Annotated in this window: 55 protein-coding genes and 1 tRNA gene (1 of these 56 cut by a window edge); 24 read left to right on the top strand and 32 right to left on the bottom strand. The window is 67.6% G+C overall.

What is annotated here, in order from left to right:
• The 16 genes from BKA16_RS01275 to BKA16_RS01350 form a co-directional block, all read right to left on the bottom strand.
• A protein-coding gene (locus BKA16_RS01275) for an FAD-dependent oxidoreductase (protein ID WP_183368863.1) crosses the window boundary here: on the bottom strand, positions 1-262 show its 5' portion. The gene continues 983 nt to the left of window position 1, outside the view; only the first 262 of its 1,245 coding nucleotides appear in the window; it begins with the start codon at positions 260-262; its stop codon lies off the left edge, out of view.
• Between the two features lie 30 nt (positions 263-292).
• Positions 293-487: a ferredoxin gene (locus BKA16_RS01280; protein WP_183368864.1), complete on the bottom strand. Its 195-nt coding sequence runs from the start codon at positions 485-487 to the stop codon at positions 293-295.
• Positions 488-522: 35 nt separating this feature from the next.
• Positions 523-1,836, bottom strand: a complete 1,314-nt coding sequence (locus tag BKA16_RS01285; RefSeq protein WP_183368865.1) for a phytoene desaturase family protein — start codon at positions 1,834-1,836, stop codon at positions 523-525.
• A 52-nt stretch (positions 1,837-1,888) separates the two neighbouring features.
• Complete coding sequence (locus tag BKA16_RS01290) at positions 1,889-3,049, bottom strand: acyl-CoA dehydrogenase family protein (RefSeq protein ID WP_183368866.1); 1,161 nt, start codon at positions 3,047-3,049, stop codon at positions 1,889-1,891.
• A 194-nt stretch (positions 3,050-3,243) separates the two neighbouring features.
• Positions 3,244-4,443, bottom strand: coding sequence for an acetyl-CoA acetyltransferase (locus tag BKA16_RS01295; protein WP_183368867.1), 1,200 nt, complete (start codon positions 4,441-4,443; stop codon positions 3,244-3,246).
• Complete coding sequence (locus tag BKA16_RS01300) at positions 4,440-5,837, bottom strand: OB-fold domain-containing protein (RefSeq protein WP_183368868.1); 1,398 nt, start codon at positions 5,835-5,837, stop codon at positions 4,440-4,442. Before BKA16_RS01300 ends, BKA16_RS01295 begins: the two co-directional genes overlap by 4 nt.
• Positions 5,837-7,045 (bottom strand): acetyl-CoA C-acetyltransferase, encoded by a 1,209-nt coding sequence (locus tag BKA16_RS01305; protein WP_183368869.1) that lies wholly within the window; start codon positions 7,043-7,045, stop codon positions 5,837-5,839. Before BKA16_RS01305 ends, BKA16_RS01300 begins: the two co-directional genes overlap by 1 nt.
• A gap of 104 nt (positions 7,046-7,149) precedes the next feature.
• Complete coding sequence (locus BKA16_RS01310) at positions 7,150-7,404, bottom strand: hypothetical protein (protein WP_183368870.1); 255 nt, start codon at positions 7,402-7,404, stop codon at positions 7,150-7,152.
• 14 nt (positions 7,405-7,418) lie between these two features.
• Positions 7,419-7,958, bottom strand: coding sequence for an aromatic-ring-hydroxylating dioxygenase subunit beta (locus BKA16_RS01315; RefSeq protein WP_183368871.1), 540 nt, complete (start codon positions 7,956-7,958; stop codon positions 7,419-7,421).
• A 1-nt stretch (position 7,959) separates the two neighbouring features.
• Positions 7,960-9,228, bottom strand: coding sequence for an aromatic ring-hydroxylating oxygenase subunit alpha (locus tag BKA16_RS01320; RefSeq protein WP_183368872.1), 1,269 nt, complete (start codon positions 9,226-9,228; stop codon positions 7,960-7,962).
• Positions 9,229-9,272: 44 nt separating this feature from the next.
• A complete protein-coding gene (locus tag BKA16_RS01325) occupies positions 9,273-10,952 on the bottom strand; it encodes a class I adenylate-forming enzyme family protein (protein WP_183368873.1) in 1,680 nt (559 codons plus the stop codon).
• A gap of 135 nt (positions 10,953-11,087) precedes the next feature.
• The gene (locus tag BKA16_RS01330; protein WP_183368874.1) at positions 11,088-11,909 is read right to left on the bottom strand and encodes an enoyl-CoA hydratase/isomerase family protein; all 822 of its coding nucleotides are present in this window, start codon (positions 11,907-11,909) and stop codon (positions 11,088-11,090) included.
• Entirely contained in the window at positions 11,906-12,700 is a 795-nt protein-coding gene (locus BKA16_RS01335; protein WP_183368875.1) for an enoyl-CoA hydratase/isomerase family protein, read from the bottom strand. Before BKA16_RS01335 ends, BKA16_RS01330 begins: the two co-directional genes overlap by 4 nt.
• Before the next feature lie 5 nt (positions 12,701-12,705).
• Positions 12,706-13,467: an enoyl-CoA hydratase-related protein gene (locus BKA16_RS01340; RefSeq protein ID WP_183368876.1), complete on the bottom strand. Its 762-nt coding sequence runs from the start codon at positions 13,465-13,467 to the stop codon at positions 12,706-12,708.
• Positions 13,464-14,201: a 3-oxoacyl-ACP reductase FabG gene (gene fabG / locus BKA16_RS01345; protein ID WP_183368877.1), complete on the bottom strand. Its 738-nt coding sequence runs from the start codon at positions 14,199-14,201 to the stop codon at positions 13,464-13,466. The genes BKA16_RS01340 and fabG overlap by 4 nt, the downstream gene beginning before the upstream one ends.
• Positions 14,198-14,650 (bottom strand): MaoC family dehydratase, encoded by a 453-nt coding sequence (locus BKA16_RS01350; RefSeq protein ID WP_183368878.1) that lies wholly within the window; start codon positions 14,648-14,650, stop codon positions 14,198-14,200. The genes fabG and BKA16_RS01350 overlap by 4 nt, the downstream gene beginning before the upstream one ends.
• 83 nt (positions 14,651-14,733) lie before the next feature.
• On the opposite strand from BKA16_RS01350, the gene BKA16_RS01355 reads away from it, so the two are divergent.
• Positions 14,734-15,537, top strand: a complete 804-nt coding sequence (locus tag BKA16_RS01355) for an SDR family NAD(P)-dependent oxidoreductase (protein WP_183368879.1) — start codon at positions 14,734-14,736, stop codon at positions 15,535-15,537.
• Positions 15,538-15,762: 225 nt separating this feature from the next.
• On the top strand, positions 15,763-16,941 hold the full coding sequence (locus BKA16_RS01360) for a CoA transferase (RefSeq protein WP_183368880.1): 1,179 nt from the start codon (positions 15,763-15,765) through the stop codon (positions 16,939-16,941).
• 28 nt (positions 16,942-16,969) lie between these two features.
• On the opposite strand, the gene BKA16_RS01365 is transcribed toward BKA16_RS01360, so the two are convergent.
• The 5 genes from BKA16_RS01365 to BKA16_RS01385 form a co-directional block, all read right to left on the bottom strand.
• On the bottom strand, positions 16,970-18,208 hold the full coding sequence (locus BKA16_RS01365) for an enoyl-CoA hydratase-related protein (protein ID WP_183368881.1): 1,239 nt from the start codon (positions 18,206-18,208) through the stop codon (positions 16,970-16,972).
• Between the two features lie 241 nt (positions 18,209-18,449).
• Positions 18,450-19,235 (bottom strand): ATP-binding cassette domain-containing protein, encoded by a 786-nt coding sequence (locus tag BKA16_RS01370; protein ID WP_183368882.1) that lies wholly within the window; start codon positions 19,233-19,235, stop codon positions 18,450-18,452.
• Positions 19,232-20,263, bottom strand: a complete 1,032-nt coding sequence (locus BKA16_RS01375; protein WP_183368883.1) for an iron chelate uptake ABC transporter family permease subunit — start codon at positions 20,261-20,263, stop codon at positions 19,232-19,234. Before BKA16_RS01375 ends, BKA16_RS01370 begins: the two co-directional genes overlap by 4 nt.
• Positions 20,250-21,272 (bottom strand): ABC transporter permease, encoded by a 1,023-nt coding sequence (locus tag BKA16_RS01380; protein ID WP_343067234.1) that lies wholly within the window; start codon positions 21,270-21,272, stop codon positions 20,250-20,252. Before BKA16_RS01380 ends, BKA16_RS01375 begins: the two co-directional genes overlap by 14 nt.
• A gap of 2 nt (positions 21,273-21,274) precedes the next feature.
• The gene (locus tag BKA16_RS01385) at positions 21,275-22,264 is read right to left on the bottom strand and encodes an ABC transporter substrate-binding protein (protein WP_183368884.1); all 990 of its coding nucleotides are present in this window, start codon (positions 22,262-22,264) and stop codon (positions 21,275-21,277) included.
• Between the two features lie 319 nt (positions 22,265-22,583).
• On the opposite strand from BKA16_RS01385, the gene BKA16_RS01390 reads away from it, so the two are divergent.
• From BKA16_RS01390 to BKA16_RS01400, 3 genes are all read left to right on the top strand, one after another.
• The gene (locus BKA16_RS01390; RefSeq protein ID WP_183368885.1) at positions 22,584-23,795 is read left to right on the top strand and encodes an acyl-CoA dehydrogenase family protein; all 1,212 of its coding nucleotides are present in this window, start codon (positions 22,584-22,586) and stop codon (positions 23,793-23,795) included.
• 86 nt (positions 23,796-23,881) lie between these two features.
• Entirely contained in the window at positions 23,882-24,742 is an 861-nt protein-coding gene (locus BKA16_RS01395; protein ID WP_183368886.1) for an HTD2 family dehydratase, read from the top strand.
• Positions 24,739-25,551 (top strand): HpcH/HpaI aldolase/citrate lyase family protein, encoded by an 813-nt coding sequence (locus BKA16_RS01400; protein WP_183368887.1) that lies wholly within the window; start codon positions 24,739-24,741, stop codon positions 25,549-25,551. Before BKA16_RS01395 ends, BKA16_RS01400 begins: the two co-directional genes overlap by 4 nt.
• A gap of 112 nt (positions 25,552-25,663) precedes the next feature.
• Here the strand turns inward: BKA16_RS01400 and BKA16_RS01405 are convergent, their stop codons facing one another.
• Complete coding sequence (locus BKA16_RS01405) at positions 25,664-26,347, bottom strand: GntR family transcriptional regulator (protein WP_183368888.1); 684 nt, start codon at positions 26,345-26,347, stop codon at positions 25,664-25,666.
• A 376-nt stretch (positions 26,348-26,723) separates the two neighbouring features.
• Between BKA16_RS01405 and BKA16_RS01410 the strand changes: the two genes are divergently transcribed.
• Positions 26,724-27,500 (top strand): lytic transglycosylase domain-containing protein, encoded by a 777-nt coding sequence (locus BKA16_RS01410; protein ID WP_183368889.1) that lies wholly within the window; start codon positions 26,724-26,726, stop codon positions 27,498-27,500.
• Between the two features lie 62 nt (positions 27,501-27,562).
• On the opposite strand, the gene BKA16_RS01415 is transcribed toward BKA16_RS01410, so the two are convergent.
• Together BKA16_RS01415 and BKA16_RS01420 are read right to left on the bottom strand one after the other, a co-directional pair.
• Positions 27,563-28,828 (bottom strand): DUF445 domain-containing protein, encoded by a 1,266-nt coding sequence (locus BKA16_RS01415; RefSeq protein ID WP_183368890.1) that lies wholly within the window; start codon positions 28,826-28,828, stop codon positions 27,563-27,565.
• Complete coding sequence (locus BKA16_RS01420; RefSeq protein WP_343067236.1) at positions 28,825-29,556, bottom strand: Abi-alpha family protein; 732 nt, start codon at positions 29,554-29,556, stop codon at positions 28,825-28,827. The genes BKA16_RS01415 and BKA16_RS01420 overlap by 4 nt, the downstream gene beginning before the upstream one ends.
• A gap of 271 nt (positions 29,557-29,827) precedes the next feature.
• Here BKA16_RS01420 and BKA16_RS01425 point away from each other — a divergent pair, with 271 nt between their 5' ends.
• From BKA16_RS01425 to BKA16_RS01435, 3 genes are all read left to right on the top strand, one after another.
• Complete coding sequence (locus BKA16_RS01425) at positions 29,828-30,604, top strand: alpha/beta fold hydrolase (protein ID WP_183368891.1); 777 nt, start codon at positions 29,828-29,830, stop codon at positions 30,602-30,604.
• A 111-nt stretch (positions 30,605-30,715) separates the two neighbouring features.
• A complete protein-coding gene (locus BKA16_RS01430) occupies positions 30,716-31,657 on the top strand; it encodes a hypothetical protein (protein ID WP_183368892.1) in 942 nt (313 codons plus the stop codon).
• 147 nt (positions 31,658-31,804) lie between these two features.
• Positions 31,805-32,530, top strand: coding sequence for a mycothiol-dependent nitroreductase Rv2466c family protein (locus BKA16_RS01435; RefSeq protein ID WP_183368893.1), 726 nt, complete (start codon positions 31,805-31,807; stop codon positions 32,528-32,530).
• A gap of 47 nt (positions 32,531-32,577) precedes the next feature.
• Here the strand turns inward: BKA16_RS01435 and BKA16_RS01440 are convergent, their stop codons facing one another.
• Positions 32,578-33,849 (bottom strand): multidrug effflux MFS transporter, encoded by a 1,272-nt coding sequence (locus BKA16_RS01440; RefSeq protein WP_183368894.1) that lies wholly within the window; start codon positions 33,847-33,849, stop codon positions 32,578-32,580.
• Between the two features lie 101 nt (positions 33,850-33,950).
• Here BKA16_RS01440 and BKA16_RS01445 point away from each other — a divergent pair, with 101 nt between their 5' ends.
• The 6 genes from BKA16_RS01445 (at position 33,951) to BKA16_RS01470 (ending at position 39,176) form a co-directional block, all read left to right on the top strand.
• Positions 33,951-34,883: a helix-turn-helix domain-containing protein gene (locus tag BKA16_RS01445; protein ID WP_183368895.1), complete on the top strand. Its 933-nt coding sequence runs from the start codon at positions 33,951-33,953 to the stop codon at positions 34,881-34,883.
• An 86-nt stretch (positions 34,884-34,969) separates the two neighbouring features.
• The gene (gene acuI / locus BKA16_RS01450; protein ID WP_183368896.1) at positions 34,970-35,965 is read left to right on the top strand and encodes an acrylyl-CoA reductase (NADPH); all 996 of its coding nucleotides are present in this window, start codon (positions 34,970-34,972) and stop codon (positions 35,963-35,965) included.
• A 544-nt stretch (positions 35,966-36,509) separates the two neighbouring features.
• Complete coding sequence (locus BKA16_RS01455) at positions 36,510-36,920, top strand: helix-turn-helix domain-containing protein (RefSeq protein WP_183368897.1); 411 nt, start codon at positions 36,510-36,512, stop codon at positions 36,918-36,920.
• A gap of 51 nt (positions 36,921-36,971) precedes the next feature.
• A complete protein-coding gene (locus BKA16_RS01460) occupies positions 36,972-37,691 on the top strand; it encodes a hypothetical protein (protein WP_183368898.1) in 720 nt (239 codons plus the stop codon).
• A gap of 4 nt (positions 37,692-37,695) precedes the next feature.
• Positions 37,696-38,232, top strand: a complete 537-nt coding sequence (locus BKA16_RS01465; protein WP_183368899.1) for an ImmA/IrrE family metallo-endopeptidase — start codon at positions 37,696-37,698, stop codon at positions 38,230-38,232.
• Positions 38,229-39,176, top strand: a complete 948-nt coding sequence (locus BKA16_RS01470) for a DUF6545 domain-containing protein (protein WP_183368900.1) — start codon at positions 38,229-38,231, stop codon at positions 39,174-39,176. Before BKA16_RS01465 ends, BKA16_RS01470 begins: the two co-directional genes overlap by 4 nt.
• Before the next feature lie 14 nt (positions 39,177-39,190).
• Here the strand turns inward: BKA16_RS01470 and BKA16_RS01475 are convergent, their stop codons facing one another.
• Both BKA16_RS01475 and BKA16_RS01480 read right to left on the bottom strand, forming a co-directional pair.
• Positions 39,191-39,937, bottom strand: coding sequence for an SDR family oxidoreductase (locus tag BKA16_RS01475; protein WP_183368901.1), 747 nt, complete (start codon positions 39,935-39,937; stop codon positions 39,191-39,193).
• 149 nt (positions 39,938-40,086) lie between these two features.
• Complete coding sequence (locus BKA16_RS01480; protein WP_183372822.1) at positions 40,087-41,502, bottom strand: malate:quinone oxidoreductase; 1,416 nt, start codon at positions 41,500-41,502, stop codon at positions 40,087-40,089.
• 137 nt (positions 41,503-41,639) lie between these two features.
• Between BKA16_RS01480 and BKA16_RS01485 the strand changes: the two genes are divergently transcribed.
• Both BKA16_RS01485 and BKA16_RS01490 read left to right on the top strand, forming a co-directional pair.
• Positions 41,640-42,518, top strand: coding sequence for a LysR substrate-binding domain-containing protein (locus BKA16_RS01485; RefSeq protein ID WP_183368902.1), 879 nt, complete (start codon positions 41,640-41,642; stop codon positions 42,516-42,518).
• Between the two features lie 209 nt (positions 42,519-42,727).
• Positions 42,728-43,384: an NAD(P)H-binding protein gene (locus BKA16_RS01490; RefSeq protein WP_183368903.1), complete on the top strand. Its 657-nt coding sequence runs from the start codon at positions 42,728-42,730 to the stop codon at positions 43,382-43,384.
• A gap of 57 nt (positions 43,385-43,441) precedes the next feature.
• Here the strand turns inward: BKA16_RS01490 and BKA16_RS01495 are convergent, their stop codons facing one another.
• Complete coding sequence (locus BKA16_RS01495) at positions 43,442-44,308, bottom strand: exodeoxyribonuclease III (RefSeq protein WP_183368904.1); 867 nt, start codon at positions 44,306-44,308, stop codon at positions 43,442-43,444.
• A gap of 61 nt (positions 44,309-44,369) precedes the next feature.
• On the opposite strand from BKA16_RS01495, the gene BKA16_RS01500 reads away from it, so the two are divergent.
• The 5 genes from BKA16_RS01500 (at position 44,370) to BKA16_RS01520 (ending at position 50,347) form a co-directional block, all read left to right on the top strand.
• Positions 44,370-45,623 (top strand): pyridoxal phosphate-dependent aminotransferase, encoded by a 1,254-nt coding sequence (locus BKA16_RS01500; protein WP_183368905.1) that lies wholly within the window; start codon positions 44,370-44,372, stop codon positions 45,621-45,623.
• 78 nt (positions 45,624-45,701) lie between these two features.
• Positions 45,702-47,468, top strand: coding sequence for an SDR family oxidoreductase (locus BKA16_RS01505; RefSeq protein ID WP_183368906.1), 1,767 nt, complete (start codon positions 45,702-45,704; stop codon positions 47,466-47,468).
• 8 nt (positions 47,469-47,476) lie between these two features.
• Positions 47,477-48,391, top strand: a complete 915-nt coding sequence (locus tag BKA16_RS01510) for a metal-dependent hydrolase (protein ID WP_183368907.1) — start codon at positions 47,477-47,479, stop codon at positions 48,389-48,391.
• 5 nt (positions 48,392-48,396) lie between these two features.
• On the top strand, positions 48,397-49,518 hold the full coding sequence (locus BKA16_RS01515; RefSeq protein ID WP_183368908.1) for a 2Fe-2S iron-sulfur cluster-binding protein: 1,122 nt from the start codon (positions 48,397-48,399) through the stop codon (positions 49,516-49,518).
• 67 nt (positions 49,519-49,585) lie between these two features.
• Entirely contained in the window at positions 49,586-50,347 is a 762-nt protein-coding gene (locus tag BKA16_RS01520; RefSeq protein ID WP_183368909.1) for a MerR family transcriptional regulator, read from the top strand.
• 11 nt (positions 50,348-50,358) lie between these two features.
• On the opposite strand, the gene BKA16_RS01525 is transcribed toward BKA16_RS01520, so the two are convergent.
• Together BKA16_RS01525 and dcd are read right to left on the bottom strand one after the other, a co-directional pair.
• Entirely contained in the window at positions 50,359-51,546 is a 1,188-nt protein-coding gene (locus BKA16_RS01525; RefSeq protein WP_183368910.1) for a hypothetical protein, read from the bottom strand.
• A 3-nt stretch (positions 51,547-51,549) separates the two neighbouring features.
• Positions 51,550-52,116, bottom strand: a complete 567-nt coding sequence (gene dcd, locus BKA16_RS01530; protein WP_183368911.1) for a dCTP deaminase — start codon at positions 52,114-52,116, stop codon at positions 51,550-51,552.
• 173 nt (positions 52,117-52,289) lie between these two features.
• Between dcd and BKA16_RS01535 the strand changes: the two genes are divergently transcribed.
• Positions 52,290-52,874 carry a lipocalin family protein gene (locus tag BKA16_RS01535; RefSeq protein WP_183368912.1) on the top strand — a complete coding sequence of 195 codons (585 nt, stop codon included), beginning with the start codon at positions 52,290-52,292 and terminating at the stop codon, positions 52,872-52,874.
• Between the two features lie 3 nt (positions 52,875-52,877).
• Here the strand turns inward: BKA16_RS01535 and BKA16_RS01540 are convergent, their stop codons facing one another.
• Entirely contained in the window at positions 52,878-54,239 is a 1,362-nt protein-coding gene (locus tag BKA16_RS01540; protein WP_343067237.1) for a cryptochrome/photolyase family protein, read from the bottom strand.
• 103 nt (positions 54,240-54,342) lie between these two features.
• On the opposite strand from BKA16_RS01540, the gene BKA16_RS01545 reads away from it, so the two are divergent.
• A tRNA-Gly gene (locus BKA16_RS01545) sits at positions 54,343-54,416 on the top strand.
• A 93-nt stretch (positions 54,417-54,509) separates the two neighbouring features.
• Here the strand turns inward: BKA16_RS01545 and BKA16_RS01550 are convergent.
• A complete protein-coding gene (locus BKA16_RS01550; protein ID WP_183368914.1) occupies positions 54,510-56,051 on the bottom strand; it encodes an MFS transporter in 1,542 nt (513 codons plus the stop codon).
• Positions 56,052-56,109 lie beyond the last annotated feature (58 nt).

The raw sequence follows: 56,109 nt of genomic DNA on the forward strand, positions 1-56,109 counted from the left end.
CCAAACCGGTGGCGGGCGCACCGAGGACCACTTCCGCATCGAGTTCTCCGGAGAACGTCTCGACGGTGCGGAAGAACGGCGCCTCCAGTTCGTCGGATCCCGGTTCCAGGAACTGTTTCGACAGCGGTGGCCGATCGTACGGCAGGTGCGGTTCGGCGCCGATGAGCGTGATCTGCCCCTCGAAGCCCGCCTTGCGCGCTCCCTCGACCGCACGCAGTCCGGCCAGTGAAGCGCCCACGACGACCAGTTTCTCGATGTCCACGTCAGTTCCTTCTCCTCGGCATCGGTGTGCTCAGTCGCGGACGATGCGCAGGGCCTCGGTGGGACAGCCCGCCACGGCCTCTTCCACCGACTGCAGTTCGCTCGGATCGATGTCTTCCTTCAAGAGTTCGAGATCGCCGTCGTCGTTGACCTCGAAGAACAGCGGCGCCAGCGACTCGCAGATCCCGAGTCCCGTGCACTTGCCGTAGTCAACCGTTACCTTCATGATTCACCTCTGATCAGCTCGGTGGCCTGCGCTCGTCAGCGAGCAGCCACCGGAAATTCGTTCTTGATCTCGTCGACCACGAGTTGCGCGGTCTCCGCACAGGCCGTGGTGCCGCCGTTCGCGTACTGCTTGACGCCGTCGCCGACATTCCACAGGCCGGCGACCTCGGTCGTATGAGGCATGTCGAAGCCCGCCACCGCCCGCTGCGGCGGCCAGCCGTCGCGGGTGACAGTGGTGCTGAGGATCCGCGCCTTCTCGTCGAAGCCGGGAATGGCTTCGCGCAGATCCTCGAACAGCAGCGCGGTCTCAGCGGCCTCGTCGAAGTCGCCGACGGCCGGCTCAGGCACCGCGGTGCCGACGTACAGGTGCCAGCCGGCCGGGGCCATCTCCGGGCAGATGTCGGTGAAGTTCGCCAGGTAGGCGAGTCGGCGAGACTTCGCGAAACTCAGCATGCCGGGGGCCTCCATCAGCGGCTCCTGGCTGGCGAAGTTCACCGCGATCATCGCGCACGGACGGTTCCGAGCCTCGACGAGCGACACGTACTCGGCCGGGAAGGCCTCGCGGCCGGCCAGTTCGAGAGTGGCGAACGGCCCGGTGTCGCTGACCACGATCGGTGCGGAGACCTCGACGTCGGCGCCGTCGCGGTGCACCGTCACCCCGGTGACTCTGCCGTCCTCGACGTGAATGGACGTCGCGTCGGCCGACAACCAGAGGTCGCCGCCGAGTTCGGTGAAGGCGTCGGCCAGCGACTCCCAGAGCCCGATCGAGCCCGCGGGGTGGAACCCGAAGCGCTTGAACGCACTCTTGCGAGTGAAGTACGTGAGGAATACGCGTGCGGGCAGCTCTTCGGAGCTGACGGCGAACACCGAGGCGCACATGTTTCGGAAGATCCCGTGCACGCCCTCGTTCTTGGTGTACTTGCGCACCCAGTCGGCGGTGGACAGCTCGTCCTCGGGCAGTCCCGAATCGTTGCGGGCGGCGCCGATCCCCTTGACGAGCTTGGCTCCCTGACGAGTCAGCTTGCCCAGCAGCAGACCCCAGCCGCCACCGGTCACGTCTACGTCCTTGTTGCCGATGCGGTAGAGGATCGGTGGATTCGGTTCGCGGATGTCGAACTCGGCTCCGACCTCGGCGCAGGTCTCTTCGGTGATGCCGCCGAGTTCGATGACGATCGCTCCGTCGTTCACCTTGAAACCGTCGATCTCGGTGGTCGATGCTCGGCCGCCGACTTTGTCGAGCTGTTCGACGACCAGGGTGCGGTATCCGCTCTTGGCCAGGCGGGCGGCGGCGAACAGACCTCCTGCGCCTGCACCGATCACGATGGCGTCGTACTGAAGTGGGGTGGTCATGGATTCCTCCGGAAGTGGAAAGCGGTGGGCTGAAACGGTTCCGATGTCGCGGCTAGTACGAGCGCGGGAGTCCGAGTGAGGTCTGGGCGACGAAGTTGAGGACCATCTCCCGGCTGACCGGCGCGGTGCGCATGAGCCTGGTGACGAACCACAGTTCCGACAATCCATACTCCTTGGACAGTCCGTTGCCACCGTGGGTCTGAATCGCCTGGTCGAGCGCCTTCAGTGCGGCTTCGGAGGCCGCGAACTTGGCGATGTTGGACGCCTCGCCGACCGCGGGCGAATCGCTGTCGGCCAACTCCGCGGCGTGCCGGGTGGCCAGGCGTGACACCTCGACGGCGATGTGCGATTCGGCGAGGGGATGCGACAGGCCCTGGTGCGCACCGATCGGCGTGTTCCACACCTTGCGGTCGCGGGCGTACGCGGAGGCCTTCTCCACGGCGAAGCGTCCGATGCCGCCGCAGATCGCGCCGACCAGAATCCGCTCGGGATTCAGACCGCTGAACACCTGCTGCAGACCTCGGCCCGCCTCGCCGACCAGCGCGTCCGGACCCACCCGGACATCGTCGAGGAACACGGTGAACTGTTTGTCGGACGAGACGATCGCCGTGGGGATCTCCTGCATCGTCAGACCGGGCGCGTCGGTCGGCACGACGAAGATCGACAAGGCGCTTCGTTCACCGGAGAGATCGGCGTCCCTGGTGATCACCAACAGCGCGTCCGCCTGGTCGATCGCCGAGATGTAGTACTTCTGACCCGAGATCAGCCAACCGTCGCCGTCGCGACGCGCGGTCGTCTTGAGGTTGTGACTGTTGGAGCCCGCATCGGGTTCGGTGAGTCCGAATGCCATCTTCTTAGTGCCGTCGGCCATGCCGGGCAGCCACTTCTGTTTCATCTCGTGGTCCGCGTGCGCAGCCAGAATGCTTCCGCAGATGGCCGGCGAGATCACCCAGATGAGCATCGGCAGACCGTGTGCGGAGAGTTCCTCGACGACGACCACGGCCTCGGCCATGCCGCCGCCTCCGCCGCCGTATTCCTCCGGAAGGTGCACGCCGAGCAGTCCCGCGTCACCGAGTTCGCGCCACAGTTCGTCGATGTCGCCGCCGGCCCGCGAACGCTCCAGGAAGTACTCCTGGCCGTAGCGCTTGGTGATGGCGCCGACGCTGTCGCGAATGGCCTGGTGCTCGTCGGTGTCTTGGATCAGTCCGGACATGTGCTGCCTGCTTCCGAATATTCGATGTGGCTGACTCGGTCGGCTCACCGGCCGATCCGGCCCGGCTGTCGAGCCGGTCGAGTGTCGATCTAACTTCCAATTTTTAATTTACCTTAGACTAAAAATTGCCGCAAGAGTGCGGCTGCTCCCGTCCGGCCGAACCCGGAGCGTCCGGAGTTCGGCCGAGAGGGAGCTCAGCCCGTCGGAGCCCGATCCGTGCCGACGATCGCCACGAACGACACGGCCGATCCCGGCCGACCGCCCAGATTGTGGGTCAACGCGATGCGCGGGTCGTCGAGTTGGCGATCTCCGGCCTCCCCACGCATCTGGAGCCAGGCTTCGTAGAGCATCCGCAGACCGCTGGCGCCGACCGGATGTCCGAACGACTTGAGTCCGCCGTCGACGTTCACCGGCAGCCTGCCGTCCGCGTCGAACTCGCCTGCGAGTGATTCCTTCCAGGCCTGCCCCCGCTCCGAGAAGCCCAGATCCTCCATCAGGACCAGTTCGGTCGGAGTGAAGCAGTCGTGCACCTCCGCGAGCGACACCTCGGTGCGCGGATCGGTGATCCCCGCCTGCGCGTAGGCGTCCTGGGCGGACCGGACCACCTCGGGGAACGTCGTGAAGTCGTATGCCGGATCCATGCCGGCCCGGCCCGGCGCCGCCGCCAGCGCCAGTGCTTTGACGAAGACGGGACGATCGGTGTACTTGTACGCATCCTCGGCCCGGACGATCATCGCGCACGCCGCGCCGTCGGACACACCGGAGCAGTCGAAGACGCCCAGTCGTCCGGCCACCTTCGGTGAGTCGGCGATCTTCTCCTTGGAGACTTCGGACCGGAACTGCGCCTTGGGGTTGAGCATCCCGTTCCGGTGGTTCTTCCAGGCGACGTGCGTCATCGCCTCGCGCATCTCGGCCGGGTCCACGCCGTACTTGGCGCAGTACGCCGGATCCAACAGGGAGAACGCGGCCGGTGCGGTGACCGACAACTCGGGCGCAGTGCCGGCCCCGGGGGGATCGGCGCGCAGCAGACCGGAGAATCCGGAGTCCTTGAGCTTCTCCACACCAACCGCCATGACGCGGTCGTAGGCGCCCGAAGCCACCGCGTAACAGGCATTGCGGAATGCTTCGGAGCCGGTGGCACAGAAGTTCTCCACGCGAGTCACCGGCTTGTAGTCGCTGCTCAGCGCGCGGCTCAGCATCAGTCCGGACTGGCCGGAGCCGAGCGTGCCGAGCCAGAAGGCGTCGATGTCGGCGAGCGGGACGTCGGCCCGGGTCAGCGCCTCCTGCACCGCGTCGAGGAGGAGGTCCTCCGCGGACCGGTCCCAGCGCTCGCCGAAGCGGGTGCACCCCATCGCGACGATGGCGACCTGATCGGCGATTCCTCGGCTGCTCATGATCTCTCCTCGCCTGCCAGATCGGCCACCTGGCGTGCTTTCCAGAAATAGTTGTGAACGCCCCCGGCGGTGAAGAGCTTGCGGAACACCAGGTCCACCGGCGCACCGACCTCGAGGAGATCAGGCCTCGCATCGGCCACCTCGAAGGTGCTTCGGCCGCCGCCCTCGAAATCGACGACGACGTCCACGACCGGCGGCGACGGAGAGTACGCGAGGCGGTCGACGGTGAACGTCGCCACACGTCCGCGACGCGCCGCGACCGGGGCGGGCTCCATCTGGTCGATCGTCCCGCACTGACGGCAGGCCCGCATCGGCGGAAGGTGCACGAAACCGCAAGCCGTGCAGCGGCTCCCACTCAGACCGAACTTCCATCCGGCCTCCCGGGCAGCCGGCGGGCCCGCCGGGCGGTCAGGTTCCGGACGACGGGGCGGCTCCACGTCGAGCAGGCCGCGCCACGACAGATACGTCGGATACGGCACCGACCGACCCGAGGCGGCCGCCGCGGCCGCGATCGGCTCGCGTTGACGACGCGTGGGCAGTGCGTCAGTGGTGCGCAGCAGCATGGTGTCGACCCCGTCGGCCGCCGAGATCACCAGAATCGTCTGCCCAGGTTCGGCCCGGTCGAGAGCATGCGCCAGAGACAGAATCGGATCCACCGCGCCGGCGAATCCGGTCGGTGCGCCCACCGTCGACACCGCGCGCTTGACGATGGCCCCGGCCGCTTTGGTGACGGCGGCATTCGGACAGGTCAGCACCGCGTAGTCGGCGTCGGGCAGACCCGCGGCGTCCAGCGTGGCCGCGACCGCCTCGGCGATGAGCGGCTCATACCGACTCCGGCCGAAGCGCTCCTCCCAGGTCGACCCGTAGGCCGTGTCGGGGCTGCGCCACCGGTCCAGGAACTCCTCGGTGAGCGAGACGCCGCCCAGGTGTTCGGCGATGACCGGCGTCTGCGGGGTAGACGGTCCGATGACCAGTGCGGCCCCCGCGTCGGCGCCGCCGCGTTCGTCGGCCGAGCCCGGTCGTCCGGTACGGACATCGGCGGCGGCCACCACCGTGGGTCGGCCGTGCAGTGCCGATGAGATCGCCGCCATGGCCGAGCGAGCGGTGCCGATCGCATCGTCGGCGGCGACTCCGCGGTCCAGCGACAGCGCGGCGTGAACGATGCTCGCACTCGTCTTGTCGAGATACGGGGGCGAACTGGTCACGAACACCAACCGGTCGCCGGCGGCGGGAACCGCGCCACAACGCTCGAGTGCCGCCTGGACCGCGGCCACGCTCATGGTCACCGCGTCCTCGTCGAAAGCAGCGATCACCCGCGTGAGCCTGCCCGCCCCGCGCGGGTCCACCCGCCATCCCGGCAGGTAGCTCGCATAGCCGAGTATCCCGTTGGTCATCACTGGACTCCTCGGAACAGTGCGGCGATGCCCTGACCTCCGCCGATGCACATGGTCTCCAGCGCGAGAGAGCCCGCGCGGCGGTCGAGTTCGCGCAGCATCGTGGTGAGAATCCGCACGCCGGTGGCCCCGATCGGATGGCCCAGCGAGATCCCCGAGCCGTTCACGTTGAGACGATCTCGCACTTGATCGACGGGCAGGTCCCATTCGCGGAGGACCGCGAGCACCTGTACCGCGAAGGCCTCGTTGATCTCGATGAGGTCCAGATCGTCGAATCCGATTCCCGTTCGCTCGAACAGTCGACGCACGGCGGCCACCGGCCCCAGGCCCATGGTCGCGGGGTCGCAACCGGCGGCCGCCCAGCCCTCGAACCAGGCGATCGGGGTGAGATCGAGACGGCTCAGCTGGTCCTCCGCGACGACCAGGCAGGCCGCGGCGGCGTCGTTCTGTTGAGCCGCGTTCCCGGCGGTCACCGTGCCGCCCGGGGTCACGGTCCGTAGCCTGGCGAGCGTCTCAGTGGTCGTGTCCGGCCGGATTCCTTCGTCGCGGTCGAAGATCACGGCTTCACCGCGCCGCTGCGGTACCGCGACCGGAACGATCTCCTCGGCGAAGACTCCGGACTCGGCCGCCGCGGCCGCACGCTGTTGGCTGGCCGCAGCGTAGGCGTCGGACTCCTCACGACTGATGTCGTAACGCTCGGCGAGGTTCTCGGCGGTCTCGACCATCCCGCTGATCGCACCGAACCGCCACTCCGGCTGCGACCGTTCACGGCCCCGGTCCAACCGGTCGTACAGCATCTGATTGCCCGAGCGCGAACCCCAGCGAGCGGTGGTCGTGTAGTGCTCGATGTTGCTCATCGACTCCACCCCACCGGCGACGACCACATCGGCCGCCCCCGTCTGGACCATCATCGCCGCGGTGGCGACCGCCTGAAGTCCGCCACCACAGCGGCGGTCGGTCTGAAAGCCCGGTACCTCTATCGGCAGACCCGCCTGGAGCGCCGCCCATCGGCCGATGCACGGCGCTTCAGAGTTCGCGTACGACTGGGCCATCGCGACGTCCTCGATCACCGCCGCATCGATGCCGGTACGGTCGACCAGTTCTTTGAGCACGGCAGCGGCCAGGTCGTGAGCCGGCACCGGTCGCAGCGTGCCCCCGAACCCGCCGACACCGGTCCGCACCGGTTCCACAATCGCGACACGTCTCACGTCAGATCGTTCTCCTCGTCAATGGCGGAGGCGACGCCTCGCCAGGTGGTGCCTCGTCGGGCCGAATCGTCCCGTGTCGGCCTCGTCGTCCCGTTCGGCCCGGGTCAGCTCCGGTCGCGCCAGCGATCAGCGGAGGGGTCGAGCAGTTCGGTCAGGTGTCCGTCGGCCAGCCAGATGATGGTCTCCAACTCCAGCGGATCCAGATAGCGCACCCGTCCGGTGCGTAGATCCTCCAGCCGGAGCCGGGTGGAGTTCGCTTCGGAGTCGACGTTCACCGAGATCTCGGCGAATTCGCTGCCGACCACCGGACCGATATCCGGAATGTCGAATGGGCCGCGGTCGTTCATTTCGATTCCCATGGCTGCCTCCCGAGTCAGATGAGGAACGCCATCGTGGGGATGGCCTTCTCGTTGTCGACGAGGACGACCTTCTTGTAGACCAGCCGGATCTCGTCGTCCACTCGCCGGATCCGGTAGGTGGTGCGGCCGCCCCACAACTGATTGGTGCGCGCCCGCGATTCCAGAGCCAGGAAGTTCGCGCCGACCTCCAGGTCGACTCCACCGTCGTCGTTGGGTCGGCCGCCGAGCAGTTCGACGTTGCCGATGATCCGACGCAGATCCGACGGCGGAGACTGCGCGTGACGCTTGCCGGTCGAGACCTGCTTCATCCGGGTGGCGATCCGGTTCCGGTTGTCGTAGATGAAGGCGACGTTGGTCTGCGGGTCGACGTCGGCGCCGCCGGCAGGCACCCAGTACAGGGCGTCGTCAGTCCAGAGTGCCTCCCAGCCGCTGTAGTCGTTCTCGTCGGCGAGCCGGGCCTCTTTGAACAGGAACTGCGACACCTCGCCGTAGTCCCATCCCTCCGGAACAGCCTCGAGCCCCGGCAGGTTCCCCGTGTCTGCGATCGTGGTCATATCAGGCCTCCATCAGTGCGCGGTACTGCTTCCAGAAGCCGCGCATTCCGGTCTCGTCGGTGGCCGCACCGATGGTGAAGCCGTCCTCGTCGGTCGTCTCGCGCACCAGACCTCTGCGGACGTCGAGCCACTCCGGATCGAGCATCGACACCCCTTGCTGATTGCGCTCGTACATCTCGGTGTCGTCGGCCAGCAACATGCCTGCCGGACCGACGGAGCCGATCGACTGCGAGATCATCCGGCGGTTCAGCTCCGCGCCGCCTCGCAGTTGCACGGCCGTCGCATAGGAGATGCACTCGTTCGCCGCGTTCGGCTGAATGTTGAACACCTGGATCTCGGCGATGAACAGGTTGGGGAAGATCATCACGTGCGGGGCGCCCTCGATCATCCGCCGTTCGGCGTCCTCGCCATACGCCTCGCGCATCGCCGCGACGTAGTTCGGCACTCGCTCGGGCGTCGTCCCGAACCAGCGCATGGGCTCGGCGAACTTGCGGAACTCCGGCCGCAGATCGTTCTCGCTGTGACCGTTTCCGAGTGCTCGGGTCACCGCTGTCGACGCGTCACTGTAGAGCGCGCCGATCGGGCTTCCCGTGACACCGAAGATCGAGCCGTGCACGAACTGCGGGTGGTATCCGTCGGTCTCGTTCTCGGCCAGGAACTTCCAGTTGGCACGAGTCTTGTGCGGCAGCCAACCCGCGTCGAGGGACACCTCCCCCTTCGGGGAGAGTCCGGCGAGTCGATCGATCTCGCCGGTGGCCGCACCGAGGTGTTCCAGCAGTGACGGACCGTCGTCGGCCATCGAACCGAAGACGAATCCCCGGTAGCTCTCGACCCGCGGCACCTTGCCCATGCCCAGCTCGAGTCTGCCTTTGCCGCCGTACCCCTTGTTGTACGGATAGCCGAGCAGCTCACCTGAGTTGCGGTAGGTCCAGCCGTGGTACGGGCAGCGGAACGAACTCGAATTGCCCTTCTGGTCGTCGCACACCTGGAGACCTCGGTGGGCGCAACGATTGATCAGCAGGTGGATGTCGCCGTCACGGTCACGAGTCATCACGACGTCTTGAGTGGCCATCTGCTTGCGGACGTAGTCGTTCGGCTCGGGCACCTCGCTCTCGTGACCGACGAAGACCCAGGTCTTGAACCAGATCTTCGTGAGCTCCTCGGCGAAGATCGCCGGATCGGTGTACAGCGAGCCGTGCACCTGCGACGGCCGGATCAGCTCCGACACCAAGCTCTTCGGGACCGCATCAGGATTGATGACAGTGGGCATGATCAACCTCCGAATTTCATTTAATTGAAATTAGATTAACACAATCAGAGCGACTTGGAAACCATGTCGACGAGCCGGAACTTCTGAATCTTGCCGGTCGGCGTGGTCGGCAGATCGTCGGCCTCGAGGAAGCGCACCAACTTGGGCACCTTGAACCGGGCAAGGTGCTTCTTGCAGTGATCGACCACCTGTTGTTCGGTGAGCTCGGCACCGGGCGACCGGACGATCACCAGTGCGCCGATCTCGCCCCAGCGGTCGTCCAGGATGCCGACGGCGAACGCCTGGCTCACCTCGTCGAGCCGGCCGATGAGGTCCTCGACCTCCTTGGGCATCACGAGTTCCCCGCCGCTCTTGTACAGTTCCTTGCTTCGACCGGTCACCTCGAGGTAGCCGTCAGGACGGACCCGGCCGAGGTCGCCCGAACGCAGCACACCGTCCGCGCTCAACGCCTCGGCGGTGGCCTCGGGCTTGTTCCAGTAGCCGACCATCATGGTCGGCCCGCGCGAGACCAGTTCGCCGGTCTCCCCCTCCGGTAGCGCCTCGCCGGTCACCGGGTCGACGACCGAGTACACGCACAACGCGTCGGTGCCTTCGACCCCGGCCGCGCCGGCCAACTTGGGCCGCCCGGCCGTGGTCGACGTCAGTTCCAGGGGATCTTCGGGAAGGGTGAGCGTCATGGCGCCACCGCATTCGGTCATACCGTATCCGGTGACGATCTCGCTGACTCCGAAAAGTTCCTCGACCTTCTCCCACAGCCAGATCGGAGCGGGCGCCGATCCGCAGAGGATGCCGCTGAGCGAACTGATGTCGTACTCCTCGCGCGTCGGACACTCGACCATGCCCACGGCCATGGTCGGCACGCAGAGGATGTCGTCGGCCCGATGTCGCTCGATTCCGGCGAGGTACGCCTCGGGCGAGAACTTGGTCTGCAGGATGACCGCTCCCCCGACCATCGTGGCCGACAGGATTCCTTCGATGTAGCCGAACATGTGGTAGCAGGGCAACGAGAACAGAATCCGTCGGCCGTCGTCGTACGCACGGGTCAGTGCGGAGGCGTAGCCGGTACGCAGCACCGCATCGTGGGTGACGACCACACCCTTGGGCGACCCCGTACTGCCGGAGGTGTAGAGCATGTCGCCGAGGTCGGACGGCTGATGTCCGCTCTTCGCAGCTCCTGGATGCTGTCGGCCCAGCTCCAACAGATCCTGGTAGGTGCGGGCGCCCTCTCGCCGACGTCTGTCCGTGGAGAGCACGACGACCTGAGTGAGCTCGCCGATCGTCGGCGCCGTCTCCCAGCCCGGCGTCAAGGTGTCGAGCATCTCCATGTAGTCCAGATTCGCGAATCCGGTCATGGTCAGCAGCATCGAGGCGCCGGACTGCTCCAGGACGTAGCCGAGTTCCTCCGCGCGGTAGAGGAAGTTGAACGGGATGGCGATCGCGCCGGTCCGCGCGATGGCGAATTTGAACGGAACGAACTCGCGATAGTTGGCCATCAGCATGCCGACGCGAGCACCCGGCTTCACGCCGAGTGTCACCAGTGCGTCCGCGAGGATCCGGGACTCCTCGGCGACCTCCGCGTACGACTGGGTCGCTTCATCGGTGATCACCAGTGGACGGTCCCCGTACTGTTCGGCGCACAGATCGAGCCATCCGTCGAGGGTCCTCGGCGTCCATTGTGGGAATCGCGCCGACAACGCGTCGCGACGCTGTTCGATAGTCTTCATCGGTACCTCCGGGGCTGTGTCTGGAGAGGGGTTTCGCGGACTCGAGTGGGTGCGCGGGGCTGTGGACGCCCACGCACTGCGCGCAGTCGTGGGCTCGGGTATGTGGGCTCGGGTTCGGGTGCTCGGGCGTGGAAGCTAGGGAGTGTCGATCGCGGCTGTCGCGGCCGTCGCGCTCGACCCGAATCGGGCTGGACGCTTCTCATGGAACGCGGCCACGCCTTCGGCGAAGTCGTCGCTGTCGAACAGCTCGACCTGGTTGCCGAGCTCACGCTCGAGGACCTCGGGTGTCATCGGCAGCGGATCGGCGAACATCGCCTTGATGACCCCGTACGCCCGCAGCGGCCCGCGAGCGAGCGTCTGAGCGTCGGCCAGGGCCGCGGTCAACGCCTCACCGGCGGGGACCACGTTGTCGACGAGGCCGAGTTCGAGCGCTTCAGTGCTGGCGACGGCGCGCGGCATCAGCATGAGTTGGCGGGCGCGGGCCGGACCGACGCGGGCGGGCAGGCTCGCGAAGATGCCCATGTCGCCCGCCAGCCCGACGCCGGTGAACGCTGTGGAGATCCGGGTGCCCTCGCCCGCGACGACGCGGTCACAGGCCAGGGCGAGCGATGCTCCTGCACCGTACGCGGCGCCCTCGACCGCAGCGATCACAGGTTTCGGGGTGGCCCAGATCGCGCGAATGACACGTTGCGCCTTCTCGGTTCGCGGACGCGACTGCGCGGGCGGCATCCGGCGCATCGTCGAGATGTCACCGCCGGAGCAGAACACTCCGCCCGCGCCGGTCACGACGATCGCCCGTACCGCATCGTCCCGCGCCGCACTTTCGACGGCCTCGGCGAGTTGCGTGCGCAACGGAAGGTCGATCGCATTGCGGCGCTCCGGGCGATCCAGGGTGATCAGCCGAACTGGACCGTGGTCCTCCGTGCGGACGACTCGTTCGGCATGCGGCCCGCTCATGATCCGATGAACTTCGGAGCACGCCGCTCGATCACGGCGGCGAGGCCTTCGAGGGAGTCCGCGGTTCCCGACAACTCGGAGACCACGCGGGCCTCCTCACCGAGGCGGGCCTCGACGGGGACGCCGATGCCGTCCCACACCAAGCGCTTGGTGGCAGCGAGGGCGAGCGGTGCCATCTCGGCGAGTCGGTGCGCGAGCTCGTCGACCCGGGAACCCAGCGCATCGTCGGCCACCACTTCGCTGATCAGCCCGATGTCGAGCGCATCCGCGGCGGTCAGGGTCGGGTTGAGGAGCAGGATCTCCAGGGCCTTGCGCATACCGACGAGTTGGGCGAGGGTCACCGTCGTACCACCGTCCGGCGCCATCCCGACGCGGACCGCACCGGAGAAGAACTTGGCCGATTCGGCCGCGACCACCAGGTCGGCGGCACATACGAGTCCCAGTCCACCACCGCCGGCCGCGAAACCGTGGACTCCGGCGATCACCGGAACCTTCAGCCGCACCAGAGACGCCGTGGCGATCTGCAGCCAGGCGGTCGCCTCGCGCAGATAGTCGGGCAACCCGTCGCCCTTGGCCGCGAACGTCTTCACATCACCGCCCGCGCAGAAGTTCTTGCCTTCGCCGGTCAGCACCACGACCCGCACGTCGCGCGAGCCGTGACAGGTGAGCACCGCGTCGTTGAGCGCTCGGAGCAGTTCGACGTCGAGTCCGTTGGCCGCTTCGGGGCGGTTGAGCGTGATGTGTCCGATCCCGTCGCGGATCTCGCAGAGTACTGGTGGCTGATCACTCATTGGATTCACTTCCGTTTGCTGAATGCGTCGACGCCGGCTCGTCCGGCCTCGCCGCCGATATGGTCGACGACGGCCTCGAGTTCGCTGTCGAGGCCGGCGTCCAGATGCTCGTCGAGTCTGCGGTAGACGAGCCGTTTGATTCCGAGAACGGCGTTGCGGTCCCGCCCGGCGAGCGTGGTGACGAACCGCTCGACCTCGGTGTCGAAGTCGTCGTCGGGCCAGCTCCGATAGGCCAGGCCCAGCGCCGCGGCATCGTTGCCGGACAGGCGATCACCGCTGAGCAGAAGCCCCAACGCCTGCTGACGGCCGACCAGTCGGGCCAGTCGCTGGCTGCTGCCGCCGCCCGGAATCTGTCCGAAGCGGATGTGGTTGTCGGCGATCCGCGCACCGTCGGCCACCAGGCACAGGTCTGCGGCCTGCATCAGTTCGAAGCCGCCCGCCATTGCGACGCCTTCGACGACCGCGATCACCGGTATCGGCGTCCGAGCGATCTCGCGGCACGCGTCGGAGAAGTTGACGAACAGTTCCCGCAACGCGTCCAGACCCAGTGCGCGAAGCCGTTCCACTTCTGCGAAGTCGCCGCCGGCACAGAAGTTTCCGCCCGCACCGCGGATCACCATCACGGTGACCTCGGGGTCGGAGCCGAGTGCGGCGATCGCCTCGCGCAGTTCCCGACCCAGGTCGACGGTGATCGCGTTCATCTGTTCGGGACGGTTCAGCGTCACGACGCCGACGCCGTCGGCGACCCGAGTGATCACGGCGGTCACATCCCTCGCCCCCCGCCGACCTCGATGACCGCTCCGGTCACGTAGCTCGCCAGTTCGGAGGCGAGGAAGACCACGACACCGGCGACTTCTTCGGGCTCGCCGGCCCGTTGCATCGGGATCGTCGACTCGGTGGCGGCGAACGCCTCTGTGCTCATCGCGGCGGTCATCGGCGTCCTGATGAGCCCCGGCTGCACCGCGTTGACCCGGATCCCGTGACGCGCCTGTTCCTTGGCCGAGGCCTTCGTCAGACCGACGATGCCCGCCTTCGCCGCGCTGTAGTTGGTCTGGCCGGGGTTGCCGATCTTGCCCGACATCGACGAGATGTTGATGATGCTTCCGCCGTGTCCGTACATGACGGCCGCGGCTTGCCGCACGCCGAGCCAACTGCCGCGCAGATGGACCCCGATCACCAGGTCGAAGTCGTCCACCGACATCTTGCGCATCGCGGCGTCTCGGGTGACTCCCGCATTGTTGACCCAGATGTCGATGCCGCCCCATTCGGCGACCACCGCGGCCGCGGCGTCGGCGATGTCGGACTCGGACGTGACGTCGGCCGCCACGCCCAGCGCGTCGTCACCGATCTCGGCGGCGGCGACGCTCGCACGCTCGGAATCCAGATCCAGCAGTGCCACCCGAGCGCCGTGCCGGTGGAGTTCACGGGCGATCGCCAGGCCGATGCCCTGACCGGCGCCGGTGACCACCGCGCGCCGACCGTCCAGCAGGCGGCCGGTCATGCGACGTACCGCACGATCGATTCGACGACCACCGCGGGCTTCTCCGCGCCTTCGAGTTCGATCGTGGTGGCCAGCACGCCCTGCACCGCACCGTCGAGTGAGGTGACGTCGGCGACCACGCTGCGTGCGCGTATCCGCGATCCGGCGGGCACCGGCGAGACGAACCGAACCCTGCCGAGCCCGTAGTTGACCGCCATCGTGATGCCGCGCACCTCGTACAGTTCGTGCAGAAGGATCGGCAGCAACGACAACGTCAGAAAACCGTGTGCGACGGTGCCGCCGAACGGCCCGGCCTCGGCGGCCCGCTCGTCGACGTGGATCCACTGGTGGTCGCCGGTCGCGTCGGCGAAAGCATTGATCCGTTCCTGATCTATGACGACCCAGTCGGTCACGCCGAGATCACGGCCGGCTGCCTCCGCGAACTCTGCGATGCCCTCGAAAACCTGCATGTCACTCCCCAGCACTAGACTACGATTTGAATCAAAGCTAAATTAAATAATAGAAGCTGTCAACGACACGTAACGGAGCGGACATGAATCTCGGACTCGACGGCGCACGGGTGCTGATCACCGGCGGCGCGTCCAATATCGGGCGCGGCATCGTCCATGCCTTCGCACGGGAAGGGGCACGAATCGCGCTCTCCGACATCGACGAGAAGCAGGCACGGCGAGTCGAGCGGGAGGCCCGAGATCTCGGCGCCGCCGAGGTGCTCGTCGTCGCCGGAGATCTGACCGAACCGGGAATGGGTGCGACCGCCGTCGACGCCGCCGCCAAGGCGTTCGGCGGTGTGGACGCACTGGTCAACAACGCGGGCTGGAGTCTCGGCGAATTCCTTGCCCGAGACGATGATCGGGCCCGCTGGCAGAAGCTCGTGGACATCAACCTGTTCGCCACCATCGAGACGACCCGAGCGGCGATCGCCGCGATGCGGGCCGCCGAGTCGGGCGGCGGTTCCATCGTCACCGTCGCCAGCGAGGCCGCCTTCGGCCAGATCCGTCAGGGCGTGTACGGAGCGACCAAGGCGGCTCAGGTCGCCCTGGCCCGGACGGCCGCCCGCGAGCACGGCCGACACGGCATCCGATCCAATGTCGTCTGCCCCGGCCTGGTGATCCCGGAAGGTCCCGAAGCCGTCGGAGACGACAGCCTGTGGTCCGGCGGAGCAGATTCGGTGTTCAACGAGAATCAGATCGACTACCTGCTCAAGGACACCCCGCTCGGCAGGCTCACCCTCGCAGAGGACGTGGCCGACGCCGTCGTCTGGCTGAGTTCGGATGTCGCCGCCCGGCAGATCACCGGGCAGTTGATCTCCGTCAGTGGCGGATACACGATGCCCTGACCGGACCCACACGGGCCGCCGACTGTCGACCGACGACCGGCCGCCCCGCATCGGCCACCCACCAAGCGACGGCCCGTCGTCCATCGCGCGTCGCGCCCGCGCCGTCATCCACACGCACGGTCGGAGACGCCGATCGTGGTGTGCTCGAATGGACTCTCTGGGTGCTGCCGACCCGACAACCCGCCCACCCGCACCCGACCGACCGACGCGAGACAGGATTCGACTATGACCGCACACTCCTCCCACGACTACCGCCGCCCGCTCGACGGAGTCCGCATCGTCGAAGTCTCGAGTTTCGTGGCCTCGCCCCTGTGCGGGGTGACCCTGGCTCAGCTGGGCGCCGAGGTGATCCGCGTCGACCCGGTGGGCGGCGCCGCCGACGTGCACCGCTGGCCGCGCACCGACGGCCATAACGCGGCTCCGGTCGGAACGTCGATCTACTGGACCGGATTGAACAAGGGAAAGCGGTCGGTCACCGCAGATCTCCGCAGCGACGCCGGTCAAGAGCTGGTGCGACGCCTGATCCTCGACTCCGGGCCCGGCGGCGGAATCCTCGTGACCAACTCGGGCGGCCGTCAGTGGATGAGTCATGAGCGGCTGGCCGCCGAGCGCGCCGACGTGATCACTCTGGAACTGCTCGGCGGCAGCGACGGCCGGCCGGCCGTCGACTACACGGTCAACGCCGGGCTCGGCTTCCCGCTGCTCACCGGCCCGGAGGGCCACAGCGCACCGGTCAATCACGTACTCCCGGCCTGGGACGTCGTATGCGGTCTCTACGCGGCATTGGCCGTCACCGCCGCCGTCCGCAGACGCGAGCAGACCGGCGACGGCAGCGCCATCCGACTGCCGCTGGAAGACACCGCCCTCTCCGTCGCCTCCACCCTGGGGTATCTCACCGAGCCTCAGGTCAACGCGCATAGCCGCGTATCCACCGGCAATGACGTCTACGGCACGTATGGCACCGATTTCGCCACGGCGGACGGCGACCGTGTGATGGTGGTCGCACTGACTCCGCGACACTTCCGCGACCTCACCGAACTCACCGGCACCACAGCGGCCGTGGCCGCGGTCGGGGAAGCGCTCGGCGCCGATTTCAGCCAGGAGTCCGACCGTTATCTCCACCGGCAGGTTCTGTCGGCGCTGTTCGCCCCGTGGTTCGGCACGCACACCACCGCCGAAGTCGAATCAGCACTCGCAGCGTCGTCCGTGCTCGCGCAGCGGTACCGAACGTTCGACGATGTGGTGGCGCAGGGCATCCTCGCGGAGAATCCGCTGTTCGCCGCTCTCGATCAACCCGGGGTGGGCAATCACCTCGCCGCCGCCTCACCCGCGAGGTTCGACGGCCACTATCTGCACGTGGGTCCGGCCGAAGCCTTGGGCGAATCGACCGAGGCATTCCAGTAGCGGCGCCCGAGGGACGGTGATCAGGAGATCACCGTCCCTCGAACGCGGGACGCTCCTTGTTGAGGAACGACGTGACCGCATGCTGCGCATCGTAGGTCCCACCAGTGTCGACGATGCCCTCGGATTCTGCGCGCAGTTGGTCGGACAAGGTCCGTCCCCAGGACTCGCGCAGGAGTCGTCGTTGACGTCCGTACGCGAGGGTCGGGCCGGTCGCCAGCTTCTCGGCTTTCGCGAGCGCGTAGTCACGGAGTTCCTCGGCGGGCACGATCTCGGCGACCAGGCCCCAGTCCTGCGCGGTCCGCACGTCGACGCGCAAGTTCTCCAGGTACATGCGCCGGGCCCGTGCCTCCCCGACGATCCGGGGAAGATGCCACGTGCCGCCGCCGTCGCCGGACAGGCCGATACCCGAGAACGCGGTGCAGAAGATCGCACCCGGTTCTGCCACCACGACATCGGCCGCATACACGAACCCCAGCCCACCGCCCGCCGCGGAGCCCTGCACCGCTGTGACGACAGGGCAGTCGAGCCTCTCCAGAATCCGGAAACCCTCATGGAACGGGTCCGTCATCCGCGCGGCGAGCGCTCCGATCCCCCCTGCAGGCGCCCTCGTGAAGTACTCGATGTCTCCGCCGACGGTGAGCGCCGGTCCGTTGCCCGCGATGAGCACCGCACGCACGGCGGGGTCCGCAGCGATCGCTCGCGCGACGGTCAGCCATTCCCCGGCCAGCCGCAGATCGATCGCGTTTCGCTGCTCGGGCCGGTTGAGAATCACCCGCGCGACGCCCGCCGCGACCGAATAGTCGATCGTCTCGAGGCTCTGGAGATCGGAGCCCGGGTGCGCCGGGACCGCGGCCCTCTCCGCACCCGCGACGGCGGCAGCCCACACCGCGGTGTCGGTCAGCTGTCGCAGTGCCGATATGCGGCCGTTCTCATCGAAGGTCACCGTGTGGACGAACGCGGCGTCCACCCGTCGTCCGGTACGCCGGGCCGAACCCCGGTACCAGCCCGAGACCTCGACGCGATGCTCATCGATCGGATCCATGGACGTGGGTTCGGCCTGCAGCGCGAACGCACGACCGATGGCCCACCAGAAGTCGTGGATCATCGCGTCCGGTCCGTGGTACTCCCCGCCGAGACCCAGGGGCAGTCCCGCCGCGGTCCGCCCGACGAAGTCGTCGCTGAGGAGACGCGAAACAGCTTGTGCGTCACCGGCTGCCAACGATCTGTACAAGGTGGAGAGAACCTCACTACGCGATTGATCACTCATCGTTCGGCACTTCCCTCGTCTCGACGGTGATGGGCGGATTCTCCGACCATCATAGAATTGATTTTAACTTATATTCAATTACACGGGAAGTGCCGCGCCTCTCCTCCGACCGATGAATGCGGCGATCGCGTACTCGACGTCACCTGCGTCAGGTCGGACCCCGGGCGCGGATGAGACCGCACTCACCAGCCTCGTCGATCGGAGCGCCGACCGGCGTGCTCGACAGACGTCGGCGGCGCCGTCAGTCCGTCGGAGCGACCGCCGACGACAGTCCCGCATACACCGCGACCGGCACCCCGTCGAGCTGGTGCACGCGGACGGTGGTCCCGAAGATCTCGGTGAGCAGATCCGAACGCATGATCTCCGCGGGCGTACCCGACGCGGCGATTCGACCGTCTCGCAGCACCACGATGCGGTCGGCGTAGGCCGCAGCGAAGTTGAGATCGTGCACCACGACGATGATCGTCTTTCCGAGTGCGTCGGCGGCGTCGCGCAGGCGATCCATCATCCGCACCTGGTGGCGCATGTCGAGATTGTTGAGGGGCTCGTCGAGCAGGATGACGTCGGTGTCCTGAGCGAGCACCATTGCGACGTACGCTCGTTGGCGTTGACCGCCGGACAGCTCGTCGAGGTATCTGTCCGCGAGGTCGTGCAGTCCGAGAAAGCCGATGGCGTCGTCGATCTTCACCTCGTCGTCGGACGACAGTCTCCCGCGGCTGTGCGGGAACCGTCCGAACGCGACGAGGTCGCGCACCGACAGCCGCGCGTTGACCGAGTTCTCCTGCCGGAGGATCGCCAGCCTGGTGGCGATCTGCGTCGCCTTGTAGGAACTGATCTCCTTGCCGTCGAGCAGCGCGGTGCCCGAGGTCGCGTCGATCAGTCGCCCGAGAATCGTCAGCAGAGTCGATTTGCCCGCTCCGTTCGGACCGACGAGCGCGGTCACTCCACCGGACGAGAACTCTCCGCTGACCGGCCCCAGCACGGTGTTCTCGGTATAGGTCTTGGTGAGATCGGCGAACTCGATCACATGGTCCCCTTTCTCAAGAGCAGGATCGCCAGGAACGCGACACCACCGCAGAACTCGATGATCACGGTGAGGGTCCCGGCCGCATAGAAGACATTGGTCAGCACGAACTGACCCGCGGCGAGGGTGAACACGCCGATCAGAACACTCATCGGCAACGTCGCACGGTGCCGCCAATCGCCGGAGACCTGGTAGGCGAGCGTCGCGATGATGAACCCGAAGAAGGTGAGCGGTCCGACCAGTGCGGTCGAGACAGACACCAGAATCGCGATGAGGACCAGGGCGATCGTCAGTTCGCGTTGATGGTTCACCCCCAGGCTGGTCGCGGGCTCGCGACCGAGCAGCAGGACGTCGAGCACCCGACGGCGGCGCCAGACGATCACTCCGACCACCGCGCAGATCACGGCGGCGATCGGAAGCAGTTCGGTGTTGACCGACCCGAGCCTGCCGAACAGCTTGATCTGCAGCGCGTCGAAGTCGGACGGCGCGATCAACCGCTGCAGGAACTCCGAGACGGCCCGGAATGCCAGGCCCATCACGACGCCGGCGAGGAGCAGCAGGAACAGACTGGCGAACCTGCCGGAGAACATCCATCGATACAGGACGCCCGCGAACAGGACCATCCCCGCCGTCTGGAGTAGGAACTGCAGGATGCTGTCCGAGTTGTCGACGAATCGTGCGCCGACGACCGCGACACCGACGGTCTGGATGAGAACGTACAGCGAGTCCAGACCGATGATCGATGGAGTCAGGATCCGGTTGTGCGTCACGGTGTGGAACAAGACCGTCGCGACGCCCTGGCAGAAGGCGGCGAGCACGATGGCGGACGCCGTGCGGAATCGCCGATCGAACGACGGACCGAACCGGAAGTCCCACCGCATCACATCGTCGGCGCCCGTCCGAATCAACAGGAACAGGACCAGCGCGGCCGCCGCGAGGGCGATCGCGACACCCATCCGCATCCGCCAGGAGAACCGGCCGGTGCGGCCGGCGCCGACAGCCGGAGCGGAAGCGCCGTCAGAGACTGTCACGGAACCTCCTTGAGAGGATGATCGCCAGGAACGCCGTCGCACCGACGACACCCATCACGACCGACGTGGGGATCTCCATCGGCCGCACCACCACTCGCCCGATGAGGTCGCACGCCACGACCAGCACCACGGCGAAGACGCCGATCCACGGAAGGTTCTTTCGCACGTCGTCTCCACGCAGCATGCTGACGACGTTGGGCACGACCAACCCGAGGAACGGGATGAAGCCGACGACGACGCTGGTGACGCCGGACGCCAACGCGACCATGGTGACGCCGATGGCCACGGTCCGCCCGTAGTCGAGGCCCAGACTGGTCGCGACATCGCGACCCAGCCCCGCGATCGTGAAGTAGTTGGCCATCAGGTAGCAGGCGACGGCGACGACCAGCACGGCCCACAGGGGTTCGTAGAATCCTCGAACGATGTGGGCGAATCCACCGGATCGCCAGGCGACGACGGCCTGAAGCATGTTGCCCTCGATGGCGATGTACGTGGTGACCGCACCGATCACCGCACCCAGCATCAGCCCGACCAAGGGCACGATCGCCGTCTTACGCGCCCGAACTCGGTTGATGATGGCGAGGAAGACGACGGTGCCGAGGAATGCCATCGTCGTCGCCACGGCCATCCGCACCAACGGCGAGGCGCCGGGGATGTACATGAAGCACAACAAGATGCCGAGTCCCGCCCACTCCGCCGTGCCCGCCGTGGTCGGTTCGACGAATCGGTTCTGGGTCAGCCGCTGCATGATGACGCCCGAGAAGCTCATCGCGACACCGGCGAAGATCAGTGCAAGGGTGCGCGGCACTCGCGAGATGAAGAACATCCTCCACATCTCCGAATCGCCGTGCAGCAGGCCTCCGATCGTGATGTGGTACTCGCCGACCAACATCGACGCGATGACCAGTGCGACGCAGAGGACGGCGATCCCGGGAAGAAGGTAGCGGCCCGCACCGGAAGCCGTCGTGGACGTGCTTCCGGTGCGGGCCGCGGTGGGTGACGACGGCACGGCTACTTGTCGGCGCCCATCGCGCCCGCGATCTGCTGGTAGCTCTCGCCGTAGCCCTGGATGCCCTCACGGACATAGAACTGCGGGTCGAGGTAGATGATCTGGTTCGACTTCTTGAAGGTGGTGTTCGCGAAGGCGTCCTGCGCATCGATGACGGCCTTCGCCGGAGTCGCCGTCTCACCCGCCGTCGCGACGGCGGCGTCACGGTCCATCACGATCACCCACTCGGGGTTCGCCTGCGCGATCGCCTCCGGAGTCAGGCCCGAGTTCTGGTGGATGTCCCCGGCCTCACCGGCGAAGACGTCCCGCACGTCGAGCGGTTCGGTGAGCGGGCTGATGCGCTTGGCGCCGTTGTCGATCTTGCCGCCGTTGACGTTCGCGAGAAACACGGTCTGACCGGTGGCCGCGCTCTTGGCCGCGTCCAGCTTGGTCTGGAAGTCGGCGACGATCTCCTCTGCCTGGTCTTCCTTGCCGAAGACCGTGCCGAGCGCCTCGGTCTGTCGACTCATCTGCGCGACACGTCCGCCTTCGGCATCGTCACTGGCCGCGACGTCGATGAATGCTCCCCCTGACGCATCCGCCATCTTCTGCAGTTCGTCGCTGTACTTGCTGAACCGATAGCCGCCGATGATGAGGTCTGGCTCCACGTCCTCGATGACATCGAATTTGGGTTCGCTGTGGGTCCCGACGTCCTTGATGTCGCCGTCGTCGGCCCAGTCCGCCAGTTGATCGGAGCTGAACAACTGCTTCGGAATCGCGACCGGGGTGACCCCGAACGCCTTCACGGTCTCGGCCGCGGTGTTGTCGAGAACGACGACCTTGGTCGGGTTCTTCGGGACTGTGACATCGCCCAGGTTGGTGCTGATCGTCACCGTTTCGCCATCGGCCGACGACGATGCGTCATCCGATGAGGTCGTCGAGCACGCGGTGAACGCGACGGTCGCTGTGACCAGCGCCGCCGCCACTCCGGCGCGCTTGATGAGCGAAAACATAAAGAAGCCTCCAAAAGTAGGTAAGGAAACCTTAAAATCTGCGTGGTCAGGCTAATCTAACCAGAGTTCCGAGACTGCGCGGCCCTCGGCCCCGAGCCCGCCCCGAAACCCTGCTGGAGCGGACGGTTCACGCCGTCGACATCCGCCGATCACCCCGCGCGCCTCATCTCACGCGAGCGTCGGGAACGTCAACGCCGCCTGCACCTTTCGAGGAATCGACACCGGTCTCGACCGGAACCGCGCGGTGGCGAACACCGATGAACACCCGCCCGACGGCGACTCCACTCACGACCGCGTGGTCAATCTCACGTGATGACAAATGCCCATCCTGTTCTATAGAATATTTTCAACATTCCATAGAAGGGAGTCGTCAGTGATCACGCTGTCGTCCGAGGAGCAGTTCATCGTCCAGACCGTCCGCGAGTTCGTCGACAAGCAGGTCAAGCCCGTCGTCCACGATCTGGAACACGCGAACACCTATCCCGAGGCGCTCATCGAGCAGATGAAGGAGATGGGAATCTATGGACTCGCGATCCCCGAGCCGTACGGGTTCGCCGCCGTGTCGATGCCGTGTTACGTCCAGGTCACCGAGGAGCTCGCGCGCGGCTGGATGAGCCTGGCCGGCGCCATGGGAGGGCACACCGTCGTCTCGAAACTGCTGTTGGCGTTCGGCACAGACGAGCAGAAGCAGAAGTACCTGCCGCGCATGGCCACCGGCGAGCTCCGGGCCACGATGGCGTTGACCGAGCCAGGAGGCGGATCCGATCTGCAGGCCATGCGCACCGTCGCTGCGGCCACCGAGTCCGGATACACGATCAACGGGTCGAAGACCTGGATCAGCAACGCCCGCAAATCCGATCTGATCGCGCTGCTGTGCAAGACCGACCCGACCGCGCAGCCCGCACACAAGGGCGTCTCGATCCTGTTGGTGGAGAAGGTTCCCGGTTTCACCGTCTCCAAGGACCTGCCCAAACTCGGATACAAGGGCGTCGAGAGCTGCGAACTCAACTTCGTCGACTGCCACGTGCCCGCCGACGCACTCCTGGGCGGTGAGGAGGGTCGCGGATTCGCTCAGATGATGAAGGGCCTCGAGGTCGGCCGCATGCAGGTCGCCGCCCGCGCGACCGGGGTGGCTCGCGCCGCATTCGACGACGCCCTGCAGTACGCGCAGGACCGCGAGAGCTTCGGGGTGCCGATCTGGAAGCATCAGTCGGTCGGCAACATGCTCGCGCAGATGGGCACCAAGCTGTACGCCGCGCGCAGCCTCCTCCTCGACGCCGCGCAGCGCTTGGACACCGGCGCACGCTGCGATATGGAGGCCGGTATGGCCAAACTGTTCGCCTCCGAGACCGCGATGGACATCGCCCTGGACGCGGTCCGCATCCACGGCGGCTACGGCTACTCCACCGAATACGACGTCGAACGCTACTTCCGTGACGCCCCGCTGATGATCGTCGGCGAAGGCACCAACGAGATCCAGCAGAACGTGATCGCCAAGCAGTTGGTCAAACGCGGCGGCCTCGACATCTGACCTTCCGCTTCCCGCCCACCGGCGAATCCCATGATCGCCGACGGCACCCTGCAGACCACTCCGGGCACCCACGAAGGAGCCGACCGATGACCGACGCCCCCACCCCCCTGAGCGAGCACCTCGCAGCGTGGTCGCCCGAACCGCTGCTAGAAACCGCGATCCTCGACCCCGCCCAGGCCGATCGCCTCGCGGCCGCCCTCGACCTCGACGAGCACCGCACCGCCGGGGACGAGCTCCCCATCCCGTGGCACTGGGTCTACTTCCCCGACTGGCCCGCCACCGCCGACCTCGGCGACGACGGACACCCGGCCGAAGGACACTTCCTGCCACCGATCCCGCACCGCCGCCGCATGTTCGCCGGTTCGACGATCGACTCCGCCGCGCCCCTGCGCCTGGGCGTCGAGACCACCAAGCGCTCAGAGATCACCGGGATCACCGACAAACTCGGACGCAGCGGCGCCATGCTGTTCGTCACCGTCCGCAGCCAGTACTTCCAGAACGACGACCTCTGTCTCGTGGAGGATCAGAACATCGTCTACCGCAGCGATGCGAACACCGGGGCACGGACCGCACGCGACGACACTCCCCTCGCCGCGGGAACGGCCCCGTGGTCGACGGAGCCCGCCCCGTCGTCACGGACACTGTTCCGGTACTCGGCTCTCACTTCGAACTCGCACCGCATCCATTACGACCACCCGTACGCCACCGGCGTCGAGGGCTACCCCGATCTCGTCGTGCACGGACCACTGCTGGCGACCTACCTCGCCGACCTGGCGCGCACCGCATCCGGGAGACCGTTGCGACGCCTTCAGTTCCGACTGACCAGACCGTTGTTCCTCGGCGACCGATTCCGCGTCGAGGGCGAACCAGCGGGCGAGGACGTCGCACTCCGCATCGTCTCCGGCGACGGCACCGAACACGTCACCGCGACGGGAGCCCTCCGATGATCGGCCTCGACGACCTGCGCACCGCACGAACCCTCCTGTTCGTCCCCGGCAGCGCACCCGACCGCTTCCCCAAAGCGGCTGCGATCCGTGCCGACATCGTCGTCATCGACCTGGAAGACGCCGTCGCCGCCGACCGCAAATCCGTGGCCCGTGAAGCCGCCGCCGAGTGGATCGCCAACGGAGGCAGAGCAATCGTGCGAATCAACGCCGTCGACACCCGATGGCACACCGCCGACGTCGACATGGCCGCGGATCTTCGCGTCCCGGTGATGCTCGCCAAGACCGGCGACCCCGCGCACGTGAACGCCGTCTACGCGCGCACCGGCGCACCGGTGCTCCCTCTCATCGAGACCGCATCCGGTGTCGCATCCGCAACGTCCATCGCCTCACGCCCGGGCGTCGCACGACTGGCGTTCGGCAGCATCGACTACGCCAACGAGCTCGGCGTCGACCCCACCGACCGCGAGTCGTTGCTCCTGACCCGTTCCATGCTCGTCCTCGCTTCGGCCACCGCGGGCGTCGCGCCACCGGTCGACGGCGTCACCACCGCGCTGAACGACCCCGCGGCCCTCACCGACGACGTCGCATACGCGGCCCGCATCGGACTGCCCGCCAAGCTGTGCATCCACCCCCGCCAGGTCGCCCCCGTCCACGCCGCGCTGGCACCCACCGAGGACGAGATCGCCTGGGCCGACAGAGTGGTCGCGGCCGCTCGGATCGACGGCGACGCCGTCGCCGTGGACGGACACATGGTCGACGCCCCCGTCGTGGCGCGCGCAGAGCGCATACTCGCGACTGCTCGACGGTGATCCAGTACGGCCGGAGCACCGTCACCCCGCAGTTCTCACACTCCCCGGCCGGGCGGACAACGATCACCGGCGGGATCGAGCCCGCACCCCGCCGACGTCCTATGCGCCCCAGTCACGAATCGGTGTCGGCATCGTCCCGCCGATGCTCGGCGAGCAACTCACCCGCATTGCGGATGTGCGCCGACATCGCGGCACGCGCGGCCGCTGCGTCACGACCGCGGAGACTGTCGATGATCGCCCGGTGGTCGTGGGCGGACGCCTGCGGCCAGCCCTCGACCGAGGCGAAGAACTTCCGCGGGGCGTAGCCGAGCGACCCTTTGATCATCCAGGACAGCTTCGGAGCGGCAGCGATCCCGTACACCACACTGTGGAACTCGTGATTGTGCATCTCGACGGCGTCGTAGTCGTGCGCATCGGTCGCCGCTTCGAGTTCGCGCTGGATCGTCTGCAACCGCTGAACATCGTCGTCGGTCACCCGCTCGGCGGCACGGGCCGCCAGTTCTCCCCCGAGCAACGACTGCGCGACGAACACGTCCCGGATGTCGTCACCGGTCAGCGGAACCACGACGAAGCCCTTCCGGGGCTCGACCCGCAGAAACCCCTCACTCTGCAAGGAGAGAAGACCCTCCCGCGCGGGGGTCGCCGATATACCGAGTTCGTCGGCGACGGTCTCCGGTCGAATGTACTCACCGGCACGCAGCGCACCCGCGACGATCAGCTCGCGGACGTGGGACGCCGCATCGTCGCTCAAACGAGGGCGGGACCGGCGGGCACGGCGAGCGGTCGAAGACGTCATAGGACGAATAATAGTCTATATTTTCGATGTCGAGAGGGCGGTCGACGAGCGGCGCCGTCGGCGGACGCGCCCGCAGCGGCCCGGTCCGGGCGATGAAGGCTCGGGCGCTTCGCGCCGCAGACCACAACCGCCAGACATCGCCGCCGACCGTGCCCCAACTCACACCGACCGCCGACGACTCGCGTCACCTGCACGTTCTCGCCGCCCGCCGTCACATATCGGACCCGTTGATAACGACGAGATAACAGCCCGGCGACGTACTCATGTACGTTCGTCGGCAGCCCTCGAGAGCCTCACACCCCCGCGGACGCCCCTCCTGTCCGAGTGACGAGCGTCGAGGCGTGCCCCTTCCCCCAAACAGTGCAGGTCCCCGAATATGTCGCCGAAACGAAAACAGACGCTCACCGCGGCGTTCATCGCCGCAGGCCTCGTCCCCCTGGCCGGTTCGCTGATCGGCGCATCGGGCACCACGGACACCACGACCGCCGCACCCGCGCCGGTCAACGTCGCGGACGTCTCCACCGTCGCCGCCCCGGCGGCACCCGAGACCGCCCCGGCCCACACCGCGGCACCGTCGACGACGACCGCCGCGAAGACCCGGACCGAGCTGACGAAACCCGCACCGAAGCTGCCGAAGTCGGTGACGTCGGGCGACGTGCCGCGCATCAACTTCGCCGCCTACCGCGACGCCGAGAAGACCATGGCGCACACCGATCGCCGCTGTCACATCGACTGGAGGCTGATCGCGGGAATCGGCCGCGTCGAGTCGCACCACGCCGATCTCGGCGCAACCGACCGGCACGGCACGCTCCGCACGCCCATCTACGGCCCGACTCTCGACGGGTCGCTCGACGGCAACCGTGTCGTGGCAGACACCGACGGCGGGAAGCTCGACGGCGACTCCACCTACGACCGCGCGGTCGGCCCCATGCAGTTCCTCCCCGCGACCTGGAAGCAGTACGCCGCCGACGGCAACGGCGACGGCGAGGCCGATCCGCAGAACGTCTTCGACGCAGCGCTGACCACCGCCCGCTATCTGTGCGACGAAGGTCTGGACCTGCGCAAGGCCGCCGACCGCGTGACCGCCGTCCTGCGCTACAACAACTCGATGGACTACGTGTCCGACGTGCTGGGATTCGCCCGGAGCTACTGAGGGGTCTCGGCAGCGGCTCTCCTGGGCGGAGCCGAGGGGCTCGACCGACGTGGGACACACCGTCAATGCCTGGCGACGAGCTCCATGATCTGCACTTGAAGCTCACCGACGAGTCCGCCGAGGATCGCGCCGATGGCGATCATGAGCGGCTCGTCGTCTTTGAAGACGGGCCGCATGATCGACTCATAGCCTTCGGGCGAGAGGTCGGCCATCTTGGTCACGATCGTGTTCTCCAGATCGACCACCGATGCCGCGTAATCTCGCACCTCGGGAAGCGCATCCGGCAGATGCGCGATGACAGCATCGGCGACCTTGTCTTTGACGGCCCGATAGCGCTTGGTGCCGACGACGACGGTGACGATCGGGCGCACCGACGACGTCTGCTCGTCGATCGCGTGCTGCACCTGGGTGCCGATCAGCGCGAACATCTTGTCGGCACCCGGTCCCCGGAGGACCGCCTCGAGGAGGTTGTCCGGTGAGAACAGATCCTCGGCGAGGATCTTGGCGTAGTCCCGGGTGACTTGTTCCCGCTGAGCGTGCAGCACTCCTTGAAAGGTGAACAGTCCCAAGAACTTCGTCGGATACAGCGGCCGGAAGAGCATGTTCAACGCGATGTAGTCGCTGAGGAAGCCGACCGCGAAACCGAACGCAGGCATGATCCACGGATTGTGGAAGATCGCCCACGCGAACATCTGCACGACGCCGATTCCGAAGCCGAAGTAGATGCCGCTGCGGCGCACGAACGCCATCGCGTCGGCGGTGACGGTCTTGAGGAGCCGCTCGAGCTTCAGCTTGTTGCGTACCAGAGTGGAGACGGCCAGGTACTGCAGGTCGATGTACCGCGGCATGTCCGACCGGACCTCGGCGAGAAGTCCCTCGACGATGTCGGGGGCCTCTTTGCGGACCTGGGTCTGCACGGCCGCCCGCGCCCGCTCGGGCAGCGAGTCCCACAGGCCGGGACGCACCTGTTCGGCGATCTCGCGAGCGATGTCGTCGACGGCGGACGACAACGGACCCTCCAGCGCGGCGATGGCCTCTCGCGCATCGAACCGGTCCAGGATCTCCTCGGGCCGCAGCAGTTCTGCGGTGAGGAGCTCGATGGTCTTGGAACCGACCTTGCCCGCGCGGCGCGGCACCACACCCTGCCACCCGAACGGGCCGATGCCGCGGAAGTCGATCGGACGGAAGATCATGCGCAACGCGATCAGCTTGGTGAACCAGCCGACGAACGCCGCGATGATCGGCATCGACAGGTAGATCCACCAGTTCAGACTCACATCGTGGGTGATCTCGCTCCACGACTGGATCGCCACGACGTGGGCGGTCATGCCTCGTCCCGCATCGCCGTCGACCACAGTTCGTGGCCGAGCGGAGACAACGTCAGACTCCGTTTCTCTATCTTCGGGCCGACCGGACCGAGCGATGCGCGCTTGACCGCATCCATCACGCTCGTCTCGGCGGCGAGGATCTCATAGTCGGTCTTGAGTTCGGGATCCTCTGGACCGATGTCGATCAGGCCGAGGGACAGCAGATGGCTGACATATGCCGGCACCATCGCGGGCAGCCCGAGGTTGGCGGTGCGCCCGACCAACGACACGTTCTCCAACGCCACCGACCGCGAACCGCCGCGCCGCCACGCGACGACCTTGATCAACGGCGACGACGATCCGTCCGACAACGCCCCGATGATCCGCGCCTCATCGGCGACGAGCTGATCGACGATGTGGCTGAGCAGTTCCAGCCTGCTCTCGTCGCTGCGCTGATTCACCGCTTGTTCGAGGAGCCGATGCATCGTCGCCGAGACATGCCGCGCCGACGGTTGCACCGGCCGAGCGGGCGCCACCGTCTTCTCGTCGGGTTCGCCGTCGGCGATCTGTCGGTGGTCGTCGCCGAGCCGATCGTCGGCGGCGTCGCTGCCGACGAGGGAGTCCAGCCCGGCGTTGGCCAGCGCCAGAAGCTGCTCCTCCGACCACGCGGCCACGTTCAGCGCCGTCCGCGTCGCGGCGACGGCGCCCTCAAGCAGAGAACGCGGGGTGTCGACGCCCAACCCGAACACGATCAGACCGCCTGTCCGACAACGTGTACACAGGCCGAAACGGCACTCTCGACAACCACCACGGACTCCTCACACCCTGCTCCTCGGCGGAGATTATCACGACGGCACCGGTAGCGACCTCGACTGCGCCAGACCCGGGATCACCATTGAGATCACGGTGACGACGAGCCGTGACCGCGGACGGTCGCACGGCGTAGCCCGGTCCGACCCGCCGCCGACGCCACTACAATCGCAGACGGCGAGGGAAGTCGACGACCGGAGGCGCACGGCCATGATCCAGTACAGCCAGACCACCGTCACCGACGATCACACCCGCCTCGCGGTCCAGCTCCGCGGGCACGGCCCGGCCCTGCTGCTCCTGCCCGGGCAGGCCAATGATCATCACTGGTGGGACCGGGTCCGCAACGACTTCGCGGGCGACTTCACGACGGTCACCTTCGACTACCGAGGCACCGGCGACAGCGAGGAGTCGGCCGAATACAGCACCCGGCTGTTCGCCGAAGACGCTCTGGCCGTGATGGATTCGCTCGCGATCGAGAACTTCCACGTCTACGGCACGTCGATGGGAGGCCGCACGGCCCAGTGGGTCGCCGTGTTCGCGCCCGATCGCGTCAAACGTCTCGTGCTCGGCTGCACGACGCCGGGCGGTCGCCACGCCGTCGAACGCAGCGACGAGATCCGTCACCTGCTCGCCGGCCATGATCGTGAGGCGGCCCTCGAGGAGGAGATGTACACGCCGACCTGGCGGGCCGCACACCCCGGACCGTACAAGACGCTCGGCGACCCGACGATGTCCGCCCGCGCCCGCCACGGCCACCTCGCCGCGAGCAACAACCACGACGCGTGGGACCGCCTTCCGGAGGTCACCGCGCCGACGCTCGTGTTGCACGGCACCGACGACCGGTTCGCACCCGTGGTGAACGCGCAGATCATCGCCGACCGCATCCCGGACGCGAGAGTCCACACCTTCGACGGCGCCCGCCACGGCTATTTCGACGAGTGCCGCGACGAAGCGAGCGGCATGGTGATGGAGTTCTTGACGGTGTGAGGGTTCAGGCCGTGACGCGGAACAATCGGACGGCCTTCGACAGATGGAGGTGTTCTGTTACCCGATTCGGGTAACAGAACACCTCCGACGATCGCCGTTACCCTCGACCCCATGGGCTTCTTCCGCCGCAGGTCGGCCGCCTCCGCACCGCAGAAGGTCGAATCGCAGCGCGACGCCGTGTTCGAGCAACTCGCTGCTCCTGACGCCGACTGGATTCGCGAGACCGCACGCCGAGTCCTCGCCGAGAACGGCGTCGAAGCCGTACTCGACGCCGACGGTGCGACGTTCACGGCCTCGGACGGCTACCGCATCACACTGGACAACGTCGTCACCACATGCGCGCGCCTTCCACGTGAGGAATGGCTTCCGTACATCACTGCTCACTACGGCAGTGCCGCCCGGTCGGCAGCGCTCCCGAAGATCGACGATCTCACCGCTGAACAACTCCGCACACAAGTCCGCACGCGGGTCCTGCCGACGGACAGCCTGGAGATCGGCGGCATCGATCTGTCCGGCTACGCACGTCCAGTCGCCGACGGACTCTGGGCGGTGCTGTGCGTCGACTTCCCGGAGACCGTCAGTTACGTGTCGAGTGCGACGGCCGCCGCGTTCCCCGATCTGGACGGCCTGTTCCGAAGCGGACAGGCGAACACCGACGCCGAGCCGATCGCCACCGTCGAGCACATCGACGGCGGGCTCGTCGGTGTCACGGGCGACTCCCTGTTCATCGGGTCCAAGGTGCTGAACATGGCCGCACTGCTCGCACGGACCGTCGACCGCGACGCTCCGAACGGCGCCGTGTTCGTCGTCCCCGAGCGATCCTCGGTGCTGTTCCACGTGATCGACGATCTCGACGCCGTCACCGCGATCGGCACCCTCGCCACTGTCGGGGCGAGCATGTACGTCGAATCGACATACGCGGTCTCCCCCAATGTCTTCCACTGGTACCGCGACTTCATCACCTGCATCGGCGGCATGAACGACGACCACAGCGGCGTCACGATCCGACCGAGTGTGGAACTGACAGAGATCCTGAATCGGCTGGCCGAGTGAAACGTCGACGCGTTCGCCGCGCGCTTCGCGAAGTTCTTCACGATCCGATGTGAGTCACGCGCCGTCGCCCCTGACCAATGTCCGCTCCCCGGGACGAAGACCAGCGCTACCCGCGTCGGGGAGCATTCACCGGCTATCTTCGATCCCATGGCCCCCGACATCGCGTTCTACTTCGATCCCGTCTGCCCGTTCGCGTGGATGACCAGCAAGTGGATCCGCACCGTACAGGCCCAGCGCGACTACACGGTCGATTGGCGGTTCATCTCGCTGCGACTGCTCAACGCCCACGTCGACTACGACGCACACTTCCCGCCCGAGTACGAGGCCGGGCACACCGCGGGACTTCGCCTGCTCCGGGCCGCGGCGAGCATCAGAGGCGAGCACGGCCCCGAACCGATCGGTCCGCTGTACACTGCGCTCGGCCATGCGATCTTCGACTCCCACACCGGCAGCTACCTCGTCGACGACACCGACCTGCGCGGCACCGCCGACTTCCTCGACCCGATCCTGACCGACCTCGGACTGCCGTCGCATCACGTCGACGCCCTCGACGATACGAGCCTGGACACGCTGATCCAGGCCGAGACCGACGAAGCACTGGCGTTGACCGGCCGCGACGTCGGCACCCCGATCATCCAGTTCCAGCCACCCGAGGGCGTCGCATTCTTCGGCCCGGTGATCAGCCGGCTGCCGAGCGACGAGGACGCGACCCGTCTGTGGGACCACGTCATCGGGCTAGCCTCATTCCCCGGATTCGCCGAATTGAAACGGAGCCTGCGAGAGAAGCCCCAGCTCGTCGCGTTCGGTGTCGCCGACGATCAGGTCGGCGTCGCCGAGGACTGGCACGCCGGGAGCCGTCGCACCGACGAGTAGGTGGTCGCGATGATTCCTGTCCAGCGACCGCCGGAGCCTGCCCGCGCTCACGACTGCTCCACGCATGAGATCTCTCCGTCAGTGATGGTCCCGACAGAGTTCGATGAACCGGACCGGCGGGCGACGAGGAACACGATGCCGACGATCGCGGCGAGTACGACCGATCCGGTGGTGACGACGCCGAGCGGCAGAATGCTCAGCGATCCCGCGACGCCCACGAGCGGTGCGACGATCCCGCCGAACGCGAATCGCGCAGCACCGAGGATCGACGACGCAGTGCCGGCGAACTGCGGATAGTCGGCCAACGCGATCGTCGTCGACGGCGGCGTCGTGACCGCGGTACCGCCGACCAGCAGCACCAGCGAGACGAGGACGACGGCCAACGGCACGTGCACGAGTCCGGCGGTGAGCAGCCCGAGACCGCCCGCACCCGCCATCGCGACACCGACGATCAGCGTCCCCGGAATGCTCCACCGTTCGCTGCCGAGCCCGGCGAGATAGCCGCAGAGTGCGAAACCCGCGGAGTTCAGGCCGAACGCGAGCGCGTACTGGAACGGGGACAGCCCGTACACCCCCTGCAGGACGTACGTCGCTCCGCTCAAGTACGCGAACAACGCCGCGTTGACCAGCCCCTGCACGAAGACCGCGCCGACGAATCCCCGGTCGCCGAACAAGACGCGCATGTCGGCGGCGACCCGGGCGAAGCCGCCCGAGGTACGGCCCTCGACGGGCAGGGTCTCCCCGAATCCGGCGGCGACCCACAGCAGGATCGCCACCCCGATCCCGGCCAGCACGAGGAACAGACCGCGCCAGTCCATCAGCGTCGTCAACGCACCGCCGAGCAGGGGTCCGATGACGGCCGCGAGGCCGCCGATCACGGTCAACCGCCCGTAGAAGCGGATCAACGCGCCGCCCGCGTACACATCGCGCCCCGCAGCCTGGGCGATCACGATTCCGACGCCGCCCGCCAGGCCCTGCACCGCCCGGGCCGCGACGAGCACCTCCACCGTGGGGCTCACCGCACACAGCACGGACACGACGACATACGCGATCACCCCGATCAGCAGCGGGCGACGACGTCCGAATCGGTCCGACAGCGGACCGGCGATCAACTGGCCGCCCGCGAGCCCGATCAGACACGCGGTGACGGTCAACTGCGCCGTCGACGTCGCCGCACCGAGCTCCACTGTCAACGCCGGAAGCGCGGGGAGATAGAGGTCCATCGAGACGGGCCCGAACACGGTCAGCGTCATCAACAGCACACCGAGCCGAGTCGACTCGCGTCGCCGTTCGTGAGCCGTGCCGACAGAATACGTCATGACAACCAGTAGAGAGCTGGGCCGAACGGCGAGGAACACCCTGTCGAGGGGTGCACTCGCAAGGCATCCCGAACACATCGCCGGTTCCGTAGTTTCGAGGCATGGACAACCGAGCAGAGGTGCGCGAGTTCCTCATGTCGAGGCGCGCGAAGATCAGCCCCGAGCAGGCGGGCATCCCCGCGGGGACCAACCGCCGCGTCCAGGGACTGCGTCGCTCCGAAGTCGCCATGCTCGCCGACGTCAGCGTCGAGTACTACGGCCGACTCGAGCGCGGCGCGATCTCGGGTGCCTCGGCGTCGGTTCTGGAGGCGATCAGCAACGCCCTGCAACTCGACGACACCGAACGCGCACATCTGCTCGACCTCGCCCGTGCCGCCGACGGCATCCCGACCTCCGGCCGTCGACGTCGACGCGCCGAGACCGCGCACGCGAACCGCCCGACCCTGCAATGGACGATCGAAGCGATCACCGCGGGTCCGGCCTACATCGGCAACGCCCAGCTCGACGTCCTGGCCACCAACGCCCTCGGAAAGGCGTTCTACGCACCCGTGATCGGCGACGGCGGGCGTGTCCCCAACCTCGCGAGATTTCAGTTCCTCGATCCGGCGTCACGGGAGTTCTACCCCGACTGGGACCTGTTCGCACAGATGTGCGTCGCCAACATGCGGGCCGCCGCCGGTCGGGACCCCCACAACCGCGCACTTCAGGACCTCGTCGGCGAACTGTCCACCCGCAGCGACACGTTCCGGACCCTGTGGGGCGCGCACAACGTGCGCACGCACGGCGCGGGTACGAAGCGATTCCATCATCCCGTCGTCGGCGAACTCACCCTCGCCTACGAGGAACTCGCTGTCACCGCCGATCCCGGGCTCACACTTCTGATCTACACCGCGGAGCCCGGATCCGAGTCGGCCGAACGACTCGGCCTGCTCGCCTCATGGGGAGCCGACGTCCACGGAGCGGCGCTGCACACCGATCTTCGCGGACGAGGCGAGGCCTCGGTCGCACCGCGCGAGACGCGAAACGAACCCTGAATCCGCGCGGCCGACGACGGTCCGAATCTCCACACACGGTGTGCGCTCTCCTATGCTGTGAGTAGTCCTGGCGACGAAAGGCAGCCATGAAAGAACAGTTCCGCGCCCTGATCATCGACCGTGACGACGAGAAGAAGCAGTCCGCCCAGGTCGCCGCCGTGTCGTCGGATCAGCTCCCCGACGGGGACGTGACCGTCGAGGTGGCCGCATCGACGCTCAACTACAAGGACGCCCTGGCGATCACCGGGGCGAGTCCGGTCGTCCGATCGTTCCCGATGGTGCCCGGCATCGATCTGGCGGGCACCGTCGTCGAGTCGAGCAACGCCGACTTCGCACCGGGCGACCGCGTGGTCCTCAACGGCTGGGGCGTCGGCGAGAAGCACTGGGGCGGCCTCGCCGAATACGCACGGCTGGACGGGAACTGGTTGATCCCGCTCGAATCGGCGTTCACCTTCGAACAGGCCATGGGCATCGGAACCGCGGGCTACACCGCGATGCTGTGCGTCATGGCGCTCGAACGTCACGGCGTGGCGCCCGACTCCGGCGAGGTCCTGGTGACCGGCGCGGCGGGCGGGGTGGGCAGTATCGCCGTCGCCCTCCTGTCCGGACTCGGCTACCGGGTCGCGGCCGTGACCGGCCGCCACGAAGAGGCCGACTACCTGACCGGTCTCGGCGCCGCACGCGTTCTGCCGCGCACCGACTTCACCGAACCGGGCAGACCACTGGCCAAGGAGCAGTGGGCGGGCGCGGTCGACGTGGTCGGCGGTCAGGTCCTGGCCAACGTGTGCGCGGGAGTCAAGTACCGCGGAACCGTCGCCGCGTGCGGACTCGCCGGAGGCATGGACTTCCCGGCGACCGTCGCGCCGTTCATCCTCCGCGGAGTCACTCTCGCCGGCGTCGACAGCGTCATGTGCCCCGTCGACGAGCGCCGCGAGGCCTGGCGCCGACTGGCCCGCGATCTCGACCCCGCGGTTCTCGAGCCGGTCACGACGACGGCCACCCTCGACGACTGTGCGCGCCTGGCCGACGAGATGATCGCCGGGCGGGTGCGCGGACGGATCGTGGTGCCGCTCGGGGCCTGACACCGGAGGACGATCGGCACGACCGTCGACGACGAGACGCCGCTCCGCAGACCGGACGAAACCCAGACCAGACCACGTCGCAGACGAGAAGAAGCCGTCGGCGGCGGATGCTCCCCCCTGGAGCCACCCGCCGCCGACGGCTTCTTCTCACGCTCCGCGAAGCGTTTCGCCGTTGGACGACGTCGACACCTACCAGGCGTTTCCCGCCCGGCCGGTCCCTCCGCCGAACGCCGTCCGCGTGCGCCCTTCCCCGATGAGCACAGCAGTTACCTTACAGCAAACAGAGGACTGTTGCTACCCGTAAGTAATATTCACCGAGCCCGACAGACTACTCGCCAGTAGGAGCGATGAACCGGCTCGTCACGGGCAATTGTTACACAAAAAGAATCTCGCGTAACAAACGGATATTTCGCCCAACCGCAACTGATTGCTAGTATGTAGCGGAACATGCATGAAGGGTCCGCGCGCCCGTACTCCTACGGCGACGCGCGCTCAGGAGCGACACCCGAGACGGCTCGGCGTCGCATTCGAGGGGGAAGGCACAATGGACGACGGATTCGCCCGGCGATTGAACAAACTGTTCGACACGGTCCACCCGCCGGGGCGCAAGCCTCACACCAACGCCGAGGTGGCGGACGCGGTGTCGGCCACCGGGCACAAGATCTCCAAGCCGTACCTGTCCCAACTGCGGAACGGGCATCGAACCAACCCCTCGCACGAGACCGTCACGGCGTTGGCGCGCTTCTTCAAGGTCAAGCCCGACTACTTCTACGACGACGTGTACGCCGCCAAGATCGACCACGATCTCGAACTCCTCTCCCAGCTGCGCGGCCGCAGCCTGCGCCGTCTTTCGAGTCGAGCGTTCGACCTCTCCGAGGAGTCCCAGGACATGCTCGCCGCGATGGCCGAGAAGTTGCGCCGCGGCGAAGGACTGCCCGAGATCCCGCTCGACTGACGTTCGGGCCGATCCGTCGCGTTCGGGTCGGCACCCGTTTTGGAGACTGTGATGCACACACTGCTCGCACGCGCGGCACGGCCCCTGGGCGTCGCCGCGCTGACGCTCGGTCTGCTCGGCGTCGCGCCCGCGCTCGCCGCGGCGCATCCGTGGCACCATCACTGCAATCATCACAGCTGCGGGAACGACGACGGGAACGACGACGGAGTCGTCGTCACACCGACCGTCCCGACGACGACCCCCGACGAGCCGTCGTCGTCGGTACCGGTCCCGAGGCCGACAGTCCCGAAGCCGCCGACCACGGCGCCGCCGTCGACCGACTCCGGTTCCGACGACGGCCGGGACCCGGGAACCGTGTACCAGGACCTGGGCGACATCGGCTCCGACCACGACGAGAACCGGTCGGCGGACAACCCGCCGATCACCGTGCCGGGTCCGAAGACCGCTCCTCGCACTCCGCGCACCGCCGCGAAGGCGCCGACCGCTACCGCACCGACGACATCGCCGTCACCGAAGCCGAAGCCGAAGCACACCCCGACGACGGCCGTTCCGCCGACGACGGCCCACACCGCCGCGGCGCCCGCGCCGCGCACAGAAGCCCTACCGGTGCCGACCTCGACCGTCGGTGCAGCGCAGTACGCCGCAGCGGGCGGCGGCTTCGCCGGAATGATCGTGGTGGCCGGGGCCGCCGGAGTGGTCTCGCATCGCGGTGCGCGAGCCGGACGTGCGAGAGTGAATGCTGCACGTTCCGAATTCCTCTCCCCACGGTGACCGTATGACCAACTCCGCCGAGGCCCCGCGAGGGGCCCGCCGATCGCATCGTCGTGTCCACGCGGCGGTCGACGCGGTCCTCGACGTCGCCGCGCAGAAGCAGGCGGGCTCGCTCGAAGACATCGTTCGCGCGGTGGGCGACGCGCGTCGTCGCCCGATCACGGTGATCGTCGACGACCTCGCGCCCGGGGTGTGGGGGCAGCGCCGCGGCTTCGACGACTACGACGAGATCGTGCTCGCCCGGTCGCTGCCCAGTGAGGCCCGGACCCTGGCCCACGAACTCGGGCACATCGTCTTCGGTCACACCGGAGCGCCCGCCGACGACGCCACCGTCGCCGTCGAGGACGATCTGATCGCCTACATGCTCGGCACCGCGGCCGACGACCCGGACGACACCGGACCGCAACTGACTCCCGAGGAACACGAGCTGCAGGAGTGGGAGGCCGAGGCGTTCGCCGCCCGTCTCCTCCAGCGCCTGCGGCAACTGCATCGTCGCCACTCGCTCCGCCCCATGCTCCGATACGACGAGGCCCTCGGATGACTTGGTTGACCTGGGTCATCGCCGTCGTGTGCGCGGCGGCGGTCGGCTCCCGCATCGGCAGGCTCACCGTACGTCCGCCGTCGTTGGCACGGAGTTCCGTCGCGGTCGCGGCGATCACGGTGGCCCTGGCCGCGGCCGTCCGCACGCCGACGGTCTCGGAAGTGCTCACGCCGATGGGCGAGAAGACCCCGATGCTGACGTTCGTCGGATGCTGGGTGGTGGTCTTCGCCGCCACCAGCCTCATCGGCGCGGCATCGCTGCCCCGGATGGGTCGCCGCGGACTCCATGCGACGACCGCGGTGATCCTCCTGGCCGCCGTGGCCGACCTGGTCGCGATGTCGATGACCGGCGAGGTGATCGTCGGTTCGGTGTTCATCGTCGTGACCGGGGTGCTCTCACTGCTCAACGGGGTCCAGTACGTCGCCTGGCATCCGCTCGGCCGGGCGATCGGCTACTACCTGATCGGCATCGCCGTGGTCATCGTGATCGTCGCGACCGACCTGCACCGCACCGATCCGGGCGGGGCCTGGTGGGCGGTGGCGATCATCGTCATCAGCTTCGCCTGCTCGTCGGTGATGCTGTCCTCGTGGTTCGTCGCCCGACGCGACCTCCGACGGATGCACACGCTGTGGAGCGCCCTGGTCGACGCGCATCCGGAGATCGCCACCGGCGACTATCAGTCGACCACCACGGTTCTCGCGGCGACCGACCGCGTCTCGCAGATCCTCGACGGCCTCTATCTGCACGCGGGTGCGGGTCTGATCCCCGCGGGGTTCGACGACGAACAGACGCACGGACCTCGCCCGCGGGCGCGCGAAGTGGCCGTGTGGCTGCGTTCGTCCGAGGTCGTCCCGATCGATCCCGACAAGCTGACGACACCGCCCGAGCTGTCGGATCGCCGCTGGGTGCAGCTGATCGCCCTGGAGTACGACCGCGCCGGATAGACCTCGGCCGCCCCTCAGTGCAGCAGCACGCCTCCGTCGACCGGGAGGGTCTGGCCGGTCATCCACCCCGCGTCGTCGGAGAGCAGGAACGCCACGACCGACCCGATGTCGTCGGGAACGCCCAAGCGCTTGAGCGGGTACGCCGCCGCGACCTCTTCTTCCCGACCTTCGTAGAGGGCGGTCGCGAAACGCGTCTTGACCACTGCCGGGGCCACCGCGTTGACCCGGATGTCCGGTCCGAGCTCCTCGGCGAGCGACGCGGTCATGTCGATGACGGCGGCCTTCGACACTCCGTAGAACGCGATTCCCGGAGCCGGCCGGATGCCCGCGACGGACGCGATGTTGACCACCGCGCCGCCGTTCTCCTTCATCCACGCGCGGTACACCTTCTGCGTCCACTGCAGGGTGGAGACGACGTTGACGTCGAGGATCTTGCGTGCGGCGCCCGCGTCGAGGTCCATCAGCGGACCGAACACCGGGTTGATTCCAGTGTTGTTGACGAAGTAGTCGGCGCTGCCGAAGGTCTCGATGGTCGTGGCGATGACCTCGTCCTGGTGATCGGGGTCGTCGGCCGATCCGGCGACGGCCAACGCCACCCCGGAGCCGCCCAGTTCGGCGACGGCCTCGTCGAGCGCGTCCTGCTTGCGCGCGGTGATGACGACCTTGGCGCCGTCGTTCACCAGTCGCTGCGCGATGCCGAGGCCGATACCCCTGCTCGCACCCGTGACAATGGCGGTCTTTCCGGCGAAACGTGCGGTCATACGACTCTCCCTGCGGTGATGCCGGCGTCCGGCACAGAAATAAGCGATTGCTTACTTTCTATCGTCCGCCGGGCACCCGCGTCAAGGGTCGCCGACGCTGCGGAGGAGTCGGACGACGGCTCGGCGGAGCTGCCTGTCGCGGACCCTTCTCACGCACACGGCTCGGACGGGAACAGCGTCTCACCCGCATCGTCGGCGAACGCCGCGTCGACGCGCGCCGCGGCCTCCGCCGGGTACGTCCGTCGCACGAGATCGGCCATGATCGACACCGCGGTCGACGCGCCCGGGGAGGCGCCGAGCAGGCCTGCGATCGTTCCACCGGCGCCCACCACGAGCTCGGTGCCCTGCTGGAGTTCGCCGATGCGCCGCGGATGCGGCTTCACGAGTTGGGCGCGCTGGCCGCCCGCCACGAGTTCCCAGTCGGCGAAGCGCGCATTCGGCCAGAACCGTTGCAGTGCCGCGAACTTCCGTCGACGCGGCGACGCCAGCTGTGTCACCAGGTAGCGGACCAGGTCGAGATTCGCCGCCATCGCCGCGGCGATCACGTGCAGGTTGTGCGGGCGCAGAGTTCTGAAGAAGTCGGCCCACGACCCCTTCTTGAGCAGCTTGGTCGAGAACGTCGCGTACGGGCCGAACATGAGATGCTCCCGACCCCCGACGAACCTCCGGTCCAGGTGCGGCACCGACATCGGCGGCGCACCGATCTCGGCCTGTCCGTAGACCTTCGCCCCATGCCGTCCGACCGCCTCGGCGGCGTCGGTCCGGAAGAACGCGGCGCCGACAGGCAGAACGGCGTACCCGCGGACCTCGGGGATCCGAGCCTTCTGCAGGAGGTGCAGCGCGTGCCCGCCCGCGCCGACGAACACTCGCTGCGCACCGATCCGGAAGCTCGCCCCGGCGGCCGTGGTGCCGCCGACCGTCCAGCCTCCGTCGGGCCCGCGGGTCAGGTCGCGCACTTCGTGGCCGGTGCGCACCTGCCCGCCGGTGTCGGCGACGATCCGCAGGAGGTCTCGGGTCAACGCACCGAAGTCGACGTCGGTACCCGCGAGCTGCCTGGTGGCCGCGATCGGTTCGGCCGGATCGCGCCCGTCCATCATGAGGGGCGCCCACCGGCCGACGGTCGCCGGATCGTCAGTGAACTCCATTCCGGCGAAGAGCGGTTCGGCCGACAGCGTCGCGTGACGAGTCCGCAGGTAGTCGACGCCGTCGACGCCGAACACGACGTTCATATGCGGTGCACGGTGGATGAAGTCCGCCGGATCGATCAGCCCTTCCCTCCCGAGATACGACCACCAGGCCAGACTCTCGCGGTACTGCGCCGCGATCTCGGCAGGCCGGGTCCCGTCGGTCGGGTCGGGCATGTAGTTGAGTTCGCAGAACCCGGAGTGTCCGGTGCCCGCGTTGTTCCACGATCCGCTGCTCTCTGCGCCGAGGCCGTCCAATCGCTCCAGCACGACGATCCGCAGACTCGGATCACCCACCGCGAGCATCGAGCCCAGCGTCGCCGACATGACGCCGCCGCCGATCAGCACGACATCGGCCGTCTCCGTCGGCAGATCGTGCATCGCCTGCCGCTTCCCTTGTCGCTGGTCGAGCGAAGTCGAGACCCTCATGACTACTCCCTCTCCTCGGTTGCCTCTTCTACGATCGACCCCCGGCGATCAATCCGTCCAATGAGAAGTATCGGCACTACAATCCGAATATGGATCAATGGATGGTCGAGCTGGCACCGGCGCTCCGCGCGCTGACCGCCCTCGCCGATCACGACGGCTACATGACCGGAGCCGCCGACGCCCTCGGAATTCCGCAGTCGTCGATGAGCAGACGCATCCACGCCCTGGAGCGGGCGCTGCGCATCCCGCTGATCGCCCGGGACGGGCGCGTCGTCCGCCTGACACCGGCGGCGCTGCGTCTGGCCGAGTCGGCCCGCGGCCCGCTCAACGAGCTCGACGCCGCGGTCGCCGAGGTGACCGGCGACGCCGACCCCGATCACGGCACCGTGCGATTCGGTTTTCCGCTCACCATGGGCCACGGCCGGATCCCTCGCCTGCTCGCCGAGTTCAACCGCGCCCACCCGGGGATCCGTCTACAGCTGAAACAGGCCCACGGCGCCGAGCTGAGCGACGATCTACGGCGCGGCGACCTCGATCTCGCTCTGACGATCCCGCCGCCGCGCGGCCTGCCTCACACCGTCGTCACGCACCAGGAGATATGCGCGACGCTCCCCGCCGATCACCGACTGGCCCGCGACCGCCGCATCACGCTCGCCGACCTCGCAGACGAGCGCTTCGTCGCCAATCCGGCCGCCTACAATCTGCGCATGCTCACACAGGAGTGGTGCGGCGCAGCGGGTTTCGAGCCCAACGTCGGTGTGGAGGTCACCGAGTTCTCCACCATCCGAGAGTTCGTCGGCCTGGGCATGGGCGTCGCACTACTGCCGTTCACGGATGCTCCGGCCGCGGGCACCGTCCAGATCGCGCTGGCGGGCGAGCACCGCCGCTCCGTCGGACTGACCTCGGCCACGTCACGGTTGACGCCCGCGGCGCGGCGGCTGTCGGACTTCCTCATCGATCGCGAATGAGTCGCTCATCGACTCGCCGACCCCGCATTCCGCACGCACCCGATATTCGACCCCCTCCTTCGTGCAGGTCGCACCGCATCCGACACACCGCCGCGGATCGGATGCAGCGGCCGGCGCCGTGCCGGGCGATCACCGAGACTCTCAGCACATTCTGGCTGTAACGTTCTTCAGCTCTGCGACGATCCTCAGATTTCAGTACCGTGAATCGCATGGCAGACATCATGATCATCGGCGGGCACGGCAAGATCGCCCTACTGCTCGCCCCGCTGCTCGTCGAGCGCGGTGACACCGTCACCTCCGTCATCCGCAACCCGGAGCAGGCTGACGCCGTCCGCGCCACCGGTGCGAATCCGCTGGTGCTCGACGTGGAGACCGCTACTCGCGACGAACTGGCCGCCGCCGCCGACGGTTTCGACGCGATCGTCTGGAGCGCGGGCGCCGGCGGCGGCGATCCGACCAGGACCTACGCCGTCGACCGCGACGCCGCGGTCCGCAGCATGGCCGCGGCCGCCGACGCGGGTGTCGACCGCTACGTGATGGTGTCGTACCTGGGTGCCGGCCCCGATCACGGCGTGCCGAGCGACGACTCGTTCTTCGCGTACGCCGAGGCCAAGGCCGCAGCCGATGTCGCGCTGCGCGAGTCGGCCCTCGACTGGACCGTCCTCATGCCGGGGCGTCTGACACTCGACGAGCCGTCGGGCACCATCGACCCCGCGGCGATCCGCGCCGCGAACGTCCCGGGCACCTCCCGCGCCAATGTCGCGCTCGTGGCCGCTGAAGCACTGGCGAATCCCGCCTCGGTGCGCCGGAACATCCCGTTCACCGACGGCAACGTGCCGATCGAGGTCGCGTTCAGCTCCCTGTAGTCGCGGCGATTGCGCACGAGGGGTCGCCCCGGCCTTCTCGTGCGCAATCGTTCATGGTCACTCCCGATAACGCACGATCAACGGTGCGTGATCGGACAGCCGCGCCTCCGCCGACGACTCCTTGTCGACCCAGACCTCCTCGGCGCGACGCGCGAGTCCCGGTGAGGCGAGCTGGTGGTCCACCCGCCAGCCCACGTCCTTGGCGAACGACTGCCCCGCCCAGCTCCACCAGGTGAGCGGCCCCGGTTCGTCGCCGCGGAGCATTCGGACCACGTCGATCAACCGCCGCGGAGACAGCAGCGACGAGAACCAGTCGCGCTCCTCCGGCAGGAATCCCTCCATCTTTCGGGCCGGTCGCCAATTGGTGACGTCGTAGGGAGTGTGCGCGACGTTCAAGTCCCCGATCAGGAGGAACTCACGTCCGGCGCGGGCAGCGGCCAACCGGTTCCGGTCGAGTTCGCGAGCGAATCCGGCGAGAAACCTCATCTTGCGGTCGTATTTGGCGCCGCCGTCCATCTCCTCCCGCATGCCGCCCGGCCGCTGCAGCCGCGCGGGCAGCCCGCCCTTCGGCAGATACAGACAGGCGACGGTCATCCGGCGGTCGGCGAGATCGACCTCGATATACCTCCCGTGCGAGGCGTACGCACCGAGCCCGCGCGCCTTCGGCGGCGTGAGCGCCCACGAGCGTACGGCGGCGGGCTCGCTGCGCGTCAGCAGCCCCACCCCGTTGCGCCCGGGGATCGATCCGACATCGATCGACGCGGTGTAGCCGGGGAACTCGCCGACCTCCGACACCGGGCACCGCAACTCCTGGAGACCGACGACGTCCGGCGATCGATCGGCGAGCCAGGCGTCGAATCCCCGTCTGCGAGCAGCACGGATGCCGTTGACATTGAACGACGCGACGGTGAACGAGGGACTCATCACGCATCCAGAATGCCCTGGGCCATAGGAATCGACCAGCCGCGGCTGACAGAATGAGCCCATGAGTCGCCCCCACGTGTCGCATCAGAACCTGAACCTGCGCACTCTCGAGCAGTCCGAGAAGCTGCAGAACGTGTGCTACGAGATCCGCGGTCCGGTGCACGCCGAAGCGGCGCGCCTGGAGGCCGAGGGCCACCGCATCCTCAAACTGAACATCGGCAATCCCGCACTGTTCGGGTTCGAGGCGCCCGACGTGATCCTGCGCGACATGATCCACGCCCTCCCCTACTCGCAGGGCTACTCCGAGTCGGCGGGCGTCCTGTCGGCACGTCGCGCCGTCGTGACGCGCTACGAGTTGATCCCCGACTTCCCGTACTTCGACGTCGACGACGTCCTGCTCGGCAACGGGGTGTCCGAGCTGATCACCATGACGATGCAGGCGCTGCTCAACAACGGCGACGAAGTCCTCATCCCGTCGCCCGACTACCCGCTGTGGACGGCCATGACCGCATTGTCGGGCGGCACGCCGGTGCACTACCGCTGCGATGAGGACAACGGATGGAATCCGAGCATCGAGGACATCGAATCGAAGATCACCGGTCGCACCAAGGCCATCGTGGTGATCAACCCGAACAACCCGACCGGGGCGGTGTACTCGCGCGAGGTGCTCGAACGCCTCGTCGAGGTGGCCCGCAGGCACTCGCTGCTGATCCTGGCCGATGAGATCTACGACAAGATCCTCTACGACGACGCCGAGCACATCAACGTCGCCTCGCTGGCCCCCGACCTGCTGACGTTCACCTTCAACGGACTGTCGAAGGCCTACCGGGTGTGCGGCTACCGCGCCGGCTGGGTCGTGATGACCGGACCGAAGGACCACGCCCGCGGTTTCATCGAGGGAATGGGGATCCTCGCGTCGACTCGGTTGTGCGCCAACGTGCCCGCCCAGCACGCCATCCAGGTGGCGCTCGGCGGATACCAGAGCATCGACGCCCTCGTCGAGCCCGGCGGCCGACTCCTCGAGCAGCGCAATGTGACGTGGGAGAAGCTGAACGAGATCCCGGGCGTCAGCTGTGTGAAGCCGATGGGCGCCCTCTACGCGTTCCCGAAGCTCGACCCCGAGGTCCATGAGATCCAGGACGACGAGAAGTTCGTTCAGGACCTGCTGTTGCAGGAGAAGATCCTCGTCGTGCAGGGATCGGGCTTCAACCTCGACGATACGAGCCACTTCCGGATCGTGACGCTGCCGTGGGCCCGCGACCTCTCTGAGGCGATCGATCGGATCGGCAACTTCCTGTCGTCGTACCGCCAGTGAGCACCCGCTAGCTGAAGCTAGCGGTTAGGTGTGACCAGTGGTACCGTGTCAATGAACAATGGCACGATCGGAGACGATATGACCGACTGGCACCGCAGCGACCTCACGGTCGGCGACATTCGACTGGCGACCTATTCCTACGGGGACGCGGCGGAGTCGGATCGCCCCGCCATCGTCCTCGTACACGGTTGGCCCGACACCCACCACCTGTGGGACAACATGGCCCCGCAGCTCGCCGAGCACTACCGCGTGTTCGCGTACGACACCCGCGGCTTCGGTGAGAGCACCCGCCCGGACGACGTCGCGTCGTATCGCCTCGACGCCCTCGCTCAGGACCTGTTCGCGGTGATCGATTCGGTCACCGACGGCGGGTCGGCGCACGTCGTCGCCCACGACTGGGGCTCGGTCCAGACGTGGGAGGCCGTCACCACGCCGGGCGCGTCGACGGCCATCGCATCGTTCACCTCGGTGTCCGGCCCCAACCTGGACTTCCTCGCCGAGTGGGCGCGCGCCCAGCTGTCGTCGCCGACTCCCGGCAACATCGGTCGTGCGCTGTCGCAGGTGGCATCGTCCGCGTACACCGGCTTCTTCCAGATCCCCGGCGTCTCGGACGCCTTCTTCCGCGCACTCGGCTCGGACAAGCTGTGGACCGAGTTCCTGCACGCGATCGAGGGCACCCCGCGCGAGAACGTGTCGTTCGCGCCCACCCTGCGCGAGGATATGATCTCCGGTCTCAAGCTGTACCGCGCCAACATCCGCGGCAAGCTCGCGCGACCGAACCCGCGTCCGACGTCGGTCCCGGTCCTCGAAGTGGTCAACGACCGCGACATCGCGTTGCGTCCGGCGATCTACGGCCGCACGTACACGCATGCGGACAAGCTCTGGCGCAAATCTTCGACCACCGGCCACTGGCTGCCCTACACCAATCCCGCCTACCTCGCGGCGACCGCGATCGAGTTCATCGACGCGATCGAGAACGGGACGTCGAGCGCACCGAACACGATCGACCGTGCCCGGCAGCTGGGCGCCCCGCTGCCGTTGACGGGCAAGCTCGCCGTCATCACCGGCGCTGGCAGCGGCATCGGCCGCGAGACGGCGTACGCGCTGGCCGCCCTCGGCTGCGAAGTGGTCCTCGCCGACATCGACACCGCGTCGGCCGACGAGACGGCAACCGAATGCAAGGCGAAGGGCGTGCTCACCAACGTGTACGAGCTCGACGTCTCCAAGACCTCGGCGGTCACCGAGTTCGCCGAGACGGTGCGCGCCCGCCACGGCGTCCCCGACATCGTCGTCAACAATGCGGGAATCGGCCTGGGCGGCAGCGCACTCGACGCGACCGAGGAACAGATCGACCGTCTCATCGACATCAACCTGCGCGGCGTGATCAGCGGCAGCCGGGCGTTCGCCAAGCAGATGGTGGCGCGCGGAGCCGGCGGCCACATCGTGAATCTGGCGTCGGCGGCGGCATTCACACCGTCACGCGAGCTGGGCCTGTACTCGGCGAGTAAGGCGGGCGTCCTGATGTTCTCCGAGAGCCTGCGGGCCGAGCTCGCCGACCATCGGATCGGCGTCAGCGCGATCTGCCCCGGCATCGTCAACACCAACATCACCGCGGCCACCGAGTACGCGGGCGTCGACGACCAGGAAGCCATGGCGCGCAAGGTGAGCGGCTTCTACGAGAAGCGCAACTACACGCCCGACAAGGTGGCGCGTGAGATCGTCCGCGCGGTCGTCTCCAACAAGGCCGTCGTGCCGGTGACCCCCGAAGCCAAGTTCGGGTACCGCGTATACCGATTCATCCCCTGGGTGTCGCGGATCGCGGCCCGGGCGAAACTGACCGGATAGGAACCGCTATGACCAACGCACACGTCACCCACTCCAACCCGGACACCGACCCCGGCGAGGTGGAGTTGCACGCCCGGAACGTCGAGTTCGACCTGTCCGACAGCCCGCTGCACTGGATCCCGGGCAGCCCCGTGTCGTCGAACATGATCACCGTCCTGAATCTGCTTCTCCCCGAGGGTGAACGCTGGTTCGTCGAGACGTTCAACGAGGCCCTGCCGATGGTCAAGGACGAGAAGCTCGCCGCCGACATGCGCGGTTTCGTCGGCCAGGAAGCGATGCACGCCGAGACGCACGACAAGGCCGTCCACACCTGGCTCGTCCACCGCGGGATCGATCCGCAGCCGTACCTGGATCAGATGGAGTGGATCTTCCGTCGCGTCCTGGGTCCGCGCGACGGACAGACACCGCAGGCCCGGCAGAAGCACCTGATCGAGCGATTGTGGCTCATCGCGGCGATCGAGCACTACACGGCTCTCCTCGGCGACTTCGCCCTCAACTGCACGTGGGCCGAGAACGGCGCCGACCCGGCCATGACCGACATGTTCGTCTGGCACGGCGCCGAAGAGGTGGAGCATCGAGCGGTGGCCCACGACGTCGCTGCCTACTTCGGCGACAGCCCGCTCCGTCGCGGACGCGCGATGAGTCTGGCGCTGCCGTTCCTGGTGATCCTCCTGGTCCGCGGATTCCGTTTCATCAACAGCCAGGATCCGACGTTCACGCAGATGAGCGTTCCGGCCCGATACGGAAAGTGCATCAAGGCCTACTTCGTGGAGTCGCGACGGGGCGTGTTTCCGAAGCTCGGCGGCATCGTGCTGGCGACGGCGACCTACTTCAAGCCCGGATTCCATCCGACCGAGATCGGCGACACCGCCCAGGCCGTCGCGTATCTGGCGACGTCACCGGGTGCTCGGCGCGCGGGATGACCACGGTGAACCACATCAGACACCCGCACGAGACCGATCTGGTCGTCGAACCGCCCCATCTGACCGGGCGGTGGCGCCGCGACCCGCTCATGCGTTTCGTCACCGGCATCGGCAACACCTGGTTCCCGTTCTGGGCGCCCCTCGCACCGCTGCGCGACCTGGCCGAGAACGACGACGTCCAGCGACTGGAGATGGTCGGCCGCGAGGTCGTCGCCCACGATGAGAACGTGATCGCGCTGACGTTCGCCGCCCCGGACCGTACGGTGCTCCCCGAGTGGCACGCCGGCGCCCACCTCGACCTCCTGCTGCCGTCCGGCCGGATGCGCGAGTACTCGCTGTGCGGTGACCCGGGAGACCGCACCACCTACCGCATCGCGGTACGACGGATCCCCGACGGCGGCGGCGGATCGGTGGAGGTCCACGACGAGCTGACGGTCGGCGACCCGATCCGGATCAAGGGACCGCGCAACGCCTTCCCGCTCGCGATGCCCGGATACGGCTCGCCCGTCGGACGCCTGCGATTCGTCGCCGCCGGCATCGGGATCACCCCGATCCTGCCGATGGTCGCGATCGCCGACCGCTTCGGTCTCGACTGGTCGATGATCTACACCGGCCGCACCCTCGATTCGATTCCGTTTCGCGAAGAGTTGGCCCGCTACGGCGACCGCGTGCAGATCCGCACCGACGACGAGCACGGTCTGCCGACGATGGACGAGTTGGTCGGCGATGCGGGCGAGCACGGTCTGGCCGTGTACTGCTGCGGTCCCACATCGATGCTCGAAGCGCTGCGCACGCACCTCGTCGGCCGCACCGACGTGGAACTGCACTACGAGCGCTTCTCCCCGCCGCCGATCGAGAACGGCACCGAGTTCACGATCGAGCTCGCCTCGACCGGTGAGCGGGAGACGGTCGCGGCCGACGAGTCGGCGCTGACCGCGCTGCGTCGTCTGCGACCGGCCGCCCCGTACTCCTGTCAACAGGGTTTCTGCGGAACGTGCAGGGTCCGGATCTCGAGCGGCGACGCCGATCACCGAGACGGACTCCTGACCGAGCCCGAGCGCGACGCGGGATACTTCCTTCCGTGTGTGTCTCGATGCGATTCGGGGTCGTTGACGATCGACGCGTAGGGCGCCGCCCGGGCGTGTCATGCGACTCTTCTCCGCTCCGGTCGCGGGGTTTGGAAGAATCGTGGGAATGACGGAGTACCGGATCGACGACCTCGCTCAAGCGGCAGGCACGACGACGCGGAACGTCCGCGGCTATCAGGACCGCGGGCTCATTCCGCGTCCCGAGAGGCGTGGCCGCATCGCCGTCTACAACGACGAGCATCTGTCTCGGCTCCGCGTCATCGACGACCTGCTGGGCAAGGGTTTCACGATGACGCACATCGCGGAGTTCTTCGACCGGATGGAGCAGGGCGAGGATCTCGCCGAGGTCCTCGGCCTCCGGGAAGTGGTGTCCGAGCCGTGGTCGCGGACGCCGTCGGAGACGGTCTCGGCGGCGGCGTTGCACGAGATGCTGGGCACGTCCGATCCGGAGCTGCTGACCCGCCTCGAGGGTTCGGGACTGATCGCACCGGTCGGCGACGCACGTCCGCCCCTGGAGTACACGATCACCGACACCGAGAGCATCGACGGCTACGTGCGGCTGCTCGGCATCGGTGTCCCGCTGCCGTATCTGCTCGACATGCAGCGCAGACTCGACGACGACATGGACCGTGCCGCGCACACGCTGATCTCGGCGGGCCGCAGCGCGATCACGGAGGGCCGCTTCGACGGGTGGATTCCGGCGAGCGACTCCGAGACGGACTGGGCGTCGTCGTTCATCGGCGAACTGCGTCGTACCGGTCGAGTCGCCGCGCACAACACCCTGTATCGCGCGCTCGACCGGGAGCTGTCCCGGCAGCTCGACGACTATCTGTCGATCGCCCGCGAGCGCAAGCACCGGCGCGACTGACCTGCGACCGTCTACCCCAGCACGATCGGCGGCAGCCCGGGGATCGGATTCGGGATGGTTCGCCGGTGAGGTCTGGGCTTCGGCGACGGACCGGGTGCGGGTGCCTGTTCGGTCGTCCGGCTCGGTCGGTCCTTCGACGGGGTCGACGGCGGAGGCGGGGGCGGCGGTGTCGTGTACTTGAGCATCGAGCCGCGCGCCGCGTCGACCTCGCTGCGGTCGGCGGAGTTGGGGATGTGCTCGGGCGCCGAGCTCGGGGCGGTGGTCTCCGGTTCGGTGGCCGACGAGTCGCCGATCTGGTCGATGCTCGGACCGTCGTGCTCGTGGATGTTCATACCGACCGCGACCCCGACACCGCCGAGCCCGAAGACGACGACGACCGCCGCCACGGCGGTCATCCGCCATCGGCGGCTGCTCTCGGCGGCCCGTCGTTCCTCGTCCTGCGCGTCGTCGGCGCCCGTATCGGGTTCCGGATCGGCGTCGGTCACCGGGCCGTCGAACCGGACGTTCCCGTACTCGTCCAGGCCATAGTCGGCGGGATCGATGCCGGAGGCGCTGAACGAGACCGGACCCGACTCCGACGGCTCGGCGCCCCACGCCAGGTGCACGGGCTCGTCCTCGACGCGATCGAGTTCGTTCGTCGCATCGTCGTCGCCGCCGAAAGTCTCCGGGAACGGGTCGCCGGGCAGGAGCGCGGTGAAGCCTCGTTCGGTGAGTGCCTCCCACAGGCCCGGCCAGTCGTCGGCGCCCGGGCCGAGCAGGATCGCGTCGACGGGCGACTGTCCCGCGAGTTCTACGATCATCCCGTGTAGGCGGTTCACTTCGGGGACAGTCGCTTCGACGATCTCGGCGCGGGTCACCGACAGGAAGCGGAGCGATCCGGGGCCCACGACGAGGGCGCTGTCGCGGTCGCCGATGGTGGTCCGGGCTCGCGTCGCCAGGGCCGTCAGTTCGTCGAAGACGGCGGGGTCGGACGCTTCGGGGACCTTACCGGACTCCCACAGATCCGACGCGATCCGCACGTCGAGGACGTCGGGCACGATGCGGGGCTCCGACAGCGATGCCACGACCCGCCTCGCACCGTCGACGTGGCCCGCCCACAGGCCCGTCTGCCCGAAGGTGACGGCCAGTACGACGCCCGTCGGGGCGTCCGGGATCGTGAATCCGGCGAGCCGGGGCGGAGCGTCGTACTGATCGGCCATCAGTCAGCTCTGGAAGTTCAGATACGCCTTCGACGGCGTCGGACCGCGTTGGCCCTGATATTTGGATCCGACGGAGGCACTGCCGTACGGCGTCTGCGCCGGACTCGACAGTCGGAACAGGCACAGCTGCCCGATCTTCATGCCGGGCCACAGGGTGATCGGCAGATTGGCCACGTTCGACAGTTCGAGCGTGATGTGTCCGGAGAAGCCCGGGTCGATGAATCCCGCGGTGGAGTGCGTCAACAGACCGAGTCGGCCCAGAGACGACTTGCCCTCGAGTCGCCCCGCGAGGTCGTCGGGAAGACTGCACACCTCGAGGGTCGAGCCCAGGACGAACTCCCCCGGGTGCAGGACGAACGGCTCACCGTCGGCCGGTTCGACGAGGCTCGTCAGCTCGTCCTGACGCTTGGCCGGGTCGATGTGCGTGTACTTGGTGTTGTTGAACACGCGGAAGAGCCCGTCGAGGCGGACGTCGACGCTCGACGGCTGGACGAGCGTCGGGTCGAACGGCTCGATCGCCAGCCGTCCCCCATCGATCTCGGCGCGGATGTCGCGGTCAGATAACAGCACGTTGATGAGGTTACTGCAGATGGGGGCGTGTCCCTGAATCAGCGGACACGCGGATTCGCAGAGCCGATGATCTCGACAATCCTCGCACCCGCAGCCGCCACGACCCATCCGATCGCTCAGCCGCGCCGAACTCACTCACACAGACACCGTCAATAGAAAGGTCGGAGGCGTTCATGTTCCGTCGAACCCTGGTCACACTCTTCCTCACCGTCATCGCCGCGTCCGCCGCGCTGATCGTCCCGTCCACCGTGCGCGCGGCACCGCTGCGCCCGGTCGCCCAGGTCGACCTGAACCGCTACCTCGGAGTCTGGCACCAGCTCGCGGCGAATCCGGCGCCTTTCAACATCGACTGCGTACGCGACACGACAGCCGAGTACTCGTCGATCGACGCGCGCACCGTCCGGGTGAAGAACTCGTGCACGTCGGTGACCGGTGCGCACCGCTCGATCGTCGGACGGGCGCGAGTCAACGGGCCGGCCGCGCTGCACGTGTCGTTCCCGGGGGTGCCGACCCAGGAATCGGTGTCCGGACCGAGCAACTACCTGATCGCGTACATCGCACCCGATTACTCGTGGGCGCTGGTGGGCGATCCCTCACGCCTGTCGGGCTTCGTCCTGTCTCGGTCGGGTCGCGTCGATCACGCGACGTGGCGCACCATCGTGGACGTCGTCGAGCGCAAGGGCTACAACCCGTGCCTGATGGTGACATCGCCGGTCACCGGCGGATATCGCGACATCCGCCCGCTCTGCACCGTCTGATCCTCAGCGCTTCGCGGTGATCTCCGAATAGCGGTCGAGCGCTTCCCGGCGCTCGACCGCGTGATCGACGATCGGCTGCGGATAGTCGCTCGGCGGACCGTCGGGCAGACGATGCACCCGGCGCCCGGCCACACCGCGCAGTTCGGGCACCCACCGGCGGACGTAGTCGCCGTCGGGGTCGAACTTCTCGCCCTGGACCGTCGGGTTGAACACGCGGAAGTACGGGGCGGCGTCGGTGCCGCATCCGGCGACCCATTGCCAGCCGTGCTGGTTGGATGCGAGGTCGCCGTCGATGAGGCGGTCCATGAAATGACGTGCGCCCCACCACCAGGGGAGGTGCAGATCCTTGGTGAGGAACGACGCGACGATCATCCGAACGCGGTTGTGCATCCATCCCTCCGCCGTCAACTGCCGCATTCCCGCGTCGACGATCGGATATCCGGTCCGGCCGCGGCACCACGCGTCGAACGCGTCGTCGGCGGACGGGCCGTCGTCGTAGGGCATGGCGTCGAATCTCGCGTCCTGGTTGCGGTAGGCGGTCTCCGGTCGCTGATGCAGCACGTCGGCGTAGAACTCGCGCCAGCACAGTTCGCTGCGGTACTTCGCCGCGCCGTCGTCCGCCCGCGTCCGCAGGTCGTACAGGAGCGTTCGTGGATGGATGCACCCGAACTTGAGGTAGGCCGACAGGCGGCTGGTCTGATCGAGATCGGGTCGATCGCGCCCGTCGGCGTAGTCGGCGAGGTCGGCGGCGATGAACTCGTGCCACCGGGTGAGCGCGGCGGTCTCGCCCGCCGCGATGAGCGGTGCCGCGTCCGGTCGCGGGATCTCCACGCGCGCCCGCACCGCGGCATCCAGCCAGCCGACGGTCTCGGCGTCCGTCCGCGCCGGCGCCCGCCACCCGTGTTCGTGCCATGCCCGTTGAAACGGTCGGAACACGCGGTACGCGGTCCCGTCGCCCTTGACCACCCGGCCCGGTGCGACGGCGTACGGCGAACCGGTCCGGATCAGCGGGACGTCGCCGAGCTCTTGCTCGACCAGTCGGTCCCGACTCCGTCCGTAGGGCGTGAAGTCCGCCGACACGTGCACCGTCGCGGCCTCCAGTTCCCGGGCGAGTGCGGGGATCTGCACGGTCGGATCGCCGCGTACGACGATCAGCCGCCCTCCCAACTGCTCGTCGAGCGCCCGCAAGCAGCCGAGCATCATGTCCCGACGAGGTCCGCGCGCGGCCAACCGATCGTCGAGCACGAACACCGCGGCCGCGACATCCGACTCCGCCGCTGCCGCCGACAGCGTCGGGAGGTCGCCCAGACGCAGGTCACGACGGAACCAGACGATGGATGGACGGCCCTGGCTCGAAGTGGTCACCACACCACGGTACGGACTCGAATGTGTGCCCGAGGCCACGTCGACGTCGAGGTCCGGCGACGGGTTTGTTAAGGTGATCATCGCACCGATCGAGGTGCGCAGTGCCGATGTAGTTTAGTGGTAGAACATCAGCTTCCCAAGCTGAGAGTGCGGGTTCGATTCCCGTCATCGGCTCCACTAAATCCGCTGGTCAGAGCCGCAAATCCGCTGGTCAGAGCCGCTTCGCTCGCTCGGATCACGCCCAGCCGGGCAGCCCACCCGGAGAACCTCTCACACCGCCGTCTCCGCGTACTCGCCGACCTCGGCGTCGTCCTCGACCACCGGCCGCAGCGCCCACGCTCCGACCACCGCCGACACCAGCGATACGCCGACGGCCACGAGCGTCGCCTGCGCGAGACCGTCGAGGAAGACATCGGCCACGACCCGCCGGATCGCTTCACCCGCCCCGGCGGGCGCTCCCGCGGAGACCTCGACGCCGGCCATCACCGACTGCTGTGCCGCGTCACGCACCGGGCCCGGCACACCGAGGTCGGTGAGCCGATCACTCACCCCCGCGACGTAGACCGAGGTGAGGACCGATCCGAGGACCGCGACGCCGAGGGTCCCGCCGATCTCCCGGGTCGTGTCGTTGACGGCCGAGCCCGCACCGGCCTGCTCCGGGGTGAGAGCATCCATGATCACCTGTGTGCACGGGCCCGAGATGCAGGCGAGACCCGCCGCCATCAGGACCATCGACCAGATGACCAGACCGAAATAGGTGGAGGACGCGTCGACCAGTTCGACGAGGGAGAAGCCGCCCGCCATCGCGAGGGCACCGAACACGGCCACCACGCGTGGACCGAACCGGTGCGCGGCAGCCATGGCGACCGGCGAGAGCACGGCGACCACCGCCGCGAAGGGCAGCGTCCGCACGCCCGCCTGCAGCGGGGTGTATCCCATGACGGCCTGGAAGTACTGGGTGATCAGGAAGATGAAGCCGAACAGTGCGAAGAACGCGACGGCCACCATCCCGGCCGCGGCCGCGAACCGCCGGTTGGCGAACAGCCGCACATCGAAGATCGGGTGCGCGGTGCGGCGTTGATGGACGACGAACACGCCGAGTACGACGAAGGCGCCGAGGAGGCCGAGAAGTGTTCTCGCCGAGGCCCATCCAGCATCCGGCCCCTCGATGACGGTGAAGGTCAGGAGTCCCAGACCGACGATCGACAGCAGTACGCCGAGCACGTCGAATCGAGGAACCGGAACATCGTCGCTCGCGGGGGCCGGCACGGCCAGCACCACCGCGATCAGCGCGAGAAGACCGAACGGGACGTTCACCCAGAACACCGACGACCATGAGAAGTGATCGAGGAGCCAGCCACCGAGCACGGGTCCGATCGCGATCGCGACACCCGACGTCGCCGCCCAGACACCGACCGCGGCGGCGCGCTCCTTCGGATCGCGGAAGGTGCCGACGATCAGCGCCAGCGTCGCCGGAAAGACGATCGCGGCGAACACACCGAGGCCCGCGCGCGCCGCGATCAGCTGCCCCAGCGTCGTGGACACCGCCGCACCGACCGACACCGCGCCGAATCCGACGATGCCGGTCACCAGCATGCGACGGTGCCCGAACCGGTCACCGAGGTAACCGCCCGCCAGAAGCAGTCCGGCGAAGACCAGCGTGTACGCGTCGACGATCCACTGCAGACCGGAGACTCCGGCGTCGAGTTCTCGACTCATGGTCGGCAGTGCGACGTTGACGATCGTGTTGTCGACCATCACCAGCAGTTCGGCGACGCACAGCGCGGCCAGTGCGAACCATCGACTCCGCATGATGCCCCTCCATTCGGTATAGAACCTTGTCCTACATAAGAAGAACACCGTTCTACAT

Origin of the sequence: Gordonia humi, assembly GCF_014197435.1 — a bacterium.
Classification (GTDB): Bacteria; Actinomycetota; Actinomycetes; order Mycobacteriales; family Mycobacteriaceae; genus Gordonia; species Gordonia humi.

What these genes read in the sequence shown, in the direction of transcription:
- BKA16_RS01350 (WP_183368878.1), bottom strand. Translation starts at nt 14,650, where the DNA reads ATGCAGGTTTTCGAGGGCATCGCAGAGTTCGCGGAGGCAGCCGGCCGT.
- BKA16_RS01430 (WP_183368892.1), top strand. Translation starts at nt 30,716, where the DNA reads ATGGGCTTCTTCCGCCGCAGGTCGGCCGCCTCCGCACCGCAGAAGGTC.
- BKA16_RS01355 (WP_183368879.1), top strand. Translation starts at nt 14,734, where the DNA reads ATGAATCTCGGACTCGACGGCGCACGGGTGCTGATCACCGGCGGCGCG.
- BKA16_RS01410 (WP_183368889.1), top strand. Translation starts at nt 26,724, where the DNA reads ATGTCGCCGAAACGAAAACAGACGCTCACCGCGGCGTTCATCGCCGCA.
- BKA16_RS01500 (WP_183368905.1), top strand. Translation starts at nt 44,370, where the DNA reads ATGAGTCGCCCCCACGTGTCGCATCAGAACCTGAACCTGCGCACTCTC.
- BKA16_RS01385 (WP_183368884.1), bottom strand. Translation starts at nt 22,264, where the DNA reads ATGTTTTCGCTCATCAAGCGCGCCGGAGTGGCGGCGGCGCTGGTCACA.
- fabG (WP_183368877.1), bottom strand. Translation starts at nt 14,201, where the DNA reads ATGACCGGCCGCCTGCTGGACGGTCGGCGCGCGGTGGTCACCGGCGCC.
- BKA16_RS01360 (WP_183368880.1), top strand. Translation starts at nt 15,763, where the DNA reads ATGACCGCACACTCCTCCCACGACTACCGCCGCCCGCTCGACGGAGTC.
- BKA16_RS01300 (WP_183368868.1), bottom strand. Translation starts at nt 5,837, where the DNA reads ATGACCAACGGGATACTCGGCTATGCGAGCTACCTGCCGGGATGGCGG.
- BKA16_RS01465 (WP_183368899.1), top strand. Translation starts at nt 37,696, where the DNA reads ATGACCAACTCCGCCGAGGCCCCGCGAGGGGCCCGCCGATCGCATCGT.
- BKA16_RS01440 (WP_183368894.1), bottom strand. Translation starts at nt 33,849, where the DNA reads ATGACGTATTCTGTCGGCACGGCTCACGAACGGCGACGCGAGTCGACT.
- BKA16_RS01480 (WP_183372822.1), bottom strand. Translation starts at nt 41,502, where the DNA reads ATGCACGATCTGCCGACGGAGACGGCCGATGTCGTGCTGATCGGCGGC.
- BKA16_RS01395 (WP_183368886.1), top strand. Translation starts at nt 23,882, where the DNA reads ATGACCGACGCCCCCACCCCCCTGAGCGAGCACCTCGCAGCGTGGTCG.
- BKA16_RS01320 (WP_183368872.1), bottom strand. Translation starts at nt 9,228, where the DNA reads ATGCCCACTGTCATCAATCCTGATGCGGTCCCGAAGAGCTTGGTGTCG.
- BKA16_RS01280 (WP_183368864.1), bottom strand. Translation starts at nt 487, where the DNA reads ATGAAGGTAACGGTTGACTACGGCAAGTGCACGGGACTCGGGATCTGC.
- BKA16_RS01290 (WP_183368866.1), bottom strand. Translation starts at nt 3,049, where the DNA reads ATGTCCGGACTGATCCAAGACACCGACGAGCACCAGGCCATTCGCGAC.
- BKA16_RS01445 (WP_183368895.1), top strand. Translation starts at nt 33,951, where the DNA reads ATGGACAACCGAGCAGAGGTGCGCGAGTTCCTCATGTCGAGGCGCGCG.
- BKA16_RS01315 (WP_183368871.1), bottom strand. Translation starts at nt 7,958, where the DNA reads ATGACCACGATCGCAGACACGGGGAACCTGCCGGGGCTCGAGGCTGTT.
- BKA16_RS01310 (WP_183368870.1), bottom strand. Translation starts at nt 7,404, where the DNA reads ATGGGAATCGAAATGAACGACCGCGGCCCATTCGACATTCCGGATATC.
- BKA16_RS01470 (WP_183368900.1), top strand. Translation starts at nt 38,229, where the DNA reads ATGACTTGGTTGACCTGGGTCATCGCCGTCGTGTGCGCGGCGGCGGTC.
- BKA16_RS01325 (WP_183368873.1), bottom strand. Translation starts at nt 10,952, where the DNA reads ATGAAGACTATCGAACAGCGTCGCGACGCGTTGTCGGCGCGATTCCCA.
- BKA16_RS01550 (WP_183368914.1), bottom strand. Translation starts at nt 56,051, where the DNA reads ATGCGGAGTCGATGGTTCGCACTGGCCGCGCTGTGCGTCGCCGAACTG.
- BKA16_RS01455 (WP_183368897.1), top strand. Translation starts at nt 36,510, where the DNA reads ATGGACGACGGATTCGCCCGGCGATTGAACAAACTGTTCGACACGGTC.
- BKA16_RS01425 (WP_183368891.1), top strand. Translation starts at nt 29,828, where the DNA reads ATGATCCAGTACAGCCAGACCACCGTCACCGACGATCACACCCGCCTC.
- BKA16_RS01330 (WP_183368874.1), bottom strand. Translation starts at nt 11,909, where the DNA reads ATGAGCGGGCCGCATGCCGAACGAGTCGTCCGCACGGAGGACCACGGT.
- BKA16_RS01485 (WP_183368902.1), top strand. Translation starts at nt 41,640, where the DNA reads ATGGATCAATGGATGGTCGAGCTGGCACCGGCGCTCCGCGCGCTGACC.
- BKA16_RS01475 (WP_183368901.1), bottom strand. Translation starts at nt 39,937, where the DNA reads ATGACCGCACGTTTCGCCGGAAAGACCGCCATTGTCACGGGTGCGAGC.
- BKA16_RS01510 (WP_183368907.1), top strand. Translation starts at nt 47,477, where the DNA reads ATGACCAACGCACACGTCACCCACTCCAACCCGGACACCGACCCCGGC.
- BKA16_RS01460 (WP_183368898.1), top strand. Translation starts at nt 36,972, where the DNA reads ATGCACACACTGCTCGCACGCGCGGCACGGCCCCTGGGCGTCGCCGCG.
- BKA16_RS01520 (WP_183368909.1), top strand. Translation starts at nt 49,586, where the DNA reads ATGACGGAGTACCGGATCGACGACCTCGCTCAAGCGGCAGGCACGACG.
- BKA16_RS01535 (WP_183368912.1), top strand. Translation starts at nt 52,290, where the DNA reads ATGTTCCGTCGAACCCTGGTCACACTCTTCCTCACCGTCATCGCCGCG.
- BKA16_RS01415 (WP_183368890.1), bottom strand. Translation starts at nt 28,828, where the DNA reads ATGACCGCCCACGTCGTGGCGATCCAGTCGTGGAGCGAGATCACCCAC.
- BKA16_RS01285 (WP_183368865.1), bottom strand. Translation starts at nt 1,836, where the DNA reads ATGACCACCCCACTTCAGTACGACGCCATCGTGATCGGTGCAGGCGCA.
- BKA16_RS01335 (WP_183368875.1), bottom strand. Translation starts at nt 12,700, where the DNA reads ATGAGTGATCAGCCACCAGTACTCTGCGAGATCCGCGACGGGATCGGA.
- BKA16_RS01400 (WP_183368887.1), top strand. Translation starts at nt 24,739, where the DNA reads ATGATCGGCCTCGACGACCTGCGCACCGCACGAACCCTCCTGTTCGTC.
- BKA16_RS01505 (WP_183368906.1), top strand. Translation starts at nt 45,702, where the DNA reads ATGACCGACTGGCACCGCAGCGACCTCACGGTCGGCGACATTCGACTG.
- acuI (WP_183368896.1), top strand. Translation starts at nt 34,970, where the DNA reads ATGAAAGAACAGTTCCGCGCCCTGATCATCGACCGTGACGACGAGAAG.
- BKA16_RS01495 (WP_183368904.1), bottom strand. Translation starts at nt 44,308, where the DNA reads ATGAGTCCCTCGTTCACCGTCGCGTCGTTCAATGTCAACGGCATCCGT.
- BKA16_RS01490 (WP_183368903.1), top strand. Translation starts at nt 42,728, where the DNA reads ATGGCAGACATCATGATCATCGGCGGGCACGGCAAGATCGCCCTACTG.
- BKA16_RS01405 (WP_183368888.1), bottom strand. Translation starts at nt 26,347, where the DNA reads ATGACGTCTTCGACCGCTCGCCGTGCCCGCCGGTCCCGCCCTCGTTTG.
- BKA16_RS01365 (WP_183368881.1), bottom strand. Translation starts at nt 18,208, where the DNA reads ATGAGTGATCAATCGCGTAGTGAGGTTCTCTCCACCTTGTACAGATCG.
- BKA16_RS01390 (WP_183368885.1), top strand. Translation starts at nt 22,584, where the DNA reads ATGCCCATCCTGTTCTATAGAATATTTTCAACATTCCATAGAAGGGAG.
- BKA16_RS01435 (WP_183368893.1), top strand. Translation starts at nt 31,805, where the DNA reads ATGGCCCCCGACATCGCGTTCTACTTCGATCCCGTCTGCCCGTTCGCG.
- BKA16_RS01295 (WP_183368867.1), bottom strand. Translation starts at nt 4,443, where the DNA reads ATGAGCAGCCGAGGAATCGCCGATCAGGTCGCCATCGTCGCGATGGGG.
- BKA16_RS01525 (WP_183368910.1), bottom strand. Translation starts at nt 51,546, where the DNA reads ATGGCCGATCAGTACGACGCTCCGCCCCGGCTCGCCGGATTCACGATC.